We start from the raw sequence: 57,049 nt of genomic DNA, 5'->3' as shown, positions 1-57,049 counted from the left end.
GCGGCCACAAGTTCGCCGCCCACCTGGACTGGGCGCAGCGGCGCAAGAGCCTCGGGGCCGAGTACCGCATCCCGGCGTTCGCCTGGGCCGAGGGCTGGTACGCCTTCGGTGCCAACCGGCGCGAAGAGGAAAGCACCGTAATGACCACCCGCATCACCGAGCTGGTGGCCTCACGCAGCGGCCGCTGGCGCGGCTGGAACCTCGCCGTGGCGGCGCATGCGCGGCTCGAGGACTTCGAAATCGGCGACCGCCAGGCGCGACGCAGCGGCACCGCCCAGGTCGGAGAAACACGGCTCATCTATCCGGCCGCCTCGGCGCAGCGAATCATCGCGGACCACCCCATGTACCCCTCGCGCGGCTTCTCGCTGCGCGGAGAGTTCAAGGTCGGCGCATCGGCGCTGGGTTCGGATGTGAGTTTTGGCCAGTTTCTGTTCGACGCCAAACTGATCCGCAGTCTGGGGCAGGACAACCGGTTCCTTTTCCGTGGCCAGCTCGGGCGCACCTTCACCGACCAGCTGCAGGCGCTGCCGCCCTCGCTGCGCTTCTTCGCCGGCGGCGACCGCAGCATTCGCGGCTACCGCTATCAGCACGTCGGCCCCCGGCTCGACGACGTTCCCACCGGCGGCAAGAACCTCCTGATCGGGAGCGCCGAGTACGAACGCATGTTCACGCCGACCTGGGGTGCGGCGGCATTCGTCGATGCCGGCAACGCCTTCAACGAGATCAACGAGGGTGCCTCGGTGGGTGCCGGCCTGGGCCTGCGCTGGCGCTCACCCGTGGGCATGGTGCGCGTCGATATCGCAAAAGGATTCGACGACAACGCCGGCTTCGAACTGCACATCAACATCGGGCCGGACCTGTGAGCGACGCGACCGCGGCCAACGTGAGTCCGCCGGCACCGCCCGCAGCACGGCGGCGCTGGCGCTGGCTGGTCGCATCGCTTCTGGCGCTGGCGCTGCTGGGCATCTTGCTGGCACTGGCCCTGCTCAAGACCGGCGCCGGGCGCGACCTGGTGCTGGAGCAGCTGCGCGACGCGCTCGCCCCGGGCGCGCTGGAATGGAGCCAGGCCGAAGGCAGCCTCAGCGGCGGCCTGCGGCTGCACGGGATCCGCTATGCGGCAGACGGCGTGACCGCGGAGCTGAAGGCGCTGGAACTCGACATCGACGGACTCGCACTCCTTTCCGGCACGCTGCGCGTGCGCCACATGAAGCTCACCGACGGACGCATCGAGCTTCCGCCCGCGCAATCGACACCCGCGCCGTGGCCCGAGCGCATCATGCTGCCGGGCGAACTGCCGGCACTCTCGCTGTCGCCGGCCATTCGCATCGAGGCGCTGGAAATCGCGTCGCTGTCGCTGCAGCGCGACGGTGCCACGCTGTTCACCGCGCACGCGCTTTCCACCCGCGCCGCCCTGGCCGATGGCATCGTCACGGTCCAGAACCTGCGGCTGGAGGGCGCGCCCGTCAGCCTGCGGCTCGATGCGCGCTTTGACACTGCGCACGGTTGGGACGGCACGCTCGATGCGCGCGCAGACATCGCCCTGTCGCCGTCGAATCCGGTCACCGTGGACGCCGCGCTGCGCGGCGATCCCGGCGCACTTTCGCTGAGCGTGCAGACCGCCACGGAACCCGCCAATCACATCACTCTGCACATTCGAGGCGGGCTCGCCGACCCGCGCTGGGACCTCGGTGTGGATGCGCCGCAGCTGCGTCCCTCATGGTTCGGGGCGGAGGGCGAGCCCGTCGCGCTGTCGCTGGAGGCACACGGCGACCTCACACGGGCCGCGCTCGAAGGAACGCTGCGCCAGGGCGGCCTCGATCTCGAACTGCGGCCCTCGCAGCTTGGTTACGACCAGCACGCGCTGGCCCTCGCGCCGCTCGCGCTGGGTGCCCTCGGCGGCAGCCTGGCGCTGGAAGGCACGGTGGACGGCTCGCAGGCGCAACCGCAGCTGGCGCTGGTCGCCCGCTGGGCCGACCTGGTGCTGCCGGCCGCCGGCGATCCGCTGCAAAGCGGCGGCGAGGCGCGCATCGACGGCCCGCTCGACGACTATGCCCTGAGCCTGGCCGGGGATATCCGCCGCAATGGCGAAAAGGCCGCGCTGGATCTCGCCGGACGCGGATCGATGCAGGCGCTGGCGATCGAGGCCATGCAGGTGGCGCTGCCGTCCGGGCGGCTGGACGCGCACGGCCGGATCGCCTGGGACCCGCAAGTCGACGGCGCGCTGGAGCTGGCCCTGTCCGATTTCGACCCGTCGTGGATCGTCCCGGGCCTGCCCGGCGCGATCAGCGCGAAGATCAGCGCGTCGGGCGGCATCGTCGATGGTGCCGCACGCGGGCAGGTGGAGGCCGGCCCGATCCGCGGCAGCCTGCGCGGCCTGCCCGTGCGCGGAGACGTCAGCGCCCGCATCGACGGTGACGGCAGCGGCTCGGGCCGCCTGGATCTTCGCCTGGGCGACTCGCGGCTGGCGGGTGAAGGCACCTGGGGCGAACGCATCGAGGCCTCGCTGGATCTCTCACCGCTGCAGCTCTCCGACTGGCTGGACGCCGCCGAAGGCGAACTGCGCGGCAGCGTCGCGCTGCGTGGCCGGCGCGACGCGCCAGAAATTTCCGCCCGCATCGACGGGCGCAACCTTGCCCTGGGCGAACAGGCCGCCGCCAGCCTCGCCCTGCGCGCCGCCGTCGCGGGACGCACGTCCGCGGGCACCCTCAGCCTTGAAGCGCGCGACCTCAGGCTGGGCGGACAGGCGTTCGACCTGCTCTCGCTGTCGGCTGAAGGCGATCGCGCGCGGCACCACGCAACGCTTGCGCTCGACGGCCTGTCCGGGCGCGCTGGCCTTGCGCTGGACGGTGGACTTTCGGCGCAGGGCGATCTGTGGCGAGGAACGCTTCAGGCGCTGGCGCTGGAGCCGCGCGACCACGCGCCCTGGCACCTGCGCGAACCGGCAGCCGTCTCGCTTGCGCCGGCATCGGGTGAGCTCACGCTCGAACCCGCGTGTCTCGATGCCGCGCCGGCGTCCCTGTGCCTGCGCGCCAGCAGCCACGCCGGCATCACCGAGGGCGACCTGGCGCTGGCCCAGTTCGATCTGTCCCAGCTCACGCCCTGGCTGGGCGGAAGCGAAGGCACCGGGATCACGCTGGCGGGCCAACTCGACGCCAACGCACAGTTCGCGCGCAGTCCTGCGGGCGAACTGCGCGCGCAGCTCGATGCGAGCATCCCGTCACTCGTGGTCACACCCGTCATCGACACGGGTTCGACGCCTTTCGAACTCGCCGATATCCGCTTGGCGGCAACGCTCGACCCCGTCCAGGCGCAGGCAAGCCTGGTGGCGTCGCCGGGCCGTGACGGCCATCTGCGCGCAAACGCACGGCTGGCCTCGCCTGCTGCCGCCGATGGCGAGCTGTCGGGCACGCTGGACCTGCTGCTGTCCGATATCGCTGCCGTGGCGGGATTCAGCGATCAGGTCGCCGCCGCACAGGGTCGGATCGCAGGCCATCTCGCGCTCGCGGGCACCCGCGCCGCGCCGCAGTTCGACGGCAGGCTCGACCTCGCGGGCTTCAGCGCGCAGCTCCCGGCCCTTGGCATCACCGTGCACGAGGGCGCGCTGCACGCCCGATCCGGAGCGGACCGCGGCGTGGTCCTGGAAGGGACGCTGGGCATGGGCGAAGGCGTGTTGGCGCTGGCCGGTGAAATCGCGCTGAATGATGCCGCTCAGCCCACCGCATCGGCCACCCTGCGTGGGGAAAACCTCAGCGTGATGTCGACACCCGAAGCGCACGTGCGCGCTTCGCCAGACCTGCGCGTGGCGCTCGCCGACGGCCGCCTCACGCTGCGCGGTTCGGTGGAGGTGCCGTTCGCGCGGATCGATCTGGAGCGGCTGGAAAGCACGCAGGCACCCTCGCGCGACGTGGTGATCGTGGACGAGGCCGCCGGCAGCGGCGGTGCGGTGGCGGTGGATGCCGACATCAGCGTGTCCCTGGGCGAGGACGTGCGCATGAAAGGCTTCGGCCTCAACGGCACCCTCGCCGGGCAGCTGCGCGTGAACGAACGCCCGGGCAGGCCCACCACGGCGCGCGGATCGATCGACGTGGGCGGTGCCTACAAGGCTTATGGGCAGGATCTTTCCATCACGCGCGGCCGCGTGGCCTGGACCGCCACGCCGATCGACACCCCGACGCTGGACGTGCGCGCACAGCGCAAGATCGACGCGATCACGGTCGGCGTGCAGGTGCGCGGCACGGCGCTGGTGCCGGAGCTGACGCTCTGGTCCGATCCGGCCATGGACCAGGCCGAGCAGCTTTCCTATCTCATCCTCGGCCGCCCGCTGCGCTCGGCCTCACAGGCCGACGGAACCCGGCTTACCCAGGCCGCGGCTGCGTTCGGCGGCAACCTGCTGGCCAAGAACCTGGGCGCGCAGCTGGGCGTGGACGAAATCGAAGTGGCCGACAATCGCGCTCTGGGCGGCGCGGCACTGACCGTCGGCAAGAAGCTCTCGCCGCGGCTCCACGTCAGCTACGGCGTCGCCCTGTTCGGGCCAGGGCAGGTGATCACGTTCAAGTACCTGCTCAGCCGCCTGTGGAACATCCAGATCGACTCGGGCACCGAAAATCGCGCCGCGCTCAATTACCGGCATGAGCGCTGAAAACCGCGCCTCGCGGGAGGCGACTTCGCCCTACTTCAAGGCGGCCTTCAGCGCCTTGCGGATGATGGCCTCGGCACCGTCGCCTTGCTCGAACGCGCCCTTCACCAGCCGCGCCGCCTCGACCGGCTTGAAGCCCAGCTGCTGCAGGGCGATGACGGCTTCGGACTGCGGGTCGGCGGGAGCGGGCACACCGCGCGCGGATGGCACCGCGGCGCTGCCCGCACCAACTCCGCCAAGCTTGTCGCGCAGCTCCAGCACGATGCGCTCGGCGGTCTTCTTGCCGATGCCGGGGATGCGCGAGAGCGCCGCGGTATCGCCACCGTCCACGCGCGCCACGAAATCCTCCACGCTGCTGCCCGAGAGGATCGCCAGCGCGATCTTCGCGCCGATGCCGGTGACCTTCTGCACGTCGCGGAACAGGCGACGCTCGGCTTCGCGCAGGAAGCCGTACAGCGCCACGCTGTCCTCCTTCTGGGCGTGGTGCACGAACAGCGTCACCTCGCTGCCCAGCTCGGGCAGGTCGTAGATCGTGCTCATCGGCGCTTCCAGCTCGTAGCCCACGCCCTGCACGTCCACGATCAGCCACGGCGGCTGCTTGTGGACCAGCGTGCCCCGGAGGCGGCCGATCACGGGTGCACCCTGCGGGTGCGGGATTGGGGATTGGAGAGTGGGGATTGGCAAGAAACGCCCCGCCCCGGTATCACCCTCCTGCGATCTCGCACTGCGCCCTTCATCGGCATCCGCTCCATTCGATCATCCTCGCTTCCCGTCGTTCCCGCTCCGATCGGCGCGGCGCTTCGAATCCCCAATCCCGAATCACGAATCCCCACCCTCACCTCTTCCTGCCCCAGGCCACGCGCGCGGCGACGCCCAGGCGGGCGGCGCTGGCGCGAACGTGGGCGTGGGTGATGGCCACGGCGAGGGCATCGGCGGCATCGGGCTGAAGCCTGCCGGAAAGGCCGAGCATCACGCCCACCATGTGCTGGACCTGGGTCTTGTCGGCGCTGCCGCTGCCCACCAGGCCGAGCTTGATCTCCTTGGCGGCGTACTCGCTCACCGGCAGGTCGCGTGCGACACAGGCGGCTATCGCCGCCCCGCGCGCCTGCCCGAGCTTGAGCGCGCTCATCGCGTTGTTCGACAGGAAGACCTGTTCGACCGAAACTTCGCTCGGGGAAAAACACGCGATGAGTTCCCACAGCCCGTCGAGCAGGAGGCGCAGGCGCAGCGGGAAGGTTTCGGCCGCCAGGAGGTTGATCGCGACGTGGTGCACGTGGCTGATCCGGCCCGCCGCATCGACATCGATGATGCCCACGCCGGTGCGCTGGGAGCCGGGATCAATGCCGAGTATGCGCGCCGCGGCCGGCATCCCCATGCCCGGTCAGTAGTCGAAGGCGTCGGGCGGAAGGTCGGCGTTGGAATAGACGTTCTGCACGTCGTCCAGGTCCTCCAGCCAGTCGAGCATCTTGGCCACCGAGGTCGCAGTCTCGCCTGTGACCGCGATGTCGTTGTCGGCCCGCAGGGTCACTTCGCTTTCATCGGGCTTCAGGCCGGCGGCCTCGAAGGCGGCCAGCACCGCGTCGAAGTTCTCGGGCGCGGCGAGCACGTCGATCGAGCCGTCCTCGGGATAGGTCACCACGTCGTCGGCACCGGCATCGATGGCGATCTCGGTCACCCTGTCCTCATCCGCACCGGGCGCGAACGAGGCCACGCCGAGGCGCTTGAACATGAAGCCGACCGAGCCATCGGTGCCAAGGTTGCCACCGAACTTGCCGAAGGCGTGGCGCACTTCTGCCACGGTGCGCTGGCGGTTGTCGGTCATCGTGTCCACGATCACCGCCACGCCGCCGGGCGCGTAGCCCTCGTAGCGGATTTCCTCGTAGGTCACGCCCTCAAGTTCGCCGGTGGCCTTCTTGATGGCGCGCTCGATGTTGTCCTTGTTCATGTTCGCGGCCAGGCCCTTGTCGATGGCCAGCCGCAGGCGCGGGTTGGATGCCGGATCGCCGCCGCCGGTGCGTGCGGCGACGGTGATCTCGCGGATGATCTTGGTGAACATCTTGCCGCGCTTGGCGTCCTGCGCGTTCTTGCGGTGCTGGATGTTCGCCCACTTGCTGTGTCCTGCCATGTGGAACCGTCTGCAACGTGTGGAATCGGACGGTGATTCTACTATGCCGGCCGCCGGTTTCCGGCAGTGCGCTGCCGTTTGCGCCATTCGGGGTAAAGTGCAGCCTTCGGTTCCGGTGGAGTCCGTCGTGGACAGCCTGCAGCGCATCGCCTTCCTTGCCAGCCGTACCCCCGAGGTGCAGCCGATCCTGGCCGCGCTCGAAGCGCGCTATGGCAACGTGGTGCCGCAGGACGCCGACGTGATCGTGCCGCTGGGTGGCGACGGCTTCATGCTGCAGACCCTGCACCGGCACATGGATCTGAACAAGCCGATCTACGGGATGCGCGCCGGCTCGGTCGGGTTCCTGCTCAACCAGCTCAGGATCGAGGAGCTGCCCGAACGCCTCGCCGCGGCCGAGGCCACCACGTTCAAACCGCTGGAAATGACCGCCATCACCGATGCCGGCGGGCGCGTCGGCGCGCTGGCCTTCAACGAGGTCTCGCTGCTGCGCCAGACCAAACAGGCAGCCAAGATCCGCGTCTATCTCAACGGCACCGCGCGCCTGGACGAACTGGTCTGCGACGGTGTGCTGGTGTCCACGCCGGCGGGAAGCACCGCCTACAACCTTTCGGCACACGGTCCGATCCTGCCGCTGGGCAGCGCGGTGCTGGCGATGACGCCGATCAGCCCGTTCCGCCCGCGCCGCTGGCGCGGGGCGATCCTGCGCAACGACACCGAGGTGCGCTTCGAGATCCTCGATGCCTGGAAGCGCCCGGTCAGCGCCACCGCCGATTCCTTCGAAGTGCGCGACATCGCCGAAGTGACCATCCGCGAGTCGGCCGGACGCACCGTGACCCTGCTGTTCGATCCCGAGCACAACATGGAAGAGCGCATCCTCGATGAGCAGTTCACCGTCTGATCCGGCGATCATCCAGATCAATCCACAGCGCGCCGCGGCACCTGACCAAGAACGCCTGGTGGTGGCGCTGTCGGCGCGCGCGCTGTTCGACCTGGAAGACAGCCACGCGGTGTTCGAGAGCGAGGGCGTGGACGCCTACGCCAACTTCCAGCGCAGCCGCGAGGATCTGCCGCTGGAACCGGGCATGGCCTTTCCTCTGGTCAAGAAGCTGCTCGCGCTCGATGCGCTGCAGCGGCCCGGCGTACCGCGCATCGAGGTCATCCTGCTGTCGCGCAATTCCTCCGACACCGGCCTGCGCATCTTCAATTCGATCGAACGCTACGAGCTGGGCATCGTGCGCGCCGCCTTCACCAGCGGCGCGCCGGTCTGGCCCTACATCCGACCATTCGGCGCGCACCTGTTCCTGTCGGCCAATCCTGAATCGGTACGTGGCTCGCTCGACAACGGCGTGGCGGCGGCGACCATCCTGCCGGCGCGCACGACGCCTCCGATCAATGCCCAGCTGCGGGTAGCCTTCGACGGCGATGCGGTGATCTTCGGCGACGAATCCGAGCGCATTTCGCAGGAAGACGGCCTGGAGGCGTTTGCCCGCAACGAGCGCGAACTGGCCCAGACGCCGCTTTCGGCCGGCCCGTTCCGCGGTTTCCTGCACGCGCTGCACCAGATCCAGGAGGCGTTTCCGCCGGAGGAAGGGCCGTTGCGCACCGCGCTGGTGACGGCGCGTTCGGCACCGGCGCACAAGCGCGTCATCCTGACCCTGCGCCACTGGGGCGTGCGCCTGGACGAGGCGCTGTTCCTGGGCGGGCGCGACAAGGGGCCGTTCCTGGAAGCCTTCGGGGCCGACATCTTCTTCGACGACTCGCGGCACAACATCGAGAACGCCGCGCGCCATGTCGCCACAGGCCACGTTCCGCACGGGGTTTCCAACCCGCGCTGAACGAGACGGAACGCGCGGCGGCCGCCGCGCCGGCTCCGAGAGCCACGCCCACGCAAAAAAGCCGCGCCCTGGAAGGGGCGCGGCTTTTTTGCGACTCCGCCGGCTCCCGCGCTGCGGGAGCCGGCGGCATGCAAGGCACTCAGGTTGCCGACAGATCCGGCTCCGGCAGCGGGTGCGAGTGCGCCCTGCGGATGCGCGAGGTCAGCGAGGCGGTGAAGCGCCACACGAAACCGAACGTCACCAGCAGGAGGCCCAGATTACCAATCCCCGAGAGCAGGTAGGGCAGCATGGGATCACCCGCGACGCGCACCCGATCCAGGTTGAAGCTCAGCAGGCCGAACGTGACCAGCAGGCCGAATATCCACATGAACAGCATCCAGATGCCGGCCTCGAACCCGGTCAGCGGACGGCTCCAGCCGGTCGCCGGTGCCGCCGGTTCCGCCACGACGTCGGCCGCGGTGAAGTTCTCGTCGCCAGCACGCCGCCCCAGCGTGATCAGGTCATAGATCACCACCAGCGCGCCGACCATGAACAGGAATCCGAAGGTCGGCAACAGCACCTTGTAGATGTTCATTGCCGGGAACACGTCGCCACCGAACCAGTCAAGGCCAAGGATGCGATAGACGTAAATCTGGATGGTTCCACCCCAGGCAAAGCTCAGCGCGACCCCGAGGATACCGGTGAACAGCAGCCAGAAGCCCAGCTTGCCCAGCTTCTGGTCGAAGTGGGCGAACTTGCGCACTGCCGGGATCGCCCAGTAGGCCGAGCCGATGCCGAGCATGCCGAAGGTGCCGAACAGCGCCAGGTGGCCGTGACCCGCGGTGACCCAGGTGCCGTGCGACCAGACGTTGGTCAGGGCGAAGGTCATCACGAAGCCGAGGATGCCGGCGCCCACCAACTCGAGCGTGGCCGAACCCAGCAGGAAGTAGAAGGCCGGGGCGTTGACCAGCGGACGGTCGTTGGCGTGTGCATCCAGGTAGATGTGCCAGAAACAGAAGATCAGCGGCAGCGGTTCGAGCGCGCTGAACAGCGAACCCCAGAACTGCCAGAACTCCGGCGTACCGATCCAGAAGTAGTGGTGCGCGTTGCCAATCAGGCCCGACAGCCACACGAAGGACACGCCCCAGAACACCGCAAAGCCGATCGAGCGCACGTTGGCCTTGAACATCAGCACCAGGAATGCACCCACGAGGGTGATGTGGATCACTTCCCACACGCCTTCGACCCAGTAGTGGACCACGTACCAGCGGAAATACTCCTGCACATCGATGCGCGGCACGTAGAACATGCCGAATATCCACACCACCACCAGCATCGAGACGCCCAGGCCAAGGCCCCAGTGGATCTCGTTCCACTGCCGCATCGGCGGGAAGGTCTTGAGCACCACGAAGGCGAGGATCAGGAACCCGACCAGGACGCCAACGGCGGCGGCGCGGCCCATCTCGATGTATTCCAGGCCGTTCTGCAGCCACGGCTGCCCCGCGGCCCAGCCGGCGACGCCAGTCTGCGCGAAGAACTGGGTGTACAGGTTCCAGACGACGATGATGATGACCGCGTAAAAGAGCAGGTGCACGAGCCACGGTGCCACGATATCGCGCTTGGCCAGGAGCGGCGTGACGAACAGCGCCGACCCGATGAATCCGCACACGATCCAGAGGATGCCCAGGCTCAGGTGGCTGGCACGCGCCACGTTGAAGTTGATCACGCCCGCGAGCAGGGCCGGATCGGCCTGCTGTGCGGCCAGGATCATTCCATAGATGACCTGCATCCCGAACAGCACGAGCATCAGCATGAAGAAGCGCATGCTCAGCTTCTGTGTTTCATAGGTGATGCGCATTAGTGCTTCTCCCCGTTGTTGAGCGACACGAGGTAGGCCACCATCGCATCGACTTCCGCATCACTCAGGATGCTGGAATACGCCGGCATGACGCCGGCGGGAAAGCCCTCGGCGATCTGGGCATCGGGCTCGCGGATCGACGTGGTGAGATAGGCCTGATCCGCCGTCACGGTCGTGCCGTCAGCCAGCGTCACCAGGCTGTTGTAGAGCCCGCCCCAGCCCGGGCCGATCATGCGCGTCTGGTCGGCGGCGTGGCAGGCGGTGCAGCCATAGTTGGCCACCAGCGCCGCCCCCTCCTGTGCCGGATCGACTGCCGGGGCCGCCTCGGGCGCATTCGCCGCTGCGGCAGGTGCCGCGGCGGCGGCCGGTGCCGGTGCCGGTGCCGCAGCCGCAGGCTTGATGAGCCGCAGGCGCTGCTCCAGGGTTCCGGTTTCCACCTTGGGCGGCCAACCCTCGGTGTTCATTGCCGAGGTGTAGCGGAAGAACGCGATCAGCTTGGCGACTTCACCTTCCCGGAACGGCAGGTTGGGCATGTGCGAGGGCGTGCCGCCGCGGCGCTCGATGCGATCGGCGACACCGGCGTACTTCGCCACGTACTCCTCCAGCGTCGTCGCTCCGGCCTCCTGCTGCTGCTCGGGGGTGATCAGGTGCGTGCGGACGGCACCGCCCGTGGGCCAGCTCGCCGCCGACGGGATGAAGGCCTCGAGCCAAGCCGGGCCGGTGTCCTGATAGATGTTCGTCAGGTCCGGACCGAAATAGGCACCGTTGCCCACGATGGTGTGGCAGCCCATGCAGTTGTACGCCTGGAACACACGCTTGCCTTCATCGGCCGAGAAACCCTTGTAGCTGAAATCATCCGGCACGGCCTGTCCACGCTCGTCGACGAAGGACGCCCACGACAGGAAGAAGAAGATCGCCGCCATCAGCGCGAGGACGATCAGTGCCCCGCGTCGCCGCGGGGTTTCGCAACTGCGATCACCCGATGTGCAGGTCATGCCCGATCTCCTTCAGCCTTCTTGCAGCACTCGCCTTCGGCAGCCTTGGCCTGGCGCGCCTCGTCGGCGGCGTGGCCGAACAGGATCCGGGTGCTGCCGATGAACGCATAGAACACATAGACCGACAGCAGGAAGCCGCCGGCGAAGTAGACCATCCACGCCGTCTGGGACTCTGCCCAGTATTCATAATCACGCCAGTACGGCCATGACAGCAGCATCGCTGCCACGGTGCCCAGCACCGAAATCACCAGATCGAAGAATCGCTGCATCGTGGTTTCCCCCGCAGGAAGGTTGACGCCGCGATGCAGGGACTGTCCCGAACGCACCACGGCCCGCATGACACCTGGAAACTGTACGCGTTGGCTCCACGGTGCGGCATTGACATAGGTCAAGCCCCTCCGGCGCACCGGCATGTGGCGCGTGCAAAGCGGCGTTTCCAGGCCGGAAATTGCCGGACGTTCCGACCGCTCCGGGCGAACCTCGCGGGCACGTTCGCCTGCTCCTGCACGAACGCCACGCCCGGCGCAGCGAGCCGGCGAATGTCGCGGCCAGGGTCCTTGCATCCGGCATCCCGCGCCCCCATCCTCCGGACACCCCATCGTGCGACCGTGCCCATGCTATCGGCCATCATTGCCCTTGCCATCTTCGGCACCGTTGCCCTCGCATGGGTCAGCGCGCGCGGCGCCGCCGAAGTGGCCGCGCACTACGGCCAGCGGGCCTGCAGTGAAAGCGGGGTCCAATGGCTCGATCACACCGTCGTACTGGAACGCCTGCGCCTCAAGCGCGCGCCTGACGGATGGATCCGGCCGCTGCGGCGCTACCGCTTCGAGTTTTCCGCCAGCGGTCATGATCGCCAGCGCGGTTATCTCGAACTGCTAGGGGCCGATCTGCAGTGGCTGCGCATGCCGCCCCTGCCGCAGCCCGAGCCGCTGGCGACGCCCGAAGGCGGGCCGGGGGCTGGCTGGCAGGTGAGTCTTCGGCTTGGGGGCGGCACCAGGCCCGGCAGCGACAGCTGATGCGAGGCCCCGCACCCGGTCAGGCCAATCCCGGCACCTGCGCAACTGTCGCGAACGTTCTTCGAAAAGTGCAGTGCGCGGCAACCGAAACCGCGCCGAATCGCCCGCCGGCACTCGGGTCGGCTACTTGACCACGCGCAGGTGCGAACCGCGCCTGGGGGCACCGCCGGGGGCGGGGTCCGGGGGTGGCACGACATCGCCGAACGGATCGCCATCGCGGACAGCGTCCGCATCCTGAGGCTCGGGTGCCATCATCATTCCCTGCCCGGTCTCCTGCGCGTAAATCGCCTGGACCGCGGCCACCGGAACCTCGACGCTCTGGCTGACGCCGCCGAAGCGCGCGAGGAAGTGGATCGACTGGTTGCCGAGATCAAGCTGGGACACCGCACGCGCCGCCACGTTCAGCACGACCTTGCCATCGCGCGCCACGCCCGGCGGCACGCGCACGCCGGCCACGCCGGCGTCCACCAGCAGGTACGGCGTCATTCCGTTGTCGCCGATCCACTCGTACATCGCCCGGATCAGATAGGGGCGATTGGACGTCATCGGCACCGGGGCAGCGGCGTCGGTCACGCTGGAAGCTCGGCCAGGAGGCGCTCTTCGGGCGTGAGGCTGCGGGCAAACCCGGGGCTGCGGAAGATGCGCTGGCCGTAGTCCTCGATCGGATGCGCGTCCTTGGGCAGGGAGATGCCCAGCGCAGGCAGGCGCCAGATGATCGGGGCCATGGCGCAATCGGCCAGGCTCATTTCCTGATTGAGGAAAAAGCGCGAGGCCTTGAACAGCGGCAGCGATGCCAGCAGGAGTTCCTTGAGGCGCTTGCGGCCGCTGTCGATCTGTGCCTTGGCACCATGCTGGATCGCCTGGATCTGCGGCACCCACTCGTGCTCGATGCGCAGCATCGCCAGGCGCAGGCGCGCGCGCGACAGCGGGTCGATCGGCATCAGCGGCGGATGCGGATAACGCTCGTCCAGGTACTCGGACACCACTGAGGCGGCATACAGCACCAGATCCCTATCGACCAGGGTCGGGACCGAGTGGAACGGGTTGAGGTCGATCAGGTCTTCCGGCGGATGGTTGGGATCCACCGGTACCATCTCGTAGGTGACGCCCTTCGCCGCAAGCACCAGGCGAACCCGGTGGCAGACCACACAGTCGCGCGCGGAAAACAGCGTCAGGGCATTCCGCAATCGGGGATTTGCCGCTACCACCATTGCCTACCTCCCGCTCCAGGATGAGCCAGTGTGCCGCCAGCCATCCGGCCGGCGGCAGGAACCCTCAGTGCACGTCCTTCCAGTATTCCTTCTTCAGCAGCCACGCCAGGAACGTGAACACTGCAAGGAAGGCCAGTACGCCCACGCCGGTCGAACGCCGCTTGGCCGCCGAAGGCTCGCCGACGTAGTTGAGGAAATTGGTCAGGTCGCGCACGGTCTGGTCGTACTCGGCCGGACTCTGCTTGCCCGGCGTGGCCAGTTCGAAGCGCTCGACGTTGCCTGTGGAATCAAGCACCGGACGCTGGGTGCCCTGCAGGTCCCACAGCACATGCGGCATGCTCGAGCCGGCCAGCACCGTGTTGTTCCAGCCCGAGGGGCGCGTGTCGTCGGCGTAGAACGACTTGAGGTAGGTGTAGGTCCAGTCCGGCCCGCCGGGCTTGTTGCGCGCCACCAGGGACAGATCCGGCGGTGCCTTGCCGAACCACTTTGTGCCTTCGGCCACCGTCATCGCGGCCGTGATCGGCTCACCGAACTTGGCGTCCGTGAACATCAGGTTCTGCGCGACCTCTTCCTCGGTCAGGCCGAGGTCCGCAGCCATGCGCGAATAGCGCTGGAAGCCGAGCGAGTGGCAACCCGCGCAGTAGTTCATGTAGAGGGACGCGCCGCGCTGCATCGAGGCAACGTCGTTGACGTTGATCTGGCTCGATTCCAGCACGGCACCCGTGGCACCGAATGCCAACGCCGGCACAAAGGCCAGCAAAAAAGCCATCAATCGCTTAGTCATGCTCGGGCACCCGTTGCGGAACCGGCTTGGTCGCGTCGATGCGCGTCCAGATCGGCATGGTGATGAAGAAGGCGAAGTAGTAGAAGGTGAGCGCGCGCGCCACCCACGACTGCACCGTGCTGCCCGATTGCATGCCCAGCCAGCCCAGCACCACGAACGAGACCACGAAAAGCGCGATCATGACCTTGGTCAAAAGCCCGCGGTAGCGGATCGAGCGCACCGGGCTGCGGTCCAGCCACGGCAGGAAGAACAGGATGATGACCGCGCCACCCATCGTCGCCACGCCGAAGAACTTGTCGGGAATCGCGCGCAACATCGCGTAAAACGGCGTGAAGTACCACACCGGCTTGATGTGCGCGGGGGTCACCATCGGATCGGCTTCGAGGAAGTTGTCATATTCCAGGAAGAGGCCGCCCATGGTCGGCTCGAAGAACAGGATGAAGGCGCAGATGATCAGGAAGAACCCGACGCCGAAGATGTCCTTGACCGTGTAGTACGGATGGAACGGGATGCCGTCCAGCGGCACACCCTTGTCGTCCTTCACCTTCTTGATGTCGACGCCTTCCGGGTTGTTGGAACCGACCTCGTGCAGCGCGCCCAGGTGCAGGACGACCAGCAGCAGGATCACCAGCGGCAGCGCCACCACGTGCAGGGCGAAGAAGCGGTTGAGGGTGGCATCGGAGATGAGGTAGTCACCTCGGATCCACTCGGTCAGCTCGGGGCCGACGATGGGCACCGCGCCGAACAGGTTGATGATCACCTGCGCGCCCCAGTAGCTCATCTGGCCCCACGGCAGCACGTAGCCGAAGAAGGCCTCGGCCATCAGCGCCAGGAAGATGCACATGCCCAGCAGCCAGACCAGTTCGCGCGGCTTCTGGTAGCTGCCGTAGATCAGGCCGCGGAACATGTGCAGGTAGACCACGATGAAGAACATCGAGGCACCGGTGCTGTGCATGTAACGGATCAGCCAGCCCCACTCCACGTCGCGCATGATGTATTCGACGCTGGCGAAGGCCTCGGCCGCGCTGGGCTTGTAGTTCATCGTCAGCCAGATGCCGGTGACGATCTGGTTGACCAGCACCAGCATGGCGAGCGAGCCGAAGTAGTACCAGAAGTTGAAGTTCTTCGGCGCGTAGTACTCGCTCATGTGCTTGCGGTACGCGGGCATCAGGCCCGGCGTGCGCGCATTGAACCAGTCGACGACGCTGCGGGTGGTCTTCTCGATGACGTTGCTCATCACGCGGCCCCCTCGGGATTCACGCCGATCTGGATGCGGTTCTCGTCGAGGAACCGGTAGGGCGGCACGACCAGGTTGGTCGGTGCCGGCACGCCCTGGTAGACGCGGCCGGCCAGGTCGAAGCGGGAGTTGTGGCAGGGGCAGTAGAAGCCGCCCTTCCACTCCGAATCGAACGGCTCGGGCACCATCTCGGGCCGGTACGTCGGCGAGCAGCCCAGGTGCGTGCAGGTGCCCACGAGCACCAGCAGCTCGGGCTTGACCGAGCGGTATTCGTTGCGCGCGTACTCGGGCTGCTGCTCGATATTGTCGGAGTTGGGGTCGCGCAAGCGGTCGTCGAGGCCGGACAGCGTGGCCAGCATCTCGGGGGTGCGGCGGATGATCCAGACCGGCTGGCCGCGCCACTGCACCATGATGCGCCCGCCGGGCTCGAGCTTGCTCACATCCTCGGTCACCGGCGCGCCGGCCACTTCGGCCCGTGCGCTGGGCTTCAATGATTTGAGGAAGGGAATTGCGGCAATCGCAGCGCCGGCCCCTCCCACCACGGCGGTCGTGGCGGTGAGGAATCGGCGGCGGCCGGTGTTGACGCCTTGGTCAGCCATTCGGCTCTCCACTGTCATGCTGAAAAAGATGACGGCGCGACGAACGGCCTGGCTGAATCGCCGGCAGGCGTCGCAAACCCGTTTAGTCTAACGGAACGCTACGAGCTTGTGAATCGAGTCCAACCGGCCGGGAGACGCTGGCCCGCGGCGGATTGCACGCACACAAAATCCGGAAACTCAGTCACTTGAGTGAAAAAAACCGGCGTCTTGCCGGCATGATGCCGCAGCCGCCGTGCGACAATTCGCCCCACCTCCTCCACTGTCCGAACCATGCGCCCCCACCTGTCACTGTTCCGATTCCTGCTGCAGTGCGCCATCGCCGGCCTGGCGATCGCCTTCGTGATCGGGCTGGTGGCTCCTGACGCCGGGTCGCGGCTGCGCACCGCTCTGGGCCTGACGACGTCATCGGCAGACCGCCCCGCGGATCCCGCGCCATCCCCACCGCCCCCGGCGGGAGCAACGTCATACGCCGACGCCGTGCAACATGCGGCCCCTTCGGTGGTGAGCGTCTACGTGAACAAAGTCGTCACCGAACGCCCGATCCTGATTCCCAACCCCACCGTGCAGCGCTTTTCCGGCATCACGCTGGGGCTGCCGCGCCAGCGCCTGCAGCGCGCCCAGGGTTCCGGAGTGCTGGTCTCTCCGGACGGCACCATCCTGACCAATCACCACGTCGTGGCCGGTGCCAGCGACATCCAGATCGTGCTGTGGGATGGCCGCGTCACCGCCGCGACCGTCGTGGGCAGCGACCGCGAAACCGATCTGGCGGTGCTGAAGATCGACGGCAGCAACCTGCCGGCCCTGTCGCTGGAATACGAGACCCCGCTTCGCGTCGGCGACGTGGTGCTGGCGATCGGCAACCCGTTCGGCCTGAGCCAGACGGTGACCCAGGGCATCGTGTCGGGGCTGGCACGCAGCCAGGCGCTGCTGGGCGGGCCGGAGAATGCGCAGGGCTTCCCCGCGGTGGACTTCATCCAGACCGATGCGGCGATCAACGCCGGCAACTCCGGTGGCGCACTCGTGGATGCACGCGGAAACCTGATAGGAATCAATACCTTCGTCCTCGGCCGCATGAGCATGGATGCCGAGGGAATCGGCTTTGCGATCCCGGCGGCGACGGCCCGCGAAGTGCTGGCGCAGATCGAGACGCACGGCCTGGTGGTGCGCGGCTGGCTGGGGGCCGAGTACACCGACGCACCGCGCGCTGCCGGTGCCCTGCCCTCCGCCAGCGACCATGGCGGCGTGGTGCTGACCGCGCTCTACGGCAATGCACCCGCGGCCTTGGCGGGACTGCGCCCGGGCGATGTGCTGCTGACCCTGGACGGCAGCGCCATCATCGACCAGTTCGACCTTCGCGCCCGCGAGGCCGCGATCGCGCCCGGCACCGAGGTCAGTCTCACCGGCCTGCGCGCGGGCGTTCCGTTCGATATCCGCCTTGCCCTGATCCAGCGCCCGGCACCGCGCCCGGGCTGAGCGGACGAGACAGGCTCAGCCCCCGACTGCGCTGGCGGCCGAGGCCGCACCTGCGGCGACCGCCGCGGCCGGGCCGGCGGCCGGCACCGCGCCGGCCAGCTCCTTGCGATAGCGCTCCAGCAGGATGCCCACGCGCTCGACGTAGACGATCGTTTCCTGATACGGCGGCACGCCGTCGTAGCGATCCACCGCGCCTTCGCCGGCGTTGTAGCCAGCCGCCACGCGCCTGATGTCGCCGCCGAAGCGCTGGCTGAGCCAGGCCAGATACTGCACCCCGCCGTCGATGTTCTGCTGCGGGGTGAAGGGCTCGGTGACGCCAAAGCGCGTCGCGGTGGCCGGCATGAGCTGCATCAGCCCCTGGGCACCGGCGCGCGACACCGCATTGGGATTGAAGGCCGACTCGGCGTGGATGACCGCCCGCACCAGCGCTTCCTCGACGCCGTTGCGCGCCGCCGCGGCGGCGATTTCGCTGGCGTAGGCGGTCAGATTCAAGCCGACGCTGTTGAAATCCAGGCCCGGCGAGAGGCTGCAGGCGAAGCAGGTCTCGATATAGGTGAACAGCACCTTGGCACCGCCGCCCGCCGGCGCACGGTTGGTGTAGTGGGTGACGCCATCGCGGGTGAAGCGGTAGACCGCACCGCGCGAGACCCGGGGCTTGGCGTCGCCGGTGGGCACGGCCTTGGGTTCGGCCTCGCCGGGCGCGGTGCGGAACTCGACCGCCGCGGCGACCGGCACCGCACCCTGCGCAGGCGCTTGCGCCGCGGGAGCCGCTGGCGCGACGCGCTTTTCAGACGGGAAATGCCCGATCAGGCTGCATCCGCGGTAGCCGGCGGTGCTGCTGGTGTAGGCGGTGACGCCGTTCTTGCCCTTGCAGCGGTACAGCGAACCGGCCTGCGTCGCGGGTGCAATGAACCCCGCCATCACGCAGCAAAGCACGATGAGCCACGGGGTCCGGCGCGGGTGCAGGCGGGGTTTCACGGGCGCAGTCTTCACCATCGGCGGCCAAAAGCCAAGCGGAATGCGCCCTGCGGCGTCTGTCGGTCGGCGCGGCAGCGCGTACAATGCGCGGTTCCCACACCTTCGGGGCGGCTCGCACCGCCTGATCGATCATGTCCGGCAAGTTCTACATCAAGACCTACGGGTGCCAGATGAACGAGTACGACTCGGCCAAGATGGCCGACGTGCTGCGCGCCGAGTACGGCCTGTCGCCCACCGAGGTCGAGGCCGAAGCCGACGTGATCCTGGTCAACACCTGCGCGATCCGCGAAAAGGCGCAGGAAAAGGTGTTCAGCCAGCTCGGGCGCTGGAAGGAACTCAAGGCCGCAAACGGCAGCGTCATCATCGGCGTCGCCGGCTGCGTGGCTTCGCAAGAAGGCGATGCGATCCTCAAGCGCGCCCCTCACGTGGACTTGGTGTTCGGCCCGCAGACCCTGCACCGGCTGCCGCAGATGATCGAGGCGCGGCGCGAGAGCGGGAAGCCGCAGGTCGACATCAGCTTCCCGGAGATCGAGAAGTTCGACCGCCTGCCCGAACCGCGCGCCGAAGGCCCCACCGCCTTCGTCTCGATCATGGAGGGCTGCTCCAAGTACTGCAGCTACTGCGTGGTGCCCTACACCCGCGGCGAGGAGATCAGCCGGCCCTTCGACGATGTGATCGTGGAAGTGGCGCAGCTGGCCGCGCAGGGCGTGCGCGAGGTGAACCTGCTGGGCCAGAACGTCAACGCCTGGCGTGGACCGATGCACGACGGCACCATCGCCGACCTCGGCTTCCTGATCCGCGCCATCGCCCAGATCGAGGGCATCGGCCGCATCCGCTTCACCACCTCGCACCCCAACGAGTTCTCCGACTCGCTGATTGAGGCCTACCGCGACGTGCCGCAGCTGGCCAACTACCTGCACCTGCCGGTGCAGGCCGGTTCCGACCGCGTACTCTCGGCGATGAAGCGCGGCTACACCGCGCTCGAATACAGGCAGCGCATCCGCAAGCTGCGCGAAGTGCGCCCGGACATCTGCGTCGCCACCGACTTCATCGTCGGCTTCCCCGGCGAGACCGACGCGGACTTCGAGAAGACCCTGAAGCTGGTGGACGACATCGGCTTCGACGCCAGCTTCAGCTTCATCTATTCCCAGCGTCCCGGCACGCCGGCATCGAGCCTGCCCGACGACACGCCGGCCGAGGTGAAGAAGCAGCGCCTGGCGCGGCTGCAGGCCGCGATCGACGGCAACGCCCGGCGCATCGCCGAGGCCATGGTCGGCAGCGTGCAGACCGTGCTGGTGGAAGGCCCGAGCCGCAAGAATCCCGACGAGCTCACCGGCCGCACCGAAAACATGCGCTACGTGAACTTCCCCGCGGCGCGCGATCAGCACGCCCGGCTGATCGGCCAGTTCATCGATGTGGCCATCACCGGCACCCGCACCAACACCCTGCGCGGCCGCATCGCCGGCTGAGGCGACCCGCCGCCGCACCCTTCACACCACCGGGTACAGCACCTCGCCGTGGTCGTGGTGCGGATGGGCCAGCATGATCCCCAGCACGGCCGGCACCAGCACGCCGAGGATCGCCACGGCATCGCGCAGCTGCGCACGGTTGACCCGGCTGTTCCAGGTGGCACCGCCGTGCACGATCTGGTTGCGCAGCACGTAGAGCCGGTCGAACACGATCGACAGCACGGTGGCGGTGTCGCGGTCGACGATCGCGGCGGTCGCGCGCCTGCGCGCGTTGGCGAACGAGGTTTCCCACTGCCCGCTGGAATCATGGGTGCGCAGCGCCGTCCAGAACGGCTCGAACACGAACCGGTTTTCGATCAGCACGCGGATCGGCCCGCTGAACTGGTGGAACAGGGCATCGTGCAGCGCACCGCCGGCGTCCAGCGCCACCAGCCCGCCGACGAAGCGCTGGAAGCGCACGCGCTCGCCCTCCTCGCGCGCCAGGTCGCTGGCATAGGCCGCGTTCAGCGCAATCCAGAGGAACACGAAGCGCGCGTCCGGATCCCCGGTTTCCCGCTCGGCGCGCGCCAGCCAGCTCAGGGCGCGGTGCAGCCGCACCCGCCACGGTTCGGGCGGATCGCTGTCGCAGTGCGCCTGCAGGCGGCACTTGAGTTCGGCGGCGGTCGGCACGCGGCTTTCTCCCCTGGGACGCCCGCGCCGGTCCGATGGCGGTGCGCGGGCCGCCACCGGAATCTGCCACAGCCTGCGATCAGAACGCCAGCTGGAAGCTCATCACCGCACTGCGCCCCATCGCCGGCAGCTCGTCCACCGAGGTGCGGTAGCTGCGGTCGAAGAGGTTTTCCAGGTGCAGGCCCAGCTTCTGCCGGCGCTCGGCGCCCAGCGCGATTCCGGTCGAGAGATTGAGCGTGCCCCAGCCGGGGAAGTACTGGCCGTGCTGGGCGTGGGTGTGGGCGCCGTCGGCCACCAGGATCTGCCGGGAATGGGTGGCGGCGCGCACGAACAGGTCGGCCCAGGCGTCGTGGCGGCTGAAGATATCGTCATAGCGCAGGCCCACGCGGCCGGTCAGGCGCGGCAGGCTGGAATCGGCGATGTCCTGCGCCAGCAGCGCCAGCTCCAGCCGGCGCTGGGCCCAGGCCGCCGAGCCGTAGACGGTGAAGGCGCTGTCCTGCAGCGCGTACTCGGCCATCAGTTCGATCCCGCGCGAGGTGGCGCGATCGGCATTGACGTAGATGAAGCTGCCGGGGATCGCGTGGTCCAGACACGGCGCGCTGCTGCCGGCACCGCACTCCTGGCTGGTGATGAAATCCCTGGCGCGGGTGTGGTAGATCGCAAGATCCAGCTGCAGGCGATCGCGGTGGTAGCGCGCACCCAGCTCGATATTGCGCGAGGTTTCCGGCGCGAGCTCGGGATTGGCGTAGGTCAGCGTCCCGCGTCCGGCGGAATTGTCGGAAAAAAGCTGCAGCAGGGTGGGCATGATGTAGCCCTCCGAATACAGCGCCCGCAGCGTGGTTCCCTCAGCCACTGCCCAGGTCGACCCCAGCGAGGTCACCCAGTCGGCGGTGGTGCGCGAACGCTGGTCCGGACGAATGGCCTCGGAGCTTTCATCCAGGGCGCTGGTGACGTGGTACCAGCGCGCGCCGCCGGTCAGCTTGACGGTCGGGGCGATCGACCACTCGTCCTGCATGAACGCCGACACCGTCCTGAGCGAGGCGCGGTCGCGCCGCCACTCGGTCTGGACGGTCGGCGGGCGCGGCCCGATCGCGCTGCGCGTGACGGTGGACTTGTCGGTGTCCAGATCGTCCATCAGGTAATGAACGCCGGCGATGACGTAGTGCGAAGGACCGAGCTGCAGGTCGAACTGCGCGGTGCCGCCGTAGTTGAGGTTGTCGTCGTCCGAGGTGGAGGTGATGCCGACGTTGACCATCGGCGTGGGCTGCATGGTGACGCGGTTGCCGAACAGGCGCGCGACGTTCTGGTGGTAGGCATCGACGTGGAGCTTGCGCAGCACCGGGCCGAGGTCGCTGGCGTCGTACTGCAGCCCGACCTTGTCCATGTCGCGTCGGGGCATTTCGATGCCGAAACTGGTCACCGGGTATTCGTAGGAACTGGGGTCGCTCCAGGCCTCGGTGTCGAGCCAGTGGCGGTTGGCCTTGAGCGCGAGGTAGTGATTGCCGCGCTCGCCGAAGCGGCGGCCCAGGTGCAGGGCCACGTCGCCGTTGTGGAACGAGGTGTTGTCGAGCGTGCCGGTGCTGCTGTAGCGGCTACTTGGCACCTCGCGGTCGTGGTGACGGTCCATGCTCACGGCGAGGCGGTAGTCGAAATCGCCCAGCGTCCCCGAGGGTGCGAGCCAGCCCTGCCAGCCATCGGAACCGGTGTAGAGGCTGCCGCCGGCTTCCAGCTCGAAGGGCACCGGCGCGCCGCGTCGGGTGATGATGTTGATCACCCCGCCGATCGCCTTGCCGCCGTACAGGACCGAGGCCGAGCCGCGCAGCACCTCGATCCGCTCCACGTTCGAGGGATCGATCGGAATCGGCGTGCCGTAGGTGCTGTGATCGGTGATCTCCTGCCCGTCCACCAGCACCGTGACCCGGCGCGAGGACTCGCCCCGCATGCGGATGCGCTTCATGCCCGGCATCGTCGCGTCCACGATCGAAACGCCCGGCAGGTCGCGCAAAAGCTCGGCGATGCTGTCCGTGGCCTGATGCTCGGTGGCGTAGCGGTCCACGACCGACACCGACACCGGGTTGTCCTGCACCGACACCTCGGTGCGGGTACCCATCACGGTGAGCGTGTCGAGCGTGGTGGCCTGCTCGCGCGCGCCGGCGTCGGGAGCGTCGTAGGCATCGGGGACCTGCGCGCCGCCGGGAGAGGAGGCGGCAGTCAGCAGGGCCAATGCCGTCAGGGTCGGTAACGGTCGTTTCATGAAGGGTCTCGTGGATTGGTGCGGCGTGGTTGACACGGGGCAGGGCTGGTGGAATTCGAGGCGGACAGCCTCCGGCCGAGGAAAACGCACGGCCCGGAGGCGCTGCCGGATCGCGTGGAGCCGTCGCGGCGCAGGCGGCTGATCCGAACGCGAATCCCGACGCGGGATGGGTCATTGTAATGGAAATGATTCTCGTTCCCAAGCACGCCACCGCCACGCGCTCCGTTTTGCGACGGCGCGGTACGCCGGGCTGCCGGGCACCCCCGTCGCGACCAGGGCTGCACCGCAACACCCGGATCTTCACGTGATTCTGCAGGAGCGGTCGTGCTCGCGATCAAAGCGCCGGACGCACCGCCAAGCGCCACCGCCTCCGCCCCCTGCGGCACAATGACGGTCTCTGCGGCCGCACGAGACGCACGCCCATGCACATCGACACCACCGGCACCTACACCGATTCCTACCAGATCGCGATGGGCCAGTCGCTGTTCCGCGACGGGCAGCACCGGCGTCGCGCGGTGTTCGACTATTTCTTCCGCAAAATCCCGTTCGAGGGCGGCTACGTGGTGTTCGCCGGGCTGGAAGACCTGATCGACACGCTGGAATCCTGGCGCTTCACCGCCGATGACATCGACTTTCTGGCCGGCCACGGCTTCGATGCGGCCTATCTCGACTACCTGCGCACGCTGCGCTTTTCCGGCAGCATCCTGGCCGCGAGCGAAGGCGACGTGGTGTTTCCCACCGCGCCGATCCTGCGGGTGGAGGCCGGCGTGGTGGAGGCGCAGCTGATCGAGACCCTGCTGCTCAACACGCTCAACTTCCAGTCGCTCATCGCCACCAAGGCCGCGCGCATCCGCGAGGTGGCGGGCGATGCGATCCTGAGCGAGTTCGGGCTGCGCCGCGCGCAGGGACCGGCCGGCGTGCCCGCGGCGCGCGCGGCGGTGATCGGGGGATTCGATTCCACCAGCAACGTCTACGCGGCGCAGCGCTACGGCCTGCGCGCCGAAGGAACGATGGCGCATTCCTTCATCCAGTGGCACGGCGACGAACTGGCCGCGTTCCGCGCCTTCGCCCAGGCGCGACCGGACAACACCGTGCTGCTGGTGGATACCTACAGCACGCTGGACAGCGGCGTGCCCAACGCCATCATCGTGGGCCGGGAAATGGCGGCGCGCGGCCACCGGCTGCGCGCGATCCGCCTCGACAGCGGGGATCTGGCCTTCTTCGCACGCCGCGCCCGCACCATGCTCGACGACGCCGGCCTGCACGAAGTGAAGATCGCCGCCTCCAACCAGCTCGACGAATACGTGGTGCGCAGCCTGCGCCAGCAGGGCGCGCCGATCGACATCTTCGGCGTCGGCACCAGCCTCGTGACCGGGCAGCCGGATGCCGCGCTCGACGGGGTCTACAAGCTCGCCTGCGCGCAGGGTGAACCACGCATCAAGGTATCCGAGAGCCTGGTGAAAACCACCTTGCCCGGGCTCAAGCAGGTCCACCGTTTCCTTGCCGCCGACGGCCAGTTCCACGGCGTGGACGCGGTGGCGCTGGAGGACGAAGCCGTGCCGCGCGCGCTCACCCATCCGTTCGAGCCGCACAGGACGATGCGCCTGCCGGCGCTGCGCAGCGAGCCCCTGCTCCAGCCGGTGATGGCGGCCGGGCGACGCCTGCACGCGCGGCGCAGCGTGGCCGATATCCGTGCCCATGCGGCCCAGCGCCGCGCGCTGCTGCCGCCCGAATACCGCCGCTTCGAGAATCCGCACGCCTGGAAGGTGGGCATCAGCGACCGCCTGCACGGGCTGCGCGAGCGCCTGCGCCAGGCGCGCCTGCATCCGGAGACCACGCCGTGAGAACGCTACTGATCATCGATGTGCAAAACGATTTCCTGCCCGGCGGCGCGCTCGAAGTGCCGGGGAGTGATGCGATCGTGCCGGTCATCAACCGCCTCATCGGCATCGGCGGCTTCGACCTGGTCGTTGCCGCGCAGGACTGGCACCCGGCCGGGCACGGCAGCTTCGCCTCCAGCCACCCGGGCCGCGCGCCGTTCGAGCGGATCGATCTCAACGGCCTGGAGCAGACGCTGTGGCCGGACCACTGCGTACAGGGCAGCCGCGGCGCGGAATTTTCCGCCGAACTGGACACGCGCCGGGTCGAGGCGATCTTCCGCAAGGGCATGGACCCGGCGATCGACAGCTACAGCGCCTTTTTCGACAACGGCCGGCGCAAGGCCACGGGCCTGGCCGACTTCCTGCGCGGGCGCGGCGCGCGCGAGCTGTGGCTGTGCGGCCTCGCCGGCGACATCTGCGTGCACTACAGCGCGCGCGATGCGCTGGACCAAGGTTTCGCGGTGAACTTCATCGTCGATGCCGCCACCCCGCTCGACGCCGCGAACGAGGCCGCACACCTTGCAGCCCTGCGTGAGCGCGGCGCGCGCATCGTCACCAGCGCGCAGGTGCCCGCGGACACCTCGCCGTGATCGAGGTCCGCACCCTGGCGGGCGAGGAGATCACCCCCTGGCTCGCGCCGCTGGCGCAGCTTCGCATCGCGGTGTTCCGCGACTGGCCCTACCGCTACGAGGGCGATGCGGACTACGAAGCCCGGTACCTCGCCCGCTACGCGCGCTCGCCCGACGCGGCAGTCGTGCTGGCGCTCGACGGCAACCGAGCCGTAGGGGCGTCCACAGGCATGCCGCTCGAACACGAGGACGCCGCCTTCCGCGAACCCTTCGCCGCGCGCGGCATCGCGCCGGCCTCGGTGTTCTATTTCGGCGAGTCCGTGCTCCTGCCCGAGTACCGCAGACGCGGGATCGGGCACCGTTTCTTCGACGCCCGCGAAGACCACGCGCGCCGGCTTGCCGGCGTTTCGACGACCGCCTTCTGCGCCGTCGAACGCGATCCGGACGACCCGCACCGTCCGCCCGGCGCGCACTCCAACGATGCGTTCTGGAGCAGCCGCGGCTATGAGCGGCAAGAGGATCTCATCTGCACGCTCGATTGGCCCGAGGTCGGCGAAACCGCTGCCCGTCCGCACCGGCTCCACTTCTGGCTGCGCCCGCTGGAACCGCACGGCCGCTGACCTGCGCCCGCCCTCGATTCCCCACTCCCCGCTCTCCGGTTACGCCCATGAAACTCACCGTTGCCAGCGCCCGTTACGCCATCGGCAAACCCGCCGATTTCGATGCCTTCGCGGCGCGCGTGGAGGCGGCGGTGTCCAGCGCGGCGGCGGCCGGCGCGCAACTGGTGGTGTTGCCCGAATACCTCGCGCTGGAGGCCGCCGCGGGCTTTGCTCCGGAAGTTCGCGCCGACCTTGCGCGTTCGCTCGCCGCGCTGCAGCCGCTGCATCCGGCCTGGGAAAGCCTCGTTCTCGAACTGGCGCGCCGCTACAGCGTTCATCTTCAGCCCGGCACCTTCCTGCGCGAAGTGACGCCGGGCCGCTACCGCAACCGCGCCGCGCTGGTGTCTCCCGAGGGAAGGATCGTCCATCAGGACAAGCTCGTCCTCACCGGCTACGAGCGCGGTGCGGGAGCAATCGAAGCGGGCGATGCGCTGCACGCGTTCGACACCGATCTGGGCCGCGTCGGTATCCTGACCTGCTACGACGTGGAGTTTCCGCTGCACGCGCGCGCCTTGATCGAGGCCGGCGTGCGCCTGATCCTCGTGCCCAGTTGCACCGATACCGCCGCCGGTGCGACCCGCGTGGGCATCGGCTGCCAGGCGCGGGCGATGGAGAACGGGGTGTACGTGGTGCGCGCGGTGACCTCCGGCACGGCGGACTGGAGCCCGGTGCTCGATACCAACACCGGCGAAGCCGCGATCTACACCCCGATCGACCGCGGCTTTCCTGCCGACGGCGTACTGGCGCGCAGTGGCGATGCATCGAATCTGGCCGTGGCCGAGCTGGATTCCGATCTTCTGGAAAGCGCGCGCCGGCATGCCCAGGTCGCCATCGCCGGCGACTGGCCGACGCAGGCGCGTCCCGGCGTGGCGGAAGTCGATGTGGTGTCGCTCGGCTGAACGCAGCGCACCTCTCAGTCGATGCCGAGCTTCTTGAGCTTGTAGCGCAGTGCGCGGAAGGTGATGCCGAGCTTGGCCGCGGCGCGGGTCTTGTTGTAGCGGCACTCTTCCAGCGCCTTGACGATCACGTCGCGCTCCATGCGTTCGATGTAATCGGGCAGGTCGGCCGGCACCGCCGGCTGCTGGCCGGTGACGAAGGCCGGCCTTCCGACGACGGCGGCAAGCGGGTCATGCGCGCTCTCGTTCGGTTCGCGCAGGTTCGGCAGGCGCAGGTCATCGACCGAAATGCCGGTGCCGTCGGAGAGCGCGAGCGCGCGCTCCAGGATGTTCTCCAGCTCGCGCACGTTGCCGGGGAAGGGGTATTCCACCAGCCGCGCCATGGCATCGGGATCGATGGCGGGTGCCGGTTCGCCCAGCTCGGCGGCCAGCCGCTCCAGCACCGCCTGTGCCAGCGCGGGAATGTCCGCACGCCGCTCGCGCAGCGGCGGGACCACCAGTTCGATGACATTGATGCGGTAGAACAGGTCGTGGCGGAAGCGGCCGTCCTCCACCAGCTGGGCCAGATTCTTGTGGGTGGCCGAGAGGATGCGCACGTCCACCGGCGCTTCGGCGTTGGCACCGATCGGGCGCACCGATTTTTCCTGGATGACGCGCAGGAGCTTGACCTGCATGTGCAGCGGCAGCTCGGCCACCTCGTCCAGGAACAGCGTGCCGCCGTTGGCGGTCTGGAACAGGCCTTCCTTGTCGCCGCTGGCACCGGTGAAGCTGCCCTTGCGGTGCCCGAAGAACTCGCTTTCCATCAGCTCGGTGGGAATCGCGCCGCAGTTGACCGGCACGAAGGGGCCGCTGGCGCGCGGGCCCTGTTCGTGGATGAGGCGCGCGACCAGCTCCTTGCCCACGCCCGATTCGCCGCTGATGTAGACCGGTGCCTGGCTGCGCGCGACCTTGGTGATGGTGGCGCGCAGGGCCTGCATCACGGGCGACTCGCCCAGCAGGCGGCCCGCGGAAGAGTGATCTTCGGTCGCCTGCGCCCTGCGCTCCTCGCCCAGGCGCAGGGCGTTCTGCACCAGCCGCCGCAGCACCGACAGATCCACCGGCTTGGAGACGAAGTCGAAGGCCCCGGCCTTGAGCGCATCCACCGCGGCGTCGACGTTGCCGTGCGCGGTGATCATCGCGACCGGCGTCTCGGGATACTTTTCCGCGATCAGCTCGATGATCGACTGGCCGGAGCCATCGGGCAGCCGCATGTCGGTGAAACACAGGTCGTAGCGGTTGGCGGCAAGCTGGGCGCGGGCCTCGCCCACGTCCGCCGCCGTGTCCACGCGCAGCCCCATGCGCCCGAGGGTCAACACCAGCAGTTCACGGATGTCGCGCTCGTCATCGACGATCAACGCGGTGCGGGGATTGGTCATGGGCAGGGCGGCGGGGGCTCGAATCGGCCCGGAAACCTTAGCGGTTCGGTCCGATTCTGCCAACTGCCTCACGCAAACGCCCGGCCGGGCGGCCCGGCGGCAATCCGTGACCACAGTCACTGGCCCGCCGGCCGCGTACCGGTCAGCATGGCGTTTTTCCGCCCTGGATCCTTCCATGAACCGGTTCGTGTTCCCTCCCACGCCCACGCCGTCGGTGCCGGTGCAAGGTCGCGCCGACCTGTTCCCGGTGCGCCGGATCTACTGCGTCGGGCGCAATTTCGCCGAACACGCGCGGGAGATGGGCGCACCGGTCGAACGCGGCACCCCGGTTTTCTTCACCAAGCCGGGCGACGCGATCCTGCCCTCCGGCGGGCCGCAGCCCTACCCGTCCGCCACCCGCGACCTGCACCACGAGGTCGAACTCGTGGTGGCGATCGGGCGCGATGCCCCGGGCGTGATCGCGCGCGAGGACGCCGGCCGCCACGTCTTCGGCCACGCCGTCGGGCTGGATCTCACCCGCCGCGACCTGCAGGCCGCCGCCAAGGCCAAGGGCCTGCCCTGGGACGTGGCCAAGGCCTTCGACCGCTCCGCGCCGATTTCGGCCATCGTGCCCGCGAACGAGGCGCTGCCCGCGCCCGACGCCCTGCTCTGGCTGGACGTGAACGGCGAACGCCGGCAGCAGGCTGCGCTGTCGGACATGATCTTCTCCGTGGCCGACATCCTGCACGAGCTGTCCAGTCGCTTCGAACTGCGCGCCGGCGACCTGGTGTTCATGGGAACGCCCGCGGGCGTGGGGCCGCTCGCGCCCGGCGACCGCTGGGTGGCCGGCGTGGACGGGCTGGTGGCGCTCGCCGGCGCGATCCGCTGATCGGTGCCTTTCCGTCCGGTGTAGATTGTCCGCGCACGGCCGCCGTGGCCGGCGATATCCACGCACACAGGAGACTCCGGTTATGGGAATGCTTCAGGAATTTCGTGAATTTGCCATGCGCGGCAGCGTCATCGACCTGGCGGTCGGCGTCGTGATCGGCGGGGCGTTCGGCAAGATCGTCACCGCCCTGGTGGACAAGATCATCATGCCGCCGATCGGCCTGCTGATCGGCGGGGTCGACTTCTCCCGCTGGGTGATCACGCTCAAGGAAGCCGGCGTCGACGCCGCCGGCGAGGCCGTACCGGCCGTGGTGATCGGCATCGGCGACTTCATCAACACCCTGATCCAGTTCACCATCATCGCCTTTGCCATTTTCATGGTGATCAAGCTGATCAACGCGCTGCACCGCAAGGAAGCCGATGAGCCGGAAGCACCTCCCGCCCCGACGCCGGACCAGGAACTCCTGACCGAGATCCGCGACCTGCTCAAGGCGCAGGGCCAGGCCCGCTGACGCCCTGCCGGCATCGCCACGCGGCGGTGCCGGCTTTTCTCCGATCGGAACACACATGAAGAACCTGCTCCTGGGCTGCATTCTCATCCTCCCGCTGGCCGCCGGCGGCACACTGTCCGCCTCCCCGCTGCCGCAGGAGGCCATCGCGACGGCGACCCAGCTGCGCGACCAGGCCCTGGCCGGCAGCGGTGCCTGGGAGGTGGTCGAGTCGCTCACCACCGAAGTCGGCCCGCGCCTGGCCGGCACCCCGGCCGACGCCCGCGCCGTGGCCTGGGCGGTGGAGAAGTTCCGCGGCATGGGATTCGACCGGGTCTACACCGAACCGGTGCGTTTCCCGGTGTGGCGGCGCGGGCACGAGCGCGCCGAAGTGGTTGCGCCCTGGCCCCAGCCGCTGTACGTGACCGCCCTGGGCCGCAGCGTCGGCACCGGCGGGCGAATCGAGGCCGAGGTGCTGGAATTTTCCACGCTCCAGGATCTGGAAGCCGCGCCCGAGGGCAGCCTTGCCGGGAAGATCGCCTACATCAGCCACCGCATGGAGCGGATGCGCAACGGCCGCGGCTACGGCCCGGCGGCGGCGGCGCGCGGCACGGGTGCCTCGCTGGCGGCACGCAAGGGTGCGGTGGCCTTCCTGCTGCGCTCGGTCGGCACCGACAGCGACCGCCTGCCGCACACCGGCACGATGCGCTACGAGGACGGCGTGCCCCGGATCGCGGCGGCGGCCCTGTCCAACCCGGACGCGGACCTGCTGTCGAACATGCTGCGGCGCGGCCAGCCGGTGACGCTTGCGCTCGACATCGATGCCGGCATGGACGGCGAATACGAGTCGGCCAACGTCATCGCTGAAGTGCGCGGGCGCGAACGTCCGGACGAGATCGTGATCATCGGCGGACACCTGGATTCCTGGGACCTGGGCACCGGCGCCATCGACGACGCCGCCGGCGTCGCCATCACCGCACGCGCCGGCGCGCTGATCGCGGCCCTGCCGCAGCGCCCGCGCCGCAGCGTGCGCGTGGTCGCCTTCGCCAACGAGGAACAGGGCCTTCTGGGCGGCTTCGCCTATGCCAAGGCCCACGCCGACGACATCACCCGCCACGTCACCGGCGCGGAGAGCGACTTCGGTGCCGGACGCATCTACGCGTTTTCCACCAGCGCGGTGCCCGAGGGCGCGCGCGAAGTGGTGGAGCAGATCGCCGGTGCCCTGGCCCCGCTGGGCATCGAGCACCGGCCCGGCGAGGGCAGCGCGGGTCCGGACCTGATCCCGATGGCGCAGCGGGGCATGGCCTGGGCCTGGCTGGCGCAGGACGGCAGCGACTACTTCGACTACCACCACACCGCCAATGACACCCTCGACAAGGTCGAGGCCGCGGCGCTGGACCAGAACGTGGCGGCCTACGCCGTGTTCACCTGGCTGGCGGCGGAATCGGAGGTGGATTTCGGCAGCGCGCCCAAGACGCCGCCCGAGCGGCCCTGACGCGGCAGCGCCCGTGCCCGCGCGTCGGAGCGGCCTTCCCGCTCAATCGAGCAGCGGCGTCTCGAGCACCTTCGACGGGCCACCGAGCGCCGCCTCGGCCGCCTCGCGCAGATCAACCGTGGAAACCCGCGCGCCGTCGCGCATCAGCGTGCGCGCGACGTCGTCCAGGCTGCGGCGATCGCGGCTGCGCTCGCGGATTTCGGCGTCCAGATCGGCGAACAGCGCCACCGCGCGCGCGGTGCGCTTGCCGCTGGAATCGCTCGCGTGCAGGGTGCGCACGGCGCGACCGTGGCGGCGCATCCAGCTGACCGCCTTTTCGGCCCGCGCATCGCTCAGGAGGCCCGCGCGGCGCAGCATTTGGGTGCCGTAGTACTCGGCGATGCCCTCGGCGATCCAGTCATCGCCTTCCGCGCCGCGGATGCGGGTGACCAGATGGATGGTCTCGTGCATCAGCGTGGAGGAGCCGTTCTCGCTGATCAGCGGGCGGTCGGCGTGCAGCCACATCGAGCGCGGGCCGGACAGGCCGCCGCGCCACATCGGGTCGCCGCCGCGCACCACCAGGATTTTTTCCGGAAGTGTCCCGAACGCTTCGCGCATGGGCGGTGCCACCGCGGTCAGCATGGCGAGCAGATCCATGCGCGGCGTCGACAGGCCCTTGGGCGCGGCCACGGCGATCTCCATGCCCTCGACCAGGTCGCGTCGCGCGCCGATGTCGCCGGCGATCATCCAGCCGGTGGGCCGCGCGAGGACGCGATCCTCATTGATCACGGCAAAGCCGTCACCGTCGCGCGCCGGCAGCCAGGCCGTATCGGCATGGGTCCAGCCCGGCGGCAGGTGCAGCTTCAGGCGCGCGTCCGAACGCGCAGCGCGGGTGGCGGTGACGCGCGCGGGCGGGACGAGCTGGTCACCGCGCATGATGACCCAGTCGCGGGTGATGCGCGCATCGTAGGCACCGTTCGCGCGCTTGCGGTCGATGCGGTAGCGCCACGCCAGCTTTCCGCCGCGGCTGGGCGGCACCCACACCACGTCGTCGCCCTTGCGATCCACGCGGCCATCGCCGGTCACGCGCGAATAGCGATTCTCAGGCATGGTGAACACGAATCGCTTCACGGTCGCCTCACCGGGCTCCAGCGTCAGGGCGACTTCCGCCTCCCCCGAGGCCGGCAGGAAGCCCACGTCATAGCGCACCTCGAAGCGCGGCGTCGCGGCGACGGCCAGGCTGCAGGCCAACAGCAGCAGCGCGGCAACGGGCAATCGGAACAGAAGGGTCATGGACGGGGTCGGCAGGCAGGAGCGGGCGACAAGAATACCGGCGCGCCGCCGGCCTTCGGTGAATCGCAACGCAAGCCGTCGCCCGACCGCCTCGCCGCATCGGATACGCAAAAGGATTCGACGCCTTCCGAGGCAGACGCCGCCGCGGTGCCACCTTAACCCCTGCCGACGCCACGTCCTGGAAACCCTGCTGCGCAACAGCGGGCCACGATCGATTTTCCGGCAGACCCGCCGCGGCCTGCGCCGCGTCCTCGCGCCTGGTGGCGTACCATCATGCGCGACGGGCCGCATCGGTCCGGCAGCGTCGCGGCAAGGCCAACAGTCAAGGAATACGCAATGGATGCAGAGTTCTGGCAGCAGCGCTGGCGCGAAGGGCGCATCGGATTCCACCACGATGCGCCGATGCCGCTTCTGGTCGCGCACTGGCCGCGGCTCGCGCTGCCGCCCGACAGCCGCGTGCTGGTGCCGCTGTGCGGCAAGAGCCTGGACATGCTCTGGCTGGCAGCGCAGGGCCACCGCGTGCTGGGCGTGGAACTGTCGCCGCTGGCGATCGCGCAGTTCCTCGAGGAAAACCGCCTGACGGCGCGCACCTGGGATTCACCGCTCGGACGCCACTACCTCGCCGATCGCATCGAGCTGATCCAGGGCGACGCCTTCGCGCTGGACTCGAACACCCTGGCCGGCTGCACCGCGATCTATGACCGGGCCGCGATCATCGCGCTGCCGCCCGCGCTTCGCCGGCACTACGCCGCAAGCGTCTACGCACGCCTGCCGCCCGGTGCCCGCGGACTGATGATCACCCTGGAATATCCGCAGGCCGAAAAGGACGGGCCGCCGTTCTCGGTGGAAGAACCCGAAGTGCGCGCCCTGCTGGAACCGGGCTGGCAGGTCGACGTGATCGAGCGGCGCGACATCCTCGCCTCGCAGACCTCCTTCGTCGAACAGGGCGTGACCGCGCTGGATACTGCGGTCTACGCGCTGTGGCACGAGGGAGCACCGCACGCGGCCGAGGCAGCTTCACGCAGTGGCTGACGCCAACAGTCGCACGTGCCGTAGATGCCGTAGAGGCCAGCCCCCTCTTTCCGGACACGCCGATGACACACGACGCCTCAGGCGCTCGTGGAGTGCCGTCTCGAAGGCCACGGGAGTCCGCACGCTGAGCGCAAGCCGTGCCCTGCGTTCGACGCGCGGAAAATCGAACTTTTCTTCGCGTCGGTCCGGGATGCCGGCTCCGTCGGCCCTCGGCCGGGAGCGGTCAGCGGACGCGAAAGAGCGGACGGCGGGAGCGCGCCTCCCCGCGTGAACGGGCGAGATAGCTGCCGCGCGTATAGGTTGTGAAATGATCGCTGCCGCGACGCGGCGCGATATCGCTCGCTGTCGCCGGGAATGCCGGCGGGGCGCCGGTCTGGATGCGCTTCACGCGACTCGCGACCCGTTCGGAACGGCGCGGCGTCGGCACCACGCGAGAGGTGTGGCTGGGAAAGATGGATTCAATCGTACGCTTGAACTGACTGGTAATTTTAGGCCTCCATAAATTCAATGTTTACAACAAGTTACGAGTGCAATCATAGCACATGAAGCGCGTCATGGCCAGCGGCCGCCCTGCCCCTCCTGCGGGCGGTCGTGGTATGGGCGGACAGGTCGACCCTGGGGGCCCCATCGGGGGAGCGTTCGGTGGCAAGGGATTTTTCTGATTGCCCTGGCCCTCAGTTTCTCATTCCTGCGAAGGCAGGCCGCTTCTGACAGACGAAGATCTGTCCCATCCAGTGTCTTTGCTTCCTGATACCCCACAGCAAAAGCCAAGTCACTGGATTCCCGCCGAAAGCATGCGGGAATGACGAGCCAAAGCCATTCTTCGCCAGAGTACTGGCTGAGGGTCAGGGCTAATCAGGAGGATTTTTCGGCCACGTCGGCCAGATGGCCGCCCACCTTGCGCATCACAGGCCGGTCATGTCCGTGCCGCGCTTCACCAGCTCGGCGAAGGCGGCCTGCGCCTGTTCATCGTCCAGGGTGATGATGATGGTGAGTGTGTCGGTCATGGCATACTTCCCGTGGCTCCGGTGTGCCGTAAATATCTCGCCACGGCTGAGCGCCTCTTTCGAGGCGAATCCGAAGATGGGGCATGCGAGTCCATCCCCGGAGCTGCCCTTCTCACCGCACCAGCTCGAAGCGTCGCTTGGCGCGAACGCTCCATCGCCAGCCTGCCCGCGCAGCCAACCATCTTCGGGCATCGATGGCTTCATCCCTGCAGCATCGGCAGCTTCAGCCCCTGCTCCTTCGCGCATTGCCTGGCGATCTCGTAGCCGGCGTCGGCATGGCGCATGACGCCGGTGCCGGGGTCGTTCCACAGCACCCGGGCGATGCGCTTGTCGGCGGCCTCGCTGCCGTCGCAGACGATGACCACGCCGGAGTGCTGCGAATAGCCCATGCCGACGCCGCCGCCGTGGTGCAGGCTGACCCAGGTCGCGCCGCCGGCGACGTTGAGCATGGCGTTGAGCAGCGGCCAGTCGGAAACCGCGTCCGAACCATCGCGCATGGCTTCGGTTTCGCGGTTGGGTGAGGCCACGCTGCCGGAATCCAGATGGTCGCGGCCGATCACCACCGGTGCTTTCAGTTCGCCGCGGCGCACCATCTCGTTGAAGGCGAGGCCCAGCGTGTGGCGCAGGCCGAGGCCGACCCAGCAGATGCGCGCCGGCAGGCCCTGGAAGCGGATGCGCTCGCGCGCCATGTCCAGCCAGCGGTGCAGGTGCGGATCGTCGGGGATCAGCTCCTTGACCTTGGCGTCGGTTTTGTAGATGTCTTCCGGATCGCCCGAGAGCGCGACCCAGCGGAACGGGCCCACGCCGCGGCAGAACAGCGGCCGCACGTAGGCCGGCACGAAGCCGGGGAAGGCGAAGGCGTTTTCGCAGCCGACGTCGAAGGCCATCTGGCGGATGTTGTTGCCGTAATCGACGGTCGGAATGCCCTGCGAATGGAAGGCGAGCATCGCCTCGACGTGCACGCGCATCGACTGCTTGGCGGCGTCGCGCACCTTTTCCGGGTTCGCCGCCTGCTCGGCCAGCCACTGTTCCACCGTCCAGCCGATCGGCAGATAGCCGTGCACCGGATCGTGCGCGCTGGTCTGGTCGGTGACGCAGTCGGGCCTGACACCACGGCGCACCAGTTCGGGCAGGATTTCCGCCGCATTGCCGAGCAGGGCAATGGACTTGGCTTCGCCGGCCTTCGCGTATTTTTCGATCCGCGCCAGCGCATCGTCGAGGTCCGCCGCCTGCTCATCGACGTAGCGGGTGCGCAGGCGAAAGTCGATGCATTTCTGCTGGCATTCGATGGTCAGCGACGAGGCTCCGGCCAGCGAGGCCGCCAGCGGCTGCGCGCCGCCCATGCCGCCGAGCCCGGCGGTCAGGATCCACCTGCCTTTCAGCGAACCCCCGTAGTGCTGGCGGCCCATCTCCACGAAGGTTTCGTAGGTGCCCTGCACGATGCCCTGGCTGCCGATGTAGATCCACGAGCCCGCGGTCATCTGGCCGTACATCATCAGGCCTTTCTTATCGAGCTCGTTGAAGTGCTCCCAGTTGGCCCAGTGCGGCACCAGGTTGGAGTTGGCGATGAGCACGCGCGGCGCATCGGCATGGGTGGGGAACACGCCGACCGGCTTGCCGGACTGCACCAGCAGGGTTTCGTCGTCGCCCAGGGTTTTCAGCGTTTCGAGGATCGCGTCGTAAGACGCCCAGTCGCGCGCGGCGCGGCCGATGCCGCCGTACACCACCAGATCCTCCGGCCGTTCGGCCACCTCGGGGTCAAGATTGTTCTGCAGCATCCGGAACGGCGCCTCGGTCAGCCAGGAGCGGCAGTTCAGCGTATTGCCGCGCGGGGCGCGGATGCGGCGGGTCGGATCGTGGCGGGTGGACATGGCGGCTCCTCGGACAGCGATCCGCCGATTATCGCATCACGCCGTCATCCGGCCGATCCCGCTTGCCTGCCGGCGCGAAACCGTGCGGCGACAGGTTCAGCGCTGTTCGACCGCCTCGCGCGGCACCTCGCGTACCAGGCGGAATCCGAGGTCGTCATAGCCGAACTCGGGATTGACCTGCGCCCCCTTGCGCGAAGGCTCCGCATCGCGCCAGCCGAGCCCGAGGGTCGGGTGTTCGCGGCAGCCGGCGCAGTCGCTGGTCCACTCGCGCACGTTGCCCAGGGTCGAATGCACCCCGTTCCCGTTCTTCGCGCCGGCGGTGGCGGACACGGTACCGCTCGACTGGCAGCGCAGGCCCGCCGCGCCGCAGGCGGCGTTCGCCGGCGCACCGCTCGCGAGCCGCCATTCGGCCTGGGTCGGCAGGCGATAGCGCACGCCGTCACGCTGCCCGAGCCAGGCGGCGTAGGCCTGCGCATCGGCCTCGCTCACGCACACCACGGGATGATCGGCGGCCTGCGCGAAGCCGGGGGATGACCAGCTGCGCGCCTTCACCGTGATCACGGCGGTGCGAATCCGGCACTGGCTCGCCGGACGGCCCGTGGCTTTCGCGTACGCGCCGTACTCGCCCAAAGTCACCGCGGCCGGCATCGCGCCCAGTCCCGGTGTGGAGCCCTCCGGCATCCGCACGATGACGGTCGCCACGCTGCCGCGCAGCGCATCGCCCAGCTGGCCGGTCACGATCGGCTGCGAATACTCCGGCTCCAGCCGCGCCGCAGGCAGGCCCAGGCGGGCGGCACGCTGGCGCGCGGCGTTCCGGGCCGCCGGATCCTTGTGCGCAACGGCGTCGCGCAGGTCGGTGCGCACGGCCGTCGTCAGCGATTCGCGCAGCGCCCCGGCACCCTTGATGTCGCCCATCGCCAGGCCCTGCTCCAGCCGGTCGATGTGGCCGATGAAGGCCACAGCGCCTGCATCATCGCGCCGCGCCAGCGCCGCCTGCACATAGGGTGCCACCGCGGCCAGCCACTGCTCGGCGGTCGCGGCCACGCGCGGATCGGGACCCAGCAGCTGGCGCGCGGACAGCAGGGAATCGATCGCGCTGTCGCCCTTGGGCTGGGTCAGGCGCTTGCGCCGGATCTGTTCGGTCGCCGTCAACAGCGCAAGCTCACCCGGTGGCATCGTGAGCAACGTCTCCTCCGGGTCGTCGGCTGCGGCATCGACCGCCGCCGCATCGGCAGGTGCCGCGCCCCGGTCCCGGATCGCGGCATCGTCCGCGTCGGCCAAGGCGACTTCGCTGCCCGCGCCGCTCGTCCCGCCGTCCGCAGCGGACGGCGGCGGTGCGGCCGCAGGCGGCAGGGCCGGCGCGGACCCATCGCGCCCGGAAAACCACACCCCCAGGACCAGCACCAGGGCCAGCAGCACCAGCGATCCGGCAGCGAGCGCCACCGGACGGGGCCACCTTCGACCCGAGCCTGGTGCGGACTCGCTTCGACTCGTGCGCAAGGCAGGAGGTGCCGACGCCCTGGCCTTCAGCCGGGTCGCAGCCTGCGTCAGCCACGCCTGCGCGCGGGCGCGCACGGGCAACGCGCGCGCGTCGGCGGCAGCGGCGCGCTCCAGCGCGATGGCATCGAGCGCCAGCAGCATTTCCCGGGCGCTGGCAAAGCGCCCTTCCGGACGCTTGGCCATCGCGCGCTCGATGAAGGGATACCAATGCGCCTTGTCCGGCGGCAAGGGCGGTACCGGGTCCATGGCGTGCATCAGCGCAAGCGCCACCGTCTCCTCGCTGTGGAACGGCAGCGTGCCGGTGAGCATCTCGTAGGTCAGCACCCCCACGCTGTAGAGGTCGGCGCGGGCATCCACCCGCTCGCCGCGTGCCTGTTCGGGCGCCATGTAGCCCCAGCTTCCAATCGCGTTGCCCGCGCCCGTCATGCGGCTCTTGTCGCGCTTGCTGGTGGCGATGCCGAAATCGGTCAGCATCGGCCGGTCGTTCTGGTCGAACAACACGTTCTCGGCCTTGACGTCGCGATGGACGATGCCCTGGGCATGGGCATAATCCAGCGCCCCCAGCAGCGCGCGCAGCACGCCGATGATGCGGGACTGTTCGTTGCGCAGATCGCGCCGGCCGACGTGCCCGTGCGAGAGGTAGGGCATCACGTAATAAAGCAGGCCCCCATCCATGCGGCCGACCGCATGGATGGCGACGATGCTCGGGTGCTGGAGCTTGGCGATGGTGCGCGCTTCCCGCTCGAAGCGCAGCAGGCTCACTTCATCATTGAGCGCGAGCGGCGAGATGACCTTGATGGCGACCTGGCGGTCGAGCGACTCCTGGATGCCGAGGTAGACATAGGACATGCCGCCGCGCCCGAGCAGGCGCACCACTCTGTAACCGGGAATCTCCGGCAACACGGCGCTCAGCAGCTCGTCGAGCTCGCTGGGTGACAGTTCCTGTTGCGGGAGCGAGGACATGGCGTTTTTCCGAGTTGACCCGGTCACGGACTAAGGCAAACGCGGCAACCCGTCGGGCCGCCTGCAGGGCACCTGCCTGAATCGGCATCCTACCCGAAATGCGGTATGCCACCGGAAGCCTCGATCGCGCCGGACCGGGCGTTGCGACAGTGTGCGGTGCGCGGCGCGTCACGCAATCTTCGCACCGTGCATCGAATGGCGCTTCCGGGAACGCGCCTTCTGTCATCATCCTCGCGATCCGCACTGACTTGCCCCTGCCGATGCACTCCACTCGCCGCCTCATCCGCCACCGCGCGCTGCCGTGGTTGCTCGTCGTCGTCGCCCTGCTCCTCGCGGCCTGCCGGCCCGCTGTCCGCAGCGACACCACCGACTTCCGCCCCCCGCCCCTGATTCTGGTGTCCATCGACGGCTTCCACCCGGACTATCTGGACCCGGTCGCAACGCCCACGCTCCGGGCCATCGCGCACGAGGGCGTGCGCGCCCGCGCGATGCGGCCCGCGTTCCCCTCGCTCACCTTCCCGAACCACTACACCCTGGTGACCGGCCTGGTGCCCGACCACCACGGCGTGGTGCACAACCAGATGACCGATCCGACCGCCACCGATCAGGTATTCCGCCTCTCCAGCCGCGAGGCGGTGGAGAATCCGCTCTGGTGGCAGGACGGCGAGCCGATCTGGAACACCGCGCGCCGCGCCGGGCTGCGCAGCGCGACCATGTTCTGGCCCGGCTCCGAAGCCCCGATCCGCGGCCACCACCCGCACTACTGGCGCCACTTCGACATGGCCCTGCCGCCGCAGGATCGCGTCGCCCAGGTGCTGGCCTGGCTCGACCTGCCGGCGGCGCGACGCCCCGATTTCCTCACGCTCTACTTCGACCAGGTCGATCACGACGCCCACCTGCACGGACCGGACTCCGATGAGGCCCTCGCCGCGGTCCGCCGCACCGACACCGCGCTCGCCGGGCTGGTCGCCGGCCTCAAGCAGCGCGGCCTGTGGGAAACCAGCAATCTGGTCGTGGTTTCCGACCACGGCATGGCGGAAACCCCGCCCCACCAGGTCGTCGTGATCGACGACCACCTGCCGGCCGGAACCTACCGGCTGGTCAATCGCGGCGCGGTCGCCGGGCTGGAGCCGGTGGCGGGAGCGGAGCCGGCCTTCGAAGCCGCGCTCGCGCGCCCGATCCCGCACGCGCAGTGCTGGCCCAAGGCGCGCGTACCGGAGCGGTTCCGCTTCGGCAGCCACCGCCGCATTCCCGCCTGGGTCTGCCTGGCCGACGAAGGCTGGACCATCGTCGATCGCGCCCAACTCGAACGCCATCCGCCCAACCCCGGCGCGCACGGTTTCGATCCGGCGCTGGAGTCGATGGCCGCCGTGTTCATCGCGCGCGGGCCGGACTTCCGCAGCGGTTTCGTCACCGAAACCTTCGACAACGTCGACGTGTATCCCCTGCTGGCGCGCCTGCTGCGGATCGCGCCCGAGCCCAACGACGGCGACCCGTCGACCACCCTGCCGATGATGCGCGAAGGCCGCGACTTCACCCCGAACCGGCGGTAGCGAACGGCCGCAGCGCGCGGATCAGGTCAGCGCCTGGTCCCGCAGCGCGCGGATCCGGTCGCGCACGCGCGCGGCCTCCTCGAATTCGAGGTCGCGGGCGTGCTGGTACATCTGCTGCTCCAGGCGGCGGATCTCGGCCGCCGCCTGTTCGGGCGTCAGGGCGCGGTACTCGCCGCGCGTTTCCGCCGCGCGCCGCGCGCCGCCCTTGCCGCGACCGGACGCGCGCCCGGCGTCCATGCCCTCGCGCGCGTCTTCGAGAATGTCGGCCACCGGCTTCTCGATGCTGCGCGGCACGATGCCGCGGGCGGCGTTGTATTCGACCTGGCGGGCGCGGCGGCGGTCGGTTTCGTCGATCGCGGCCCGCATCGAACGGGTGACGGTGTCGGCGTAGAGGATGGCCTTGCCGCGCAGGTTGCGAGCGGCGCGACCGATGGTCTGGATCAGCGAGCCTTCCGAGCGCAGGAAGCCCTCCTTGTCGGCATCGAGGATGGCGACCAGCGAGACTTCCGGCATGTCCAGGCCCTCGCGCAGCAGGTTGATGCCGACCAGCACGTCGAACACGCCCAGGCGCAGGTCGCGCAGGATCTCCACGCGCTCCACCGTGTCGATGTCCGAGTGCAGGTAGCGCACCTTGATGCCATGCTCGCCGAGGTATTCGGTGAGGTTCTCGGCCATGCGCTTGGTGAGCGTGGTGACCAGCACGCGGTCGCCCATCGCCACGCGCGCGCGCGCCTCGCTCATCAGGTCGTCCACCTGGGTCGCGACCGGGCGGATCTCGATTTCCGGATCGACCAGACCGGTGGGGCGCACCACCAGCTCGACGATGCTGCTCTCGGTCTTGGCCAGTTCGTAGCGCCCCGGGGTGGCCGAAACGAAGATGGTGCGCGGCGCGCGCGCCTCCCATTCCTCGAAGCGCAGCGGCCGGTTGTCCAGCGCCGACGGCAGGCGGAAGCCGAACTCGACCAGGTTCTCCTTGCGCGAGCGGTCGCCCTTGTACATCGCGCCCAACTGCGGAACCGTGACGTGCGATTCGTCGATCACCAGCAGGGCGTCGGCGGGCAGGTAGTCGAACAGGGTCGGCGGCGGCTCGCCCGGCTGCTTGCCGGTGAAGTGGCGGCTGTAGTTCTCGATGCCCGAGCAGTAGCCCACCTCGGCCATCATTTCCAGGTCGAAGGTGGTGCGCTGCTGCAGGCGCTGGGCCTCGACCAGCTTGTTCTGCGCATAGAGCTGTTCCAGCCGCACCGCCAGTTCGGCCTTGATCGTATCCAGCGCCGCCAGCACGCGGGCGCGGGTGGTGGCGTAATGGGTCTTGGGATAGATCGTGTAACGCGGCACCTTGCGCAGGGTTTCCCCGGTGAGCGGATCGAACAGCGCCATGTTCTCGATCTCGCCGTCGAACACCTCGATGCGCAGCGCCTCGACCTCGTTTTCGGCCGGGAACACGTCCACGTTCTCGCCGCGCACGCGGAAGGTGCCGCGGTGCAATTCGAACTCGTTGCGGGTGTACTGCAGCTCGGTCAGATGGCGGATCAGGGCGCGGGTGTCGAGCTTTTCGCCGCGCTGCATGATCAGGCGCAGCGAGAGGTAGTCCTCCGGGTCGCCCAGGCCGTAGATCGCCGACACCGTGCCCACGATCAGCGCGTCGCGCCGCGACAGCAGCGCCTTGGTGGCCGACAGCCGCATCTGCTCGATGTGCTCGTTGATCGAGCTGTCCTTCTCGATGTAGGTATCGCTCGCCGCGATGTAGGCCTCGGGCTGGTAGTAGTCGTAGTAGCTGACGAAGTACTCGACCGCGTTGTTCGGAAAAAACCGCCGGAACTCGCCGTAGAGCTGCGCCGCGAGGGTCTTGTTGGGCGCCAGCACCAGGGTCGGGCGCTGGATCCGCTGCACGACGTTGGCGATGGTGAACGTCTTGCCCGAGCCGGTCACCCCCAGAACGGTCTGGTGCGCCAGCCCGGCCTCGAAGCCTTCCACCAGCTTCTCCACCGCCTGCGGCTGATCGCCGGCGGGGTCGAAGGGGGAGACCAGCTCGAAGCGCTCGGAATCGTGTGCGGTCATCGCGCCAGTATAGAAGCGCGGCGGCGACAGGTTGGCCCGCGGGGAGTCGCTATGCGCGAAACTGCTCGCCGGCACCACGCTGTCGACACAGGCAGCCTGCGCCGCCGCACCGCACAGCATCAGATCGCGGCGATCCTGAAGGAAGCCGATGCCGGAACGGCGGCGGCCACGGTGCACGCACGGCCGCCTTATCGCTTCAGTTGGTTTCGAATCCGTTGCGGAATATCGCCGAGTTGTCGACCACTACGGTGCCGGCGAGCAGCACCGGGCGTGGCAGGTGCTTCGGTTCGCTGGCGCTGAAGTTGAACTCCATCGTGGCCTGGCGGACCAGCAGGCCGGTTCCCGCCGTGGGTCGGAACTGCACGTCCACGCTGCATTGCTGACCCGGTGGCAGCGTAAGGCCGTTGCAGCCGTCGTGCATCAGCCGGAAGGAGCTGGCGTGGGTGCCAAAGAACCGCGCTGCCTGCATCGTCACGGGAACTGTGCCGGTGCTATGGGCGGTGAAGCGCATGGGAGGTGAATGCCCACCCCAACTCACCACGCCGAACCAGGCATTGGGCGGGTCCACGGTCAGGCGTCCATGCGGCGCATCACTGACACCGGAACAGAACAGCAAGGCCTGGCTCTCCCAAGGCTCGCCGAAAGCGTCGGTCCAGGCAATCCGCAGGGATGCCTGGTAGTCCCGTAGCGCCACACTCGGTGTGCATCGCACGTCCAGCGTACAGGTTGCACCGGGGGCCAGCGCCATGCCGGTGCATGTGTTGTCCGTGATCGAATACACGGCATGGCCACCGATCACGTTGCCAACAGCGATCATGTCGTTCTGCCGGTTGGTGAAGGTGAAACGTTCTGCCAGCGATGTGGCCGTGGGGGCGAGATCGCCGAAATCATGTTCAGCCGGCACGATCGCCGGTGGTTTTCCGGGCGCGGACTGCACCACTTGCACTACCAGCAGCGAGACGCAGTCGTTGTAATAGATGTCCCGCCCATAGAGGTAGTAGCGCCCCGGCTTCTGCAGTGTGGGCGTGATGTCGAGGTGGCGCACATCCCACAGGCCGGCACCGCTTCCGGGCCGGGGAAAGGTCATGCGCGGTACGCTCAGGCCGCCCCACAGCGGAAGTCCGTCGGTATGCGGGTCGCGGAAAACGATCTCGCTGGATTCGTTGGGCAGCAGGCCGGGGAATACCCTCACCCGGTAGGTCCCGTCCGGCAGGGCGGACTGGCCATCGGCGGCATGCACTACCAGTTCCGCCTGCCCACCGGTGTAATCCAGCCACAATCGGGCGTTCCAGTTTTCTTCGCCTGCCGGCACGCAGTTGCTGTCCATCGCCTCGTAATGCGTCACCCGGAGATCATTGAACTCATTGCCATCGTCGTGGAACACGATCAGCGAAGCGCCGCTGGCGCTGTGTCCGGCACCGTCGGCCAATCCGCTGATGCTGTAACTGCCGGAGCCGTGGACCAATGCGGTGACATCGGCACGATAGAGCGAGGCGCTGAACTGGTCCGGGGTGGCGGCGCCGCCCCAATTGTTGTTGTAGCCCTTGCCCGCCACGCGGGTGCCGGTGATGGGGTGTCCGTCGAACACGATATCGGCTTCGTCATAGTCGGCATTGCCGCCGCTGTATCCATTGCCAGGGTCCTGGATGTCGATGCCATGCCAATACAGCAGCGCCAGTGTGATCCCGCCCGCGACGCCTTCCAGTTCGAGCATTCCCTCGCCACCGCCAAGATTGGCCGGCGCGCCGATACTGCCGACGCCGGCATAGGCCAGGTCGGTGCGCTCCAGGAGCACATAGGGCGAGCCCAGTGGCAGCTCCCCAGCGCGTGCGGGCAGGGCAGACATCAGCAGCGCGGCGGTCAGAGCGACCAGACAGTGCATTCTCATGGCGGGTTTCCGTGGCGGCCTGTCTGACACAACGGCAATTGTTGGCAGCAGGGGCCACGCTGGTGCATCCGCAGGTCTGGCTGCCCTCCCCGATGTTGCAGTGCGCCGGCAATCCCGGCGGCGGGGCACGAAGGTCAGGCCGTCATGCATGCGTGCACACCCCGGAGGTGCCAGTGGACTGCTTCAGCCGTGAGCCTTGCAGCTGAGACTCGGAGAAGTCGGAATCGGTTGAGGCCCACGGACAGCGGAAGTCCCGAAGCAGACCATGCGGCGAATAGATGCCATATTCGACGCGAAATATGCGGCGATTGGCTTGCGTCTGTGACAAACCCAGGCACAATGACCGCATGAAACACGGTGATTACACCTATATCTGGCAGGCTGGTGACTGGCCGAACTGGCGCTTTGATCTGGCGGCGCTGTCCGGGCAGATGGTGGCGGTGAGTCGTGCCCAGGGCTTGTTGCTGGGGAGGCTGGTCGATGTGGGGCTTGCCTTGCGCGATCAGGCGAGTCTGGCTGCGCTCACCGACGATGTGATCAAAACCAGCGAGATCGAAGGCGAACGGCTGGACGTCGAGTCGGTACGTTCGAGCATCGCGCGGCGGCTGGGCGTGGACGCTGGTGCGCTGGCTCCGGTGGATCGCCACGTCGAAGGGGTGGTCGAGATGGTGCTGGATGCCACCGCCAACTGTCATGCGCCGGTATCGCGGGAACGATTGTCCAATTGGCATGCCGCACTGTTTCCCACCGGCTACTCCGGGCTTTCACGCATCGCGGTTGGCGCGTGGCGCGATGATGCGAACGGCCCGATGCAGGTGGTGTCCGGCCCCATCGGCCGCCAGCGGATACGTTTCGAGGCACCGCCTGCCGAGCGACTGGAGGTGGAAACCCGTCGATTTCTTGACTGGCTCAACGGGTCATCCGGCGAGCCGCCGCTGATCAAGGCGGGGCTTGGGCATCTTTGGTTCGTCACGCTCCATCCGTTCGACGATGGCAACGGCCGCATCGCGCGAGCCATCGGCGATCTGCTGCTGGCACGCGCCGATGGCAGCTCGCAGCGTTTCTACAGCCTCTCGGCCCAGATCCAACGCGAGCGCACGGCGTACTACGACATTCTCGAGCAAACCCAGAAGCGCACGATGGATGTCACGCCATGGCTGGCGTGGTTCCTCGATGTGCTCCATCGCGCGGTGGATCAGGCGCACCATTCGCTGGATGTGGTTCTGGGCAAGACCCGCTTCTGGCGGCAGTGGGCCGGCACGCCCCTGAACGCACGGCAGGCGAAAGTGCTCAACCGGCTGCTCGATGGCTTCGACAGCAAGCTCACCAGCAGTAAATGGGCCTCGGTCGCCCGATGTTCGCCCGATGCGGCGCTGCGCGATATCAATGATCTGATGGCTCGTGGGCTGCTGCGCAAATCAGACGCCGGCGGACGCAGCACAAGCTATGTGCTGAACGTGCCCGAGGAGTAAGCGGCTCGATCACGCCTCGGCGTAGCGCACCGCCTGGCCGATCCAGCGTTCGATCAGGCGGTCGGCGACGTGCGGGGCGCGCGCGAGGAGTGCGTCGGCGGCGTGCTGCACCTGCGGCAGCAGGGCGGCGTCGCGCATCGGGTCGGCGATGCGGAAGCCGGCGAGGCCGGTCTGACGGGTGCCGAGCAGTTCCCCGGGGCCGCGCAGCTCCAGGTCTTTCTCCGCGATGCGGAATCCGTCGCTGGTCTCGCGCATCACCGCCAGGCGCTCGCGCGCGGCCTGCGAGAGCGGCGAGCGGTACATCAGTACGCAGGTCGACGCCTGCGCGCCGCGCCCGACGCGGCCGCGCAGCTGGTGCAGCTGGGCCAGCCCCAGGCGCTCGGCGTTTTCGACCAGCATCAGGCTGGCGTTGGGTACGTCCACGCCCACCTCGATCACCGTGGTGGCGACGAGCAGCTGGATGTCGCCGGCCTTGAACGCGGCCATCGCGGCCTGCTTTTCCGCCGGCTTCATGCGCCCGTGCACGAGGCCTACGCGCACGCCGGGGAGCTGTTCGGTCAGGAGTTCATGCGCAGTCTGGGCGGCCTGTGCCTCGATCTTCACCGCGCCCGGCGCGCTGGGTTCCTCGCTTTCCTCGATCAGGGTGCAGACCCAGTAGGCCTGGCGTCCCTGCGACAGGGCGGCGCGGATGCGCTCGATCAGCTCATCGCGCCGCAGCGCGTCGATCGCCACGGTCTGCACCGGGGTGCGGCCGGGCGGCAGCTCGTCGATCACCGAGACGTCGAGATCGGCATAGGCGGTCATGGCCAGGGTGCGCGGAATCGGCGTGGCGGTCATCACCAGCTGATGCGGCACCTGCCGCCCGTCGGCGCCCTTGTCGCGCAACACCAGGCGCTGGTGCACGCCAAAGCGGTGCTGTTCGTCCACGATGACCAGTGCCAGCCGCGCGAAGGCCACCGGCTCCTGCAGCAGCGCGTGGGTGCCGATCACCAGCGGCGCGCCGGCGGCAATGCGCGCCAGCGCGGCGGCACGCGCCTTGCCCTTGACCTTGCCCGACAGCCACACCGCCTCGATGCCCAAGGGCTCGAACCACGCGGCGAAGGCCTGCGCGTGCTGCTCGGCCAAAAGCTCGGTGGGCGCCATCAACGCGACCTGTGCGCCGGATTCGATGGCCGCCAGCGCGGCAAACGCGGCGACGATGGTCTTGCCCGAGCCGACGTCGCCCTGCACCAGCCGCAGCATGGGTTCGCTGCGCGACAGGTCCTCTGCGATCTCGTGCAGCACGCGGCGCTGCGCCGCGGTGAGCCGGAACGGCAGCGCGGCCGCGAGCCGGCGCGCCAGCGCGCCGCGCGCCTCCAGCGCCAGCGCGCCCTGGCGCTTCATCGAAAGGCGCTGGCGACGCAGGCTGAGCTGGTGCGCGAGCAGCTCCTCCAGGGCCAGACGCTGCTGGGCGGGATGCCGGAACTGGGCCAGCTCGGCCAGGTCCACGCCCGGCGGCGGACGGTGCAGGAAGCGCACCGCGTCGCGCCAGCGCGGCAGCGTGAGGTCGCCGAAAGCCGAGGCCGGAAGCAGCTCCAGCGCATCGCTTTCGGGAAGCTGGTCCAGCGCCGCCGACACCAGGCGCGCGAGCTGCACCGGGCCTACGCCCTCGATCGCCGGATACACCGGGTCGAGCCGGTCGCCCAGCGCCAGCTCGACGTCGTCGGCCAGCACGCGATATCCGGGGTGCACCATCTCCACGCCGAAATGGCCGCCGCGCGCCTCGCCGTGGCACAGGATGCGGGTGCCCACCGACAGCGCCCGCAGCTGCGCCGCGTGGAAGTGGAAGAAGCGCAGGACCAGGCTGGCGCCCGACTCGTCGCCCACCGCCACGCGCAGCATCGGGCGGCCGCGGAAACTGCGCTCGACCGCCTCGATCCGCCCCAGCACCTGCGCCGACTCGCCGTGGCGCAGGGCGCGGATCGGCGTCAGGCGGGTGCGGTCCTCGTAGCGCAGCGGCAGGTGCAGCCACAGATCCTGAAGCGTGGCGATGCCGCGCGCGGCGAGCCGGGCGGTCAGCGCCGGCCCGGCACCCTTGAGCCCGGTGACCGGCCTGCGCGCGGGGTCGGCACCCGCGCTGCTCGCATCCGGTTGCATGGGGTCGCTGGGCTCAGTCGAGCACCATCACCAGGTCGATCTCCACCTGCGCGTTCTTGGGCAGGGCCGAGACCTGGATGGTGGAGCGCGCCGGATACGGCTCGGAGAAGTAGTCCTTCATCACCGCGTTGACCTTGGCGAAATGTGCCAGGTCGATCATGTAGATGCCCACACGCACCACCTTGGCGAAGCTGCCGCCGGCGGCCTCGCATACCGCCGCGAGGTTCTTGAAGACCTGGCGCGCCTGCGCCTCGATGTCGCCCTCGACCAGCTCCATGGTGGCCGGATCGAGCGGCGTCTGGCCGGAAAGGTAGACGGTCTTGTCCACCCGGACCGCCTGCGAATAGGGGCCGATGGCGGCCGGTGCGGCGTCGGTGTGGATGATCTGTCGGGACATGGCGTGGCCTCGGAGGGAAAAAGGAACGCCAAGTTTAGCCGCGCGCGGGGCGACGCGGCGGCGCGGCGGGATCGGTCAGCGCCGCTGCACGCCGATCACCACCGGCAGGCGGCGCACCTTGCGGATCACGTCGGCCAGGTGCTTGCGGTTGCGCACGTTCATCGTGAACACGATCACGGCCGCCTGCTGGTCGCGGTCCTGGTATTCGACGTTCTCGATGTTGGCCTCGGTCTCGCCGATGGCGTTGGCGACGCGCGCCAGCACGCCCGGCTTGTTCTCCACTTCCACCCGGATCGCGGAGCGGAAGTCGCCGCTGACCTCGCGCCCCCAGCCGATCGGCACCCAGCGCTCGGGCGTCTTGCGCAGCTCCGGCACGTTGCGGCAGTCGGCGCGGTGCACGACGATGCCCTTGCCGGTGGAGAGGTAGCCCATGATGTCGTCGCCGGGCACCGGCAGGCAGCAGTCGGGAAACGTCAGCACGCCGCGCTCGGCGCCGGTGATGAGGATCTTCTCCGCGCTGGGCGCGTGCGGGACGTGGCTCTGGCCGTCCACGCTGCGGGTGAGCACCTGCGCCACCTGCGCCGCCATGCGATTGCCCAGCGCGATCTCCGAAAGCAGCTCCTCCAGCCGGCGCAGGCGCGAATCGGCCAGGTACTGGTCGAGCACCTTGGGCGGGATGCGGTCGAGCGAGCTGTCGACCGCCTCCAGCGCGCGATCCAGCATGCGGTGGCCAAGTTCCACCGCGTCCTCGTGCTGCAGGCGCTTGAGGAAGTGGCGGATCGAGGTGCGCGCGCGACTGGAAACCACCCAGTCCAGCCAGCTCGTGTTGGGCGTGGCCGAGGGCGCGGTGATGATTTCCACGGTCTGGCCGCTGGCCAGGCGCGCGCGCAACGGCGCCAGCTTCTTGTCCACCCGCGCGGCGACCGCGTGGTCGCCCACGTCGGTATGCACCGCATAGGCGTAGTCGAGCGCGGTGGCGTTGCGCGGCAGCGAGAGGATGTCGCCCTTGGGCGAGAAGAGGTAAACCTCGTCGGGAAAGAGATCCACCTTGACGTTGTCGAGGAACTCGATCGAGGAGCCGGCGGCCTTCTGGTTCTCCAGCAGGCCCGACAGCCACGCCTGGGCGCGGCTCTGCGCGCTGGACTGGCTGCCGTTGGGCGACTTGTAGAGCCAGTGCGCCGCGATCCCGCGCTCGGCCACCTGGTCCATGTCCTCGGTGCGGATCTGCACTTCCACCGGCGAGCCGAAGGGGCTGAACAGCAGGGTGTGCAGCGACTGGTAGCCGTTGGCCTTGGGAATCGCGATGAAATCGCGGAAGCGCTGCTCTACCGGCTTGTAGAGGCTGTGCACGGCACCCAGCGCCATGTAGCACTCCATCACCCGCCCGACCACCACGCGGAACCCGAACACGTCCATCACCTGGTCGAAGCTCTTCTGCTCCAGCTTCATCTTGCGGTAGATGCTGTAGGCCGATTTCACCCGCCAGACGATGCGGTGCGGGATGCCTTCCTGAGTCAGGCGCTGGTCGAGTGCCGCCTCGATCCGGTCCATGGCCTCGCGCCGCGACACCGGCAGGGTGCGGATGCGGCGGGTGATGACGTCGTGCCGGCGCGGGTAGAGGCCGCGGAAGCCGAGTTCCTGCAGTTCGCCCTTGATCCGGTTCATGCCCAGGCGCTGGGCGATGGGCGCATAGATGTCGAGCGTCTCGCGCGCGATGCGGCGACGCGCATCCGGGCTCATCGAGTCGATCGTGCGCATGTTGTGCAGCCGATCGGCCAGCTTGATCAGGATGACGCGCAGGTCGCGCGCCATGGCCAGCAGCATCTTGCGGAAGCTCTCGGCGGCGGCCTCCTGGCGGTCGCGGAAGCTCAGCTTGTCGAGCTTGGTGACGCCATCGACCAGTTCGGCCACCGTCTCGCCGAACTCGGCGGCAATGCGCTCGCGTTCGATCGGCGTGTCTTCCAGCACATCGTGCAGGATCGCCGCGCACAGGGTTTCGACGTCCATGCCCAGGTCGGCCAGCACCGTGGCCACGGCGACCGGATGGGTGATGTAGGCCTCGCCGCTCTTGCGGGTCTGCCCATCGTGCGCGATCGCGCCGAGGCGATAGGCCTGCCGGATCAGTCCGAGCTGTTCGGCCGGCAGGTAGGTCGCTGCGCGCCGGACGAGCTCGTCGACCTGCTCCGGACACGGATCCGGGGCACGTTGGTTCGCAGTTGCAGCGGGCGCAGCGGCAGCGGGAGAGGAATCATGCATGCCGCCAGACTACGCAGCATCGCCGTTCAGGGCAATGACGGCGGCCCTGGCCGCGGCTTCACGCCGGATGGCGCGTCGGCACGCGCACCGACGGCACGAACGATCAGAGGTCGTCGCCGCCCTTGGACAGGTCGTCATCCACTTCGGCGGCCGCCCATTCCAGCGCCTCGCGCTCGCGGCGCTCGCGCTCGACGCGATCCACTTCGGCGATGGTGGCGTCGTCGATGCTGCGCGAGGCGATTTCACGCAGCGCCAGCACGGTGGGCTTGTCGTCATCCTCGTCGCCTTCCAGCGTGCTGGGCGCACCCTTGGCGAGCTGGCGCGCGCGGCGCGAGGCCATGATGACCAGTTCGAAACGGTTGTCGACCACTTCGAGGCAATCTTCTACGGTGACACGAGCCATGGGGGCTTCCTCGGCCAAAGCCGGAATGACAAACGAACCCGGTATCTTAGGTCAGATGCAAAGCCGGAGGCAAATCAGGCCGTGCCGATCAAGCCAGGCCGAGGCCGCGCTCAGGCCAGCAGCGCCTCCAGCAGCCCCGGATGGTGGGCGAGCTGGGCGGCGGTGCGCAGGCGCTGGGCGCGGATGATCGACAGGAGATCCTCGGTGGCCTGGCCGAAATCGCGGTTCACCACCAGATAGTCGAACTCCGGCGCATGCTCCATCTCGCCGCGCGATCCCGCAAGCCGGCGCAGGATGGTTTCCTCGGAGTCCTGCCCGCGCGTGCGCAGGCGCCGCTCCAGCTCCTCGCGCGAGGGCGGCAGGATGAAGATCGTCACGCAGTCGGGCACCTTCTGGCGCACCTGGCGCGCGCCCTGCCAGTCGATCTCCAGCAGCACGTCGCGCCCGGCCGTCAGGTGCGGTTCGACCGACTGGCGCGCGGTGCCCTTGTAGTCGCCGTGCACGATGGCGTACTCGAAGAAGTCGCCGGCCTCGATCATGCGGCGGAACTCGTCGGCGCTGACGAAGTTGTAGTGCTGCGCGTGCCGCTCGCTCGGGCGCGGGCCGCGCGAGGTGAAGGAGATCGAGAGGGAAATCTCCGGCTCGCGCGCCAGCACGGCATTGACCAGCGAGGATTTCCCCGCCCCCGAAGGGGCCGCGATGACGAAGAGGGAGCCGCGGCGCACGCTCATGCGCCAGGCCACTTGCGGGGATGAAACAGGGTCGTCACGCGCAGACTCCGGGCCGGTTCGCCGGCGCGAATCGCCGCGAGGGGGCGAAATGGTACTACGCAGGACTCCGGTGCGGCGCGTCAGAAGACGAAAGTCACCCGTACCACGTGCAGTTCCCCGTTCGCGACCCTGACCCGGCAGTCGAGCGTCTGGGTGTATTGCGTCTGCAGCCCGGTGTCGAGCGTCACCGGTGCCTGCAGCCTGAGCACGTCTTCGCCCTCGTTCACCATGCTCTGCTCCAGGGCCTTGAGGTCGACCGAAAGCATCTTGCCTTCGGCACGTTCCTTGGCGGCCTCTTCGCAGGCCAGCGCCGCGCGCGACGCCGGCGAGCCGCTGCAGCCGGCGAGCACTGATGCCATGGCCAGTCCCGTGATGAAGCGCGCCGCATGCCCTGTCATGCCGTCCTCCCCGGCTTCGATCACCGCCCACCTGGGCGACGCGGAAGCCATTTAGAGAAATTCGGATCAAAAATAGCGCAATTGCTCGGTTTTTCCATGCCTCAGGTCAAGTTTTGCAGCAGTTCACAATTCTGCAAGGCCGGCCCTGCCCGCTGCCGCCCCCGTTGCGCGGTGCCTTTCCGACCCGAAGGCCGTGCGGCGGAAGGCCGTGGCACCGCCGCCGGCCCGGCACGCGCTCAGTAGCGCGGCACCGACGGATCGATGCGCTGCGACCAGGCGTCGATGCCGCCCTCGATGTTCCAGACGTCGCTGAAACCCAGCGCGCGAAAGTGCTCGGCGGCCTGCAGGCTGGAGCTGCCGTGATGGCAGAGGAAGGCGATCGACGTGGCCTTGTCCATGGCCTCCAGATGCCCGCGCGAGGCCTCGTCCATCACGGTGTGTGCGCCGGAAAACGGCGCGATCTTGCGCGCCGCCAGCGGCCGCACGTCGATGACCGTCATGCTGCCGGCCGCCAGCCGATCGCGCAGCGCCTCGACCGAAATCGACTTCACCGGTGCCGGCGCATTGGGATTGCGGATGGTCAGGCCCGCACCGCGCACGTCCTCGACCCAGTCGATCTCCAGGCCGCGCGCGCGCTGCGCGCTGGCGAGGTCGAAATGCACCGCGATGCCTTCGGATTCGGACACCACGTCGCCCGGCGCGGCCGGAGCGAGCTGGAACTGCGCCTCGAAGCGCGGCCCGATCGACAGGTGCAGCGCGAGGCCGTCGGCATCGGTCATGGCGCTGCGGATCGCCTCCGCGGCAGCCGGGGTGATGCGGATCTGCGGCGGGGTGCGATCCGGCGCGGCGACGCCCAGCAGCGGAAACAGCTCGCCCGAGTCCATCAGGCCGGTGATGATGTCGCTGCCGCCGACCAGTTCGCCGCGCACATAGAGCTGCGGGATGGTCGGCCAGTTGCCGAATGCCTTGATGCCTTCGCGGATTTCCGCATCGGCCAGTACGTTGACGCTGGCGTACTCCACGCCGAGGCTGTCGAGGATGCCGGACGCCTTGGCGGAAAACCCGCACTGCGGCGCGCCCTGCACGCCCTTCATGAAGAGCACGACGGGATTTTGCGCCAGCAGCGCTTCGATGCGCCCGCGCACGGTGGGATCGAGGGACATGGGGTGTTTCCTTGCGTCAAAGATGGGGGTGCCAAAGCGCGCGGATTCTACGCCGCGCTGCAACAACGCGGCATGAGTCGCGGATCAGGCGGACAAAGCCGCGTCCAGATCGCGCCGCAGATCCTCCAGATCCTCCACGCCCACCGACAGGCGGACGAGGTTGTCGGTGATGCCCAGCGCGGCGCGGGTTTCCGCCGGAATCGAGGCGTGCGTCATGATCGCCGGATGGTTGACCAGGCTTTCGACGCCGCCCAGCGACTCGGCGAGGGCGAACAGTTCGGTGCGCTCCATCATCCGGCGGGCGGCCGCGAGCCCGCCCTTCACGAAGATCGTGATCATGCCGCCGAAGCCGTGCATCTGGCGCGCCGCCAGCGCGTGCTGCGGATGCGAGGCCAGCCCGGGATGCAGCACCCGCTCCACCGCCGGGTGGCTTTCCAGCCACTGCGCCAGCGCCAGCGCGTTGTCGCAGTGCGCGCGCATGCGCAGGTGCAGGGTCTTGAGGCCGCGCAGCGCCAGGAAGCTGTCGAACGGCCCCTGGATGCCGCCCACGGCGTTCTGCAAAAAGCCGATGCGCTCGGCCAGCTCGGCGTCATCGCCCACCACGGCCACGCCGCCGACGATGTCCGAATGCCCGTTGAGATACTTGGTGGCCGAATGCACCACCGCGTGCGCGCCAAGCTCCAGCGGACGCTGCAGCATGGGCGAGGCGAAGGTGTTGTCGACCACCAGCCAGATGCCGCGCGCGCGCGTGAACTGCGCCAGCCGCTCCAGGTCCACGATCTTGAGCAGGGGATTGGTGGGCGTCTCGCACCAGATCATGCGCGTTTCCGGCCGCACCGCCGCCTCCAGCGCGGCCATGTCGCCCAGGTCCACGAACGAGAACGACAGTCCGGCCGAGCGCCGCCGCACCCGCTCCATGATCCGGTAGGTGCCGCCGTACACGTCGTCCATGCAGATGACGTGGCTGCCCGAATCCAGCGTCTCCAGCACCGTGCCGGTCGCCGCCAGCCCGGAGGCGAAGGCGTATCCATGCGCGCCCGATTCGAGCGCGGCGACGCAGCGTTCGTAGGCGAAGCGGGTGGGGTTGTGGCTGCGCGAGTACTCGAAGCCCTGGTGTACGCCCGGGCTCTTCTGCACGTAGGTGGAGGTGGCATAGATCGGTGTCATCACGGCACCGGTGGAGGGATCAGGGGACTGGCCGGCGTGGATGGCGCGGGTGCCGAAGCCGAAAGTGCGGTTGGATGTCATGGGACGAAGGCCGGAAGCGGATCAGCTGCGGATCATAGCCGGCCCGCGCCCGAGGATTCCCGGCCGCCGGCGGCTCGCCCTATTGCCTGCCGCGAAAATGCAGCCAGGAAACCAGGGCCACCAGCAGCGGCGGCAGGCCGTAGGCCAGACGCAGGTCGAGGTGGTAGACCTGCGCGAGGTTCACCGACAGCGTCTGGGCGGTGAACATGCCCACGCCCAGCACGATGCCGACGAACAGCCGCTTGCCGAATCCGCCCGAGCGCAGCGTCCCGAACGCGAACGGCAGGGCGGCAAGGCACAGCACGAGCGTCGAAAAGGGATAGAAGATCCGCGCCCAGTAGGCGGATTCGAACTCGCCCATGTCCAGCTCGTTGCGGACCAGGTACTCCAGGCTGTTGCGCAGTTCGGTCATGCGCAGGTAGCGGGGCCGGGTCACGCCCAGCTGCAGCACGTCGGGGTTGAGCCGCGATGCCCAGCGTTCCTCCGGTACCTGTTCGCTCACCACCTCGCGCAGGCCGAAGCGCGAGCGATGCACGTCGCGCAGCTCCCATACGCCGCTGTGGTGCAGCGCCTTCTGCACCACGGCGATCGAGGCGAGCCGCCCGTCCTGGTCGAATTCGTAGAGCGTCACGTCCGACAGCTCGATGGTGGAGTCTGCCCCGCGGCCAACCACGTTGCCCTGCTTCGCGTTGAGGAACGTGTCGCCTTCGCGCGCCCACAGGCCCGAACCGCGCAGGCTCTTGATATCCGAACTCTTGGCTTCCATCGCCCGGGTCTGGGCCTGTTCCTCACCGGCCGGACCAATGGTCTCGGCCACGATCACCATGGCCAGGGTCAGCAGGGCGATGACGGCCACCGCCGCCACGCAGATCCGCGCCCGCGACAGCCCGATCGCACGCAGCGCGGTCAGCTCCGAACTGGCCGCCAGCGCGCCCAGGCCCAGAAGCGCACCGATCACGGCGGCCGTGGGGAAAAGCGTGTACGCGCGCCGCGGCAGGGTATAGACGGTATAGATCAGGACTTCGCTGAAACCGTAGCTGCCCTGCCCGATGTTGGCCAACTGGCCCACCAGCGCGGTGATCGCATCGAAACCCACCAGCACGAACCATGCGGCCGACAGCGCCGCCGCCACGCGCAGGGCGATCATGCGATCGGCCAGTCCGAACCGCCAGCGCATCAGCTCGCCCCTCCGGGCCGCGCCAGGTGCTCGTCGCGCCAGAGCAGGTACAGCGCGATGCCTGCCGCCGGCAGATGCACCCACCACAGCCCCGCCCACACCGGCACGGTGCCGGAAGCTATGAACGCACGTCCCAGCCCCAGCATGTTCAGATAGACGACATAGCCCAGCAGCGCCACCAGCACGCGCCCGTAGCGCGCGCTGCGCGGTGGCGAGTGCGCCAGCGGCAGCGCCAGCAGCGCAAGGATCAGGGTCGCCAGCGGCGTGGCCAGTCGCCAGTGCAATTCGGCGCGCTCCTCCGGCGCATCGATCCGCACCAGTTCGGGCGTGGTCATGCGTTGTTCGGCGCGACCGACATTGCCCGGCTCGGCATCCGGCACGCGGATGTCATTGCCGGCAAAGCGCATCATGCGGAAGGCGTCACTGCCCAGTTCACCCTCCACGCGGAAGCCATCGACCAGCCGCAGGTAGCGTTCCTCGCCCTGGCTTTCCTGGAACAGCTCACCGGCCTGTGCGGTCACCACGTCGATGCGCCCGTCGCGCTCGTTGTGCACGAACAGGTTGCGGAAGCGACGGCCGTCGTCATCCATCTGGCTGAGGTAGACCACGCCGTTGCGCCCGGGTATCTCGACAAAGCGTCCGGGCTCGAGCCCGGCCACCAGCAGCGACTTGTTGGCCGCCTCGATCATCGCCTGCGAGGTGCGCAGCGCCGCCGGAGAAAGCCACAGCGAGGTCACCCCGACGACTGCAGCCACCGGCACCGTCAACCACACCAGCGGCCGCGCCAGTCGCCGGATGCCCAGCCCCGCCGCCGCCAGCACCGCCATCTCGCTGTCGCGATACAGGCGCCCATAAGCCAGCAGCACCGCCAGAAACAGCGCCAGCGGCAGCAACAGCGGCAGGAAGTCCAGCGCGCGCAGTCCGAGCTGGGAGATGAGCAGGCCCGGCGGCAGCCTGCCGCGCGCAATCTTGCCCAGAAGGTCGGCGACCAGTCCGCCCATGCTCACCAGCACCAGCACCAGCAGGCTCGCGCCGAACGTCGCCAGGAGCTGGCCAAGCACGTAGCGATCGATGATCGGCCAGCGCGGCCGGCTCACG

Annotated in this window: 47 protein-coding genes (1 of these 47 running past the window's edge); 17 read left to right on the top strand and 30 right to left on the bottom strand. The window is 68.7% G+C overall.

The window, feature by feature from the left end; genetic code table 11:
* Both WB794_RS09440 and WB794_RS09435 read left to right on the top strand, forming a co-directional pair.
* A protein-coding gene (locus tag WB794_RS09440) for an autotransporter assembly complex protein TamA (protein ID WP_337335603.1) crosses the window boundary here: on the top strand, nt 1–863 show its end. Its footprint begins 898 nt before the window's first position; only the last 863 of its 1,761 coding nucleotides appear in the window; its start codon lies off the left edge, out of view; its stop codon occupies nt 861–863.
* Nucleotides 860–4,639, top strand: coding sequence for a translocation/assembly module TamB domain-containing protein (locus WB794_RS09435; protein ID WP_337335602.1), 3,780 nt, complete (start codon nt 860–862; stop codon nt 4,637–4,639). The genes WB794_RS09440 and WB794_RS09435 overlap by 4 nt, the downstream gene beginning before the upstream one ends.
* A 30-nt stretch (nt 4,640–4,669) precedes the next feature.
* On the opposite strand, the gene ruvA is transcribed toward WB794_RS09435, so the two are convergent.
* The 3 genes from ruvA to WB794_RS09420 form a co-directional block, all read right to left on the bottom strand.
* Nucleotides 4,670–5,269, bottom strand: a complete 600-nt coding sequence (ruvA, locus tag WB794_RS09430) for a Holliday junction branch migration protein RuvA (RefSeq protein ID WP_337335601.1) — start codon at nt 5,267–5,269, stop codon at nt 4,670–4,672.
* Between the two features lie 202 nt (nt 5,270–5,471).
* On the bottom strand, nt 5,472–6,005 hold the full coding sequence (gene ruvC / locus WB794_RS09425) for a crossover junction endodeoxyribonuclease RuvC (protein WP_337335614.1): 534 nt from the start codon (nt 6,003–6,005) through the stop codon (nt 5,472–5,474).
* A 12-nt stretch (nt 6,006–6,017) separates the two neighbouring features.
* Nucleotides 6,018–6,761, bottom strand: coding sequence for a YebC/PmpR family DNA-binding transcriptional regulator (locus WB794_RS09420; RefSeq protein WP_337335600.1), 744 nt, complete (start codon nt 6,759–6,761; stop codon nt 6,018–6,020).
* 127 nt (nt 6,762–6,888) lie between these two features.
* Here WB794_RS09420 and WB794_RS09415 point away from each other — a divergent pair, with 127 nt between their 5' ends.
* Nucleotides 6,889–7,659 (top strand): NAD kinase, encoded by a 771-nt coding sequence (locus WB794_RS09415; RefSeq protein ID WP_415926674.1) that lies wholly within the window; start codon nt 6,889–6,891, stop codon nt 7,657–7,659.
* Nucleotides 7,640–8,596, top strand: a complete 957-nt coding sequence (locus WB794_RS09410; protein WP_337335599.1) for a 5'-nucleotidase — start codon at nt 7,640–7,642, stop codon at nt 8,594–8,596. The genes WB794_RS09415 and WB794_RS09410 overlap by 20 nt, the downstream gene beginning before the upstream one ends.
* A gap of 139 nt (nt 8,597–8,735) precedes the next feature.
* Here WB794_RS09410 and WB794_RS09405 read toward each other — a convergent pair whose 3' ends face one another.
* From WB794_RS09405 to WB794_RS09395, 3 genes are read right to left on the bottom strand one after another with little or no spacing between them, the layout of a single operon-like run.
* A complete protein-coding gene (locus WB794_RS09405; protein WP_337335598.1) occupies nt 8,736–10,433 on the bottom strand; it encodes a cbb3-type cytochrome c oxidase subunit I in 1,698 nt (565 codons plus the stop codon).
* On the bottom strand, nt 10,433–11,428 hold the full coding sequence (locus WB794_RS09400; RefSeq protein WP_337335597.1) for a c-type cytochrome: 996 nt from the start codon (nt 11,426–11,428) through the stop codon (nt 10,433–10,435). Before WB794_RS09400 ends, WB794_RS09405 begins: the two co-directional genes overlap by 1 nt.
* Entirely contained in the window at nt 11,425–11,697 is a 273-nt protein-coding gene (locus WB794_RS09395; RefSeq protein WP_337335596.1) for a hypothetical protein, read from the bottom strand. The genes WB794_RS09400 and WB794_RS09395 overlap by 4 nt, the downstream gene beginning before the upstream one ends.
* 345 nt (nt 11,698–12,042) lie before the next feature.
* Here WB794_RS09395 and WB794_RS09390 point away from each other — a divergent pair, with 345 nt between their 5' ends.
* Nucleotides 12,043–12,444 (top strand): DUF3301 domain-containing protein, encoded by a 402-nt coding sequence (locus WB794_RS09390; protein WP_337335595.1) that lies wholly within the window; start codon nt 12,043–12,045, stop codon nt 12,442–12,444.
* A gap of 123 nt (nt 12,445–12,567) precedes the next feature.
* Here the strand turns inward: WB794_RS09390 and WB794_RS09385 are convergent, their stop codons facing one another.
* The 5 genes from WB794_RS09385 to petA form a co-directional block, all read right to left on the bottom strand.
* Nucleotides 12,568–12,990: a ClpXP protease specificity-enhancing factor gene (locus tag WB794_RS09385; RefSeq protein ID WP_337335612.1), complete on the bottom strand. Its 423-nt coding sequence runs from the start codon at nt 12,988–12,990 to the stop codon at nt 12,568–12,570.
* A 23-nt stretch (nt 12,991–13,013) separates the two neighbouring features.
* The gene (locus WB794_RS09380; RefSeq protein WP_337335594.1) at nt 13,014–13,655 is read right to left on the bottom strand and encodes a glutathione S-transferase N-terminal domain-containing protein; all 642 of its coding nucleotides are present in this window, start codon (nt 13,653–13,655) and stop codon (nt 13,014–13,016) included.
* Nucleotides 13,656–13,719: 64 nt separating this feature from the next.
* Nucleotides 13,720–14,439, bottom strand: coding sequence for a cytochrome c1 (locus WB794_RS09375; protein ID WP_415926673.1), 720 nt, complete (start codon nt 14,437–14,439; stop codon nt 13,720–13,722).
* Nucleotides 14,432–15,676, bottom strand: a complete 1,245-nt coding sequence (locus WB794_RS09370; RefSeq protein ID WP_337335592.1) for a cytochrome b — start codon at nt 15,674–15,676, stop codon at nt 14,432–14,434. Before WB794_RS09370 ends, WB794_RS09375 begins: the two co-directional genes overlap by 8 nt.
* Nucleotides 15,676–16,275 carry a ubiquinol-cytochrome c reductase iron-sulfur subunit gene (gene petA, locus WB794_RS09365; RefSeq protein WP_337335591.1) on the bottom strand — a complete coding sequence of 200 codons (600 nt, stop codon included), beginning with the start codon at nt 16,273–16,275 and terminating at the stop codon, nt 15,676–15,678. Before petA ends, WB794_RS09370 begins: the two co-directional genes overlap by 1 nt.
* A gap of 270 nt (nt 16,276–16,545) precedes the next feature.
* Here petA and WB794_RS09360 point away from each other — a divergent pair, with 270 nt between their 5' ends.
* Complete coding sequence (locus WB794_RS09360; RefSeq protein WP_337335590.1) at nt 16,546–17,748, top strand: S1C family serine protease; 1,203 nt, start codon at nt 16,546–16,548, stop codon at nt 17,746–17,748.
* A gap of 15 nt (nt 17,749–17,763) precedes the next feature.
* Here WB794_RS09360 and WB794_RS09355 read toward each other — a convergent pair whose 3' ends face one another.
* On the bottom strand, nt 17,764–18,669 hold the full coding sequence (locus WB794_RS09355; RefSeq protein ID WP_415926675.1) for a lytic transglycosylase domain-containing protein: 906 nt from the start codon (nt 18,667–18,669) through the stop codon (nt 17,764–17,766).
* Between the two features lie 188 nt (nt 18,670–18,857).
* On the opposite strand from WB794_RS09355, the gene miaB reads away from it, so the two are divergent.
* Complete coding sequence (gene miaB, locus WB794_RS09350; protein WP_337335588.1) at nt 18,858–20,195, top strand: tRNA (N6-isopentenyl adenosine(37)-C2)-methylthiotransferase MiaB; 1,338 nt, start codon at nt 18,858–18,860, stop codon at nt 20,193–20,195.
* A gap of 21 nt (nt 20,196–20,216) precedes the next feature.
* Here miaB and WB794_RS09345 read toward each other — a convergent pair whose 3' ends face one another.
* A complete protein-coding gene (locus WB794_RS09345; protein ID WP_337335587.1) occupies nt 20,217–20,864 on the bottom strand; it encodes a hypothetical protein in 648 nt (215 codons plus the stop codon).
* 79 nt (nt 20,865–20,943) lie between these two features.
* Nucleotides 20,944–23,118: a TonB-dependent receptor gene (locus tag WB794_RS09340; protein WP_337335586.1), complete on the bottom strand. Its 2,175-nt coding sequence runs from the start codon at nt 23,116–23,118 to the stop codon at nt 20,944–20,946.
* Between the two features lie 422 nt (nt 23,119–23,540).
* On the opposite strand from WB794_RS09340, the gene WB794_RS09335 reads away from it, so the two are divergent.
* Genes WB794_RS09335 through WB794_RS09320 form a run of 4 tightly spaced genes read left to right on the top strand, consistent with a single transcriptional unit; the run spans nt 23,541 to nt 27,125 of the window.
* The gene (locus WB794_RS09335; protein WP_337335585.1) at nt 23,541–24,962 is read left to right on the top strand and encodes a nicotinate phosphoribosyltransferase; all 1,422 of its coding nucleotides are present in this window, start codon (nt 23,541–23,543) and stop codon (nt 24,960–24,962) included.
* Complete coding sequence (pncA, locus tag WB794_RS09330) at nt 24,959–25,588, top strand: bifunctional nicotinamidase/pyrazinamidase (RefSeq protein WP_337335584.1); 630 nt, start codon at nt 24,959–24,961, stop codon at nt 25,586–25,588. The genes WB794_RS09335 and pncA overlap by 4 nt, the downstream gene beginning before the upstream one ends.
* On the top strand, nt 25,585–26,187 hold the full coding sequence (locus WB794_RS09325) for a GNAT family N-acetyltransferase (RefSeq protein WP_337335583.1): 603 nt from the start codon (nt 25,585–25,587) through the stop codon (nt 26,185–26,187). The genes pncA and WB794_RS09325 overlap by 4 nt, the downstream gene beginning before the upstream one ends.
* A gap of 47 nt (nt 26,188–26,234) precedes the next feature.
* Entirely contained in the window at nt 26,235–27,125 is an 891-nt protein-coding gene (locus WB794_RS09320) for a carbon-nitrogen hydrolase family protein (RefSeq protein WP_337335582.1), read from the top strand.
* Nucleotides 27,126–27,139: 14 nt separating this feature from the next.
* On the opposite strand, the gene WB794_RS09315 is transcribed toward WB794_RS09320, so the two are convergent.
* Nucleotides 27,140–28,537: a sigma-54-dependent transcriptional regulator gene (locus tag WB794_RS09315; protein ID WP_337335581.1), complete on the bottom strand. Its 1,398-nt coding sequence runs from the start codon at nt 28,535–28,537 to the stop codon at nt 27,140–27,142.
* Nucleotides 28,538–28,712: 175 nt separating this feature from the next.
* Here WB794_RS09315 and WB794_RS09310 point away from each other — a divergent pair, with 175 nt between their 5' ends.
* The 3 genes from WB794_RS09310 (at nt 28,713) to WB794_RS09300 (ending at nt 31,387) form a co-directional block, all read left to right on the top strand.
* A complete protein-coding gene (locus WB794_RS09310) occupies nt 28,713–29,405 on the top strand; it encodes a fumarylacetoacetate hydrolase family protein (RefSeq protein WP_337335580.1) in 693 nt (230 codons plus the stop codon).
* An 82-nt stretch (nt 29,406–29,487) separates the two neighbouring features.
* Nucleotides 29,488–29,916, top strand: a complete 429-nt coding sequence (mscL, locus tag WB794_RS09305) for a large-conductance mechanosensitive channel protein MscL (protein WP_337335611.1) — start codon at nt 29,488–29,490, stop codon at nt 29,914–29,916.
* 55 nt (nt 29,917–29,971) lie between these two features.
* Nucleotides 29,972–31,387, top strand: a complete 1,416-nt coding sequence (locus WB794_RS09300; protein ID WP_337335579.1) for a M28 family peptidase — start codon at nt 29,972–29,974, stop codon at nt 31,385–31,387.
* A gap of 42 nt (nt 31,388–31,429) precedes the next feature.
* On the opposite strand, the gene WB794_RS09295 is transcribed toward WB794_RS09300, so the two are convergent.
* Nucleotides 31,430–32,659, bottom strand: a complete 1,230-nt coding sequence (locus WB794_RS09295) for a hypothetical protein (RefSeq protein WP_337335578.1) — start codon at nt 32,657–32,659, stop codon at nt 31,430–31,432.
* A 336-nt stretch (nt 32,660–32,995) separates the two neighbouring features.
* Between WB794_RS09295 and WB794_RS09290 the strand changes: the two genes are divergently transcribed.
* Nucleotides 32,996–33,691, top strand: a complete 696-nt coding sequence (locus tag WB794_RS09290; protein WP_337335577.1) for a thiopurine S-methyltransferase — start codon at nt 32,996–32,998, stop codon at nt 33,689–33,691.
* A 1,207-nt stretch (nt 33,692–34,898) separates the two neighbouring features.
* On the opposite strand, the gene hutU is transcribed toward WB794_RS09290, so the two are convergent.
* The gene (gene hutU, locus WB794_RS09285) at nt 34,899–36,569 is read right to left on the bottom strand and encodes a urocanate hydratase (RefSeq protein WP_337335576.1); all 1,671 of its coding nucleotides are present in this window, start codon (nt 36,567–36,569) and stop codon (nt 34,899–34,901) included.
* Between the two features lie 96 nt (nt 36,570–36,665).
* On the bottom strand, nt 36,666–39,032 hold the full coding sequence (locus WB794_RS09280; protein ID WP_337335575.1) for a bifunctional serine/threonine-protein kinase/formylglycine-generating enzyme family protein: 2,367 nt from the start codon (nt 39,030–39,032) through the stop codon (nt 36,666–36,668).
* Nucleotides 39,033–39,292: 260 nt separating this feature from the next.
* Between WB794_RS09280 and WB794_RS09275 the strand changes: the two genes are divergently transcribed.
* Nucleotides 39,293–40,585, top strand: a complete 1,293-nt coding sequence (locus WB794_RS09275; protein ID WP_337335574.1) for an alkaline phosphatase family protein — start codon at nt 39,293–39,295, stop codon at nt 40,583–40,585.
* Nucleotides 40,586–40,606: 21 nt separating this feature from the next.
* Here WB794_RS09275 and uvrB read toward each other — a convergent pair whose 3' ends face one another.
* Entirely contained in the window at nt 40,607–42,643 is a 2,037-nt protein-coding gene (gene uvrB / locus WB794_RS09270; RefSeq protein WP_337335610.1) for an excinuclease ABC subunit UvrB, read from the bottom strand.
* Between the two features lie 196 nt (nt 42,644–42,839).
* The gene (locus WB794_RS09265; RefSeq protein WP_337335573.1) at nt 42,840–44,531 is read right to left on the bottom strand and encodes a choice-of-anchor D domain-containing protein; all 1,692 of its coding nucleotides are present in this window, start codon (nt 44,529–44,531) and stop codon (nt 42,840–42,842) included.
* A 278-nt stretch (nt 44,532–44,809) separates the two neighbouring features.
* Between WB794_RS09265 and WB794_RS09260 the strand changes: the two genes are divergently transcribed.
* On the top strand, nt 44,810–46,003 hold the full coding sequence (locus tag WB794_RS09260) for a Fic family protein (protein WP_337335572.1): 1,194 nt from the start codon (nt 44,810–44,812) through the stop codon (nt 46,001–46,003).
* Between the two features lie 9 nt (nt 46,004–46,012).
* Here WB794_RS09260 and recG read toward each other — a convergent pair whose 3' ends face one another.
* The 10 genes from recG to lptF form a co-directional block, all read right to left on the bottom strand.
* A complete protein-coding gene (recG, locus tag WB794_RS09255; protein WP_337335571.1) occupies nt 46,013–48,139 on the bottom strand; it encodes an ATP-dependent DNA helicase RecG in 2,127 nt (708 codons plus the stop codon).
* A 13-nt stretch (nt 48,140–48,152) separates the two neighbouring features.
* Nucleotides 48,153–48,536 carry a RidA family protein gene (locus WB794_RS09250; RefSeq protein WP_337335570.1) on the bottom strand — a complete coding sequence of 128 codons (384 nt, stop codon included), beginning with the start codon at nt 48,534–48,536 and terminating at the stop codon, nt 48,153–48,155.
* A 75-nt stretch (nt 48,537–48,611) separates the two neighbouring features.
* Nucleotides 48,612–50,792 carry a RelA/SpoT family protein gene (locus tag WB794_RS09245; protein ID WP_337335569.1) on the bottom strand — a complete coding sequence of 727 codons (2,181 nt, stop codon included), beginning with the start codon at nt 50,790–50,792 and terminating at the stop codon, nt 48,612–48,614.
* Between the two features lie 103 nt (nt 50,793–50,895).
* Complete coding sequence (gene rpoZ / locus WB794_RS09240) at nt 50,896–51,195, bottom strand: DNA-directed RNA polymerase subunit omega (RefSeq protein WP_337335568.1); 300 nt, start codon at nt 51,193–51,195, stop codon at nt 50,896–50,898.
* Between the two features lie 110 nt (nt 51,196–51,305).
* The gene (gene gmk, locus WB794_RS09235) at nt 51,306–51,926 is read right to left on the bottom strand and encodes a guanylate kinase (protein WP_337335567.1); all 621 of its coding nucleotides are present in this window, start codon (nt 51,924–51,926) and stop codon (nt 51,306–51,308) included.
* 119 nt (nt 51,927–52,045) lie between these two features.
* Entirely contained in the window at nt 52,046–52,363 is a 318-nt protein-coding gene (locus WB794_RS09230) for a hypothetical protein (protein ID WP_337335566.1), read from the bottom strand.
* 236 nt (nt 52,364–52,599) lie between these two features.
* The gene (gene grxD / locus WB794_RS09225) at nt 52,600–53,526 is read right to left on the bottom strand and encodes a Grx4 family monothiol glutaredoxin (RefSeq protein WP_337335565.1); all 927 of its coding nucleotides are present in this window, start codon (nt 53,524–53,526) and stop codon (nt 52,600–52,602) included.
* 84 nt (nt 53,527–53,610) lie between these two features.
* Complete coding sequence (locus tag WB794_RS09220) at nt 53,611–54,774, bottom strand: cystathionine gamma-synthase (protein ID WP_337335564.1); 1,164 nt, start codon at nt 54,772–54,774, stop codon at nt 53,611–53,613.
* 79 nt (nt 54,775–54,853) lie between these two features.
* Entirely contained in the window at nt 54,854–55,951 is a 1,098-nt protein-coding gene (gene lptG / locus WB794_RS09215) for an LPS export ABC transporter permease LptG (RefSeq protein WP_337335563.1), read from the bottom strand.
* Nucleotides 55,951–57,048: an LPS export ABC transporter permease LptF gene (lptF, locus tag WB794_RS09210; protein ID WP_337335562.1), complete on the bottom strand. Its 1,098-nt coding sequence runs from the start codon at nt 57,046–57,048 to the stop codon at nt 55,951–55,953. The genes lptG and lptF overlap by 1 nt, the downstream gene beginning before the upstream one ends.
* Nucleotide 57,049: the final 1 nt, after the last annotated feature.

It is taken from the genome of Denitratimonas tolerans (genome assembly GCF_037203605.1).
Classification (GTDB): Bacteria; Pseudomonadota; Gammaproteobacteria; order Xanthomonadales; family Xanthomonadaceae; genus Denitratimonas; species Denitratimonas tolerans.
Note: the sequence above shows the minus strand (reverse complement) of the source record. Positions and strands in the feature narration are given on the sequence as shown.

Excerpts from the sequence above, each read along its gene's own strand:
- ruvC (WP_337335614.1), bottom strand. The coding sequence starts at position 6,005 with ATGCCGGCCGCGGCGCGCATACTCGGCATTGATCCCGGCTCCCAGCGC.
- WB794_RS09420 (WP_337335600.1), bottom strand. The coding sequence starts at position 6,761 with ATGGCAGGACACAGCAAGTGGGCGAACATCCAGCACCGCAAGAACGCG.
- WB794_RS09410 (WP_337335599.1), top strand. The coding sequence starts at position 7,640 with ATGAGCAGTTCACCGTCTGATCCGGCGATCATCCAGATCAATCCACAG.
- WB794_RS09405 (WP_337335598.1), bottom strand. The coding sequence starts at position 10,433 with ATGCGCATCACCTATGAAACACAGAAGCTGAGCATGCGCTTCTTCATG.
- WB794_RS09400 (WP_337335597.1), bottom strand. The coding sequence starts at position 11,428 with ATGACCTGCACATCGGGTGATCGCAGTTGCGAAACCCCGCGGCGACGC.
- WB794_RS09395 (WP_337335596.1), bottom strand. The coding sequence starts at position 11,697 with ATGCAGCGATTCTTCGATCTGGTGATTTCGGTGCTGGGCACCGTGGCA.
- WB794_RS09390 (WP_337335595.1), top strand. The coding sequence starts at position 12,043 with ATGCTATCGGCCATCATTGCCCTTGCCATCTTCGGCACCGTTGCCCTC.
- WB794_RS09385 (WP_337335612.1), bottom strand. The coding sequence starts at position 12,990 with ATGACGTCCAATCGCCCCTATCTGATCCGGGCGATGTACGAGTGGATC.
- WB794_RS09380 (WP_337335594.1), bottom strand. The coding sequence starts at position 13,655 with ATGGTGGTAGCGGCAAATCCCCGATTGCGGAATGCCCTGACGCTGTTT.
- WB794_RS09375 (WP_415926673.1), bottom strand. The coding sequence starts at position 14,439 with ATGACTAAGCGATTGATGGCTTTTTTGCTGGCCTTTGTGCCGGCGTTG.
- WB794_RS09370 (WP_337335592.1), bottom strand. The coding sequence starts at position 15,676 with ATGAGCAACGTCATCGAGAAGACCACCCGCAGCGTCGTCGACTGGTTC.
- petA (WP_337335591.1), bottom strand. The coding sequence starts at position 16,275 with ATGGCTGACCAAGGCGTCAACACCGGCCGCCGCCGATTCCTCACCGCC.
- WB794_RS09360 (WP_337335590.1), top strand. The coding sequence starts at position 16,546 with ATGCGCCCCCACCTGTCACTGTTCCGATTCCTGCTGCAGTGCGCCATC.
- WB794_RS09355 (WP_415926675.1), bottom strand. The coding sequence starts at position 18,669 with ATGGCGGGGTTCATTGCACCCGCGACGCAGGCCGGTTCGCTGTACCGC.
- miaB (WP_337335588.1), top strand. The coding sequence starts at position 18,858 with ATGTCCGGCAAGTTCTACATCAAGACCTACGGGTGCCAGATGAACGAG.
- WB794_RS09340 (WP_337335586.1), bottom strand. The coding sequence starts at position 23,118 with ATGAAACGACCGTTACCGACCCTGACGGCATTGGCCCTGCTGACTGCC.
- WB794_RS09335 (WP_337335585.1), top strand. The coding sequence starts at position 23,541 with ATGCACATCGACACCACCGGCACCTACACCGATTCCTACCAGATCGCG.
- WB794_RS09320 (WP_337335582.1), top strand. The coding sequence starts at position 26,235 with ATGAAACTCACCGTTGCCAGCGCCCGTTACGCCATCGGCAAACCCGCC.
- WB794_RS09315 (WP_337335581.1), bottom strand. The coding sequence starts at position 28,537 with ATGACCAATCCCCGCACCGCGTTGATCGTCGATGACGAGCGCGACATC.
- WB794_RS09310 (WP_337335580.1), top strand. The coding sequence starts at position 28,713 with ATGAACCGGTTCGTGTTCCCTCCCACGCCCACGCCGTCGGTGCCGGTG.
- mscL (WP_337335611.1), top strand. The coding sequence starts at position 29,488 with ATGGGAATGCTTCAGGAATTTCGTGAATTTGCCATGCGCGGCAGCGTC.
- WB794_RS09300 (WP_337335579.1), top strand. The coding sequence starts at position 29,972 with ATGAAGAACCTGCTCCTGGGCTGCATTCTCATCCTCCCGCTGGCCGCC.
- WB794_RS09295 (WP_337335578.1), bottom strand. The coding sequence starts at position 32,659 with ATGACCCTTCTGTTCCGATTGCCCGTTGCCGCGCTGCTGCTGTTGGCC.
- WB794_RS09290 (WP_337335577.1), top strand. The coding sequence starts at position 32,996 with ATGGATGCAGAGTTCTGGCAGCAGCGCTGGCGCGAAGGGCGCATCGGA.
- hutU (WP_337335576.1), bottom strand. The coding sequence starts at position 36,569 with ATGTCCACCCGCCACGATCCGACCCGCCGCATCCGCGCCCCGCGCGGC.
- WB794_RS09280 (WP_337335575.1), bottom strand. The coding sequence starts at position 39,032 with ATGTCCTCGCTCCCGCAACAGGAACTGTCACCCAGCGAGCTCGACGAG.
- WB794_RS09275 (WP_337335574.1), top strand. The coding sequence starts at position 39,293 with ATGCACTCCACTCGCCGCCTCATCCGCCACCGCGCGCTGCCGTGGTTG.
- uvrB (WP_337335610.1), bottom strand. The coding sequence starts at position 42,643 with ATGACCGCACACGATTCCGAGCGCTTCGAGCTGGTCTCCCCCTTCGAC.
- WB794_RS09265 (WP_337335573.1), bottom strand. The coding sequence starts at position 44,531 with ATGAGAATGCACTGTCTGGTCGCTCTGACCGCCGCGCTGCTGATGTCT.
- WB794_RS09260 (WP_337335572.1), top strand. The coding sequence starts at position 44,810 with ATGCCATATTCGACGCGAAATATGCGGCGATTGGCTTGCGTCTGTGAC.
- recG (WP_337335571.1), bottom strand. The coding sequence starts at position 48,139 with ATGCAACCGGATGCGAGCAGCGCGGGTGCCGACCCCGCGCGCAGGCCG.
- WB794_RS09250 (WP_337335570.1), bottom strand. The coding sequence starts at position 48,536 with ATGTCCCGACAGATCATCCACACCGACGCCGCACCGGCCGCCATCGGC.
- WB794_RS09245 (WP_337335569.1), bottom strand. The coding sequence starts at position 50,792 with ATGCATGATTCCTCTCCCGCTGCCGCTGCGCCCGCTGCAACTGCGAAC.
- rpoZ (WP_337335568.1), bottom strand. The coding sequence starts at position 51,195 with ATGGCTCGTGTCACCGTAGAAGATTGCCTCGAAGTGGTCGACAACCGT.
- gmk (WP_337335567.1), bottom strand. The coding sequence starts at position 51,926 with ATGAGCGTGCGCCGCGGCTCCCTCTTCGTCATCGCGGCCCCTTCGGGG.
- WB794_RS09230 (WP_337335566.1), bottom strand. The coding sequence starts at position 52,363 with ATGACAGGGCATGCGGCGCGCTTCATCACGGGACTGGCCATGGCATCA.
- grxD (WP_337335565.1), bottom strand. The coding sequence starts at position 53,526 with ATGTCCCTCGATCCCACCGTGCGCGGGCGCATCGAAGCGCTGCTGGCG.
- WB794_RS09220 (WP_337335564.1), bottom strand. The coding sequence starts at position 54,774 with ATGACATCCAACCGCACTTTCGGCTTCGGCACCCGCGCCATCCACGCC.
- lptG (WP_337335563.1), bottom strand. The coding sequence starts at position 55,951 with ATGCGCTGGCGGTTCGGACTGGCCGATCGCATGATCGCCCTGCGCGTG.